Genomic DNA, 57,671 nt, shown 5'->3' with positions numbered 1-57,671 from the left:
TCGTAGTATCCATAGCGAGAATATGTTCTAATTAAAAACAGTCCAGTCATAGCATATCTGCGATAAAAATACTCATCATTATTAGAATCTTCCAATCCTTTAATAATGAGTTTTTCGAGGTATTCAAGGAATTTTAACTCAAAAGATTGAATATTAAATTGTAAAAGAATTTCAATAATAGTAAAATCACGAATATAAAGAGTATCAAGACTAAATATATAGTTGATCAAGTAATTAATAGCTTCTACTTGATCAGGAGTCAATTTATCCATTTCATTTTCTTGATTTAAAATGCCTAATTTTAGTGTGTAATACTCTATGATATTTCCCCACTCACTTTTCTTTCCTAGTATTTGTATAGCTTTGGTTCTATCATTTTTAGACAATGCATTTATAATTTGTTTTACTCTTTGAGATCCATCATTTTGAATATGTAACACTTCTGCATAGTCTATCTCATCTAAATTAAATCTGCTCAAAATTTCAAAAAAAGTATCGACTTTGATAGAAGATAATCCTTTTTCAAAGCGACTGAGGTTATTGGGAGTAATGACATCTCCAGCAGCCTCTTTGAGGGTCATATTACGATCTTGACGGATTTTTTGAATGATTTCTCCATAGTGTTTAAATTCCATGATAGTCTCCTTAGTCTTAATTTATTTTATTATAACTTAAATTTTTATAATTTTGAAAAAATCTACTGTTTTTAGCAGATTTTTGTTTAAAACTCAAGATAAGGAATAAAATTATACTGTTTATAATAGAAAGCTCCAAAAAGGGGATTATTTACTGTATACTATACAAAAAAATAAAAAGGAGCCAATATGAAGAAAAAAGATATTTTATTAAGCGCTGGTTTGACAACTATTCTTGTTGGGACTGGTGTTGCAAATACAACTGTCCAAGCAGAAGAGGTGGATTCTGGTCAACCCAAACCTACGGTGAAGACGACCCCTGTTCATGTTACTGAACAAGACGTTAAAAATGCTAAAGCAGATGTAGATAAGGCGCAAGCTGATGTCAACGCAAAACAAGGCACAGTCGACCAAGCAAAAGCTGATAAAGTAAAAGCTGATGACAAAATTGACACCATGAATAAAGACATCGACACTGCTAATAACGCAAACAAAATCATCAATGCTCAAAACGATATTATCACTAACAAAACAGCGGACAAGACAAACGCAACAAACGATTTGAATACCGCTAAAGATGGTGAACGTGATGCACATACAGCATTAGACAATGCTAATACTGCAAAAACAGACGCCGATAACGCCCGTGACGCTAAGAAAGCTGATGTTGATACGAAACAAGCCGACCTTGACGCAATCACAGACGCTAATGTACGTAAAAACATCACAAACACAACTAGCAAAATTTCAAACGTTGATAATGATTTGAACGCTAAAGGTGCACAAATCACAGCTACAGACACTAAAATTGCTGCTAAACAAGGGGAAATCGATAACTATAGAGTTAAAGTTATTTCGACAGATTTAAATCCTGATGAACGTAATCATACAGCTCATGATAACCTTAATGATTATGAGTATAACCATGGATTCTTCCGTAACAACCAAATGGAACCGGTTAACTTCCAAGGTGTTGACATCAAAGAAATTGACGCAACTAAAGATATGATTGATTTCGCAGATGCTTTAGCAGCCTATAAGAAAGCGCCATATGATTGGACAACTCGTAAATACAAAGAACGCCCAACATACCGTTACAAGGTAGATAACAAAGGTATTTCAGACGCCTTTGTCAAATTGCTTAATCAACTACGTGTTAATAACAATTTGAAGGGTGATATGGTAGTTGACGATGAGTACCTTGCATACGCGCAAAAACGTGCTGATGAAATGCAGAAAACAGGCGTATTATCACACCGTACCAGTTTAACAGACAAACCGGGCTATATCAAAGGGGTGCAACCAGACCAAAACGTTGAAAACATTCTTGGCGGGCTATCAGGCCAAATTATCGGTCGCGACGGTGAATATTTAACATTTGACCATATCGTAACTAATGAAACGTTGGCTTATGATATGTTGTTGACATACTACTCGGACTACGCAAATGTGCGAGGTTTGAAATACGGACACCGCAAAAACTTATTGACACCAACCGGTGGCAAAATGGGTGTTGCCGTTTCAACCATTGATGGAAAAGACAAAACAACTTATTTCGGTTCATTCAATGCTAGTGCGCACAAAGGTTCAACCTATGAATGGAATGAAGATGACCAAATGTTCTATTCCCTAAACCAAAGTCAAGATGAGAAGGATTATTTGGACCACAGTAATAACTTCAAACAAGATGACCCAATGAACCCAACATTCTATGGTAAAAAGATGAAGTTTATCGCAGACACTCATTATGTATTTGTTAAACGTCAAATCATCGATGACAGACCAAAAATGCAAGCCGAGTTAGATGCATTGAAATCTCAAAAAGCGACACAAGAACGAGAACGTGACGTATTAGTTGCGAAGAAAGCTGATTTGACTCAAGAGTTAGATGCTTTAAACAACCAATTGAATGATATTGCTACAGCACGTACGAATGCGACAACAGCTCTAAATCAAGCAAAATCTGATTTAGCTACACTTACAGCGACCGCTCAAGACAAAGCAGATGCTGTTATTCAAAAACAAAAAGAGTTGGATAAAGCAACTGCTCGTGTAAACGATGTAACTGCACGTATCAACACAATTCAAAGTGAAATTGATGCGGCAACAAGCAAACGTGATAATGCTATGCGTGTCCACGCGCAATTACCACAATTGCGTGCAAGTTTAACACAGGCAGAAGCAGATAGAACAAACGTGGAACAACGCATCACAGTTGCAGAGCAAGACTTAGCGGATGCCAAAGCTCGTTTGACACAAGCACAAGCTGACCACAAATACAAATCAGATATCTTTTCAATCGATAAGATGCTAAATGTATATACTGATGGTAACCGTGTCATTTCAGCAACACCGAAAGTTGCCCCAACAGTAGATGAATTACCAGAATTGGATATCACAGCTGACATCCCTAGTGATTTGAATACAAAACAAAATCCTGACGGTATCGGAGCAACACCAAAAGTAGCTCCAACTGTAGATGAATTACCAGAGTTGGATATCACAGCTGACATTCCAAGTGATTTGACTACAAAACAAAATCCTGATGGTATTGGTGCGACACCAAAAGACGCACCAGTTGAGGATGAATTGCCAGAGTTGGATCCAAGTGCTATCATTGACAAGCCAGCGGATAAGCCAGCGGATAAGCCAGCGGACAAGCCAGCGGATAAGCCAGCGGATAAGCCAGCAGACAAGCCAGCAGATAAGCCAGCAGATAAGCCAGCAGATAAGCCAGTGGACAAGCCAGCAGATAAGCCAGTGGATAAGCCAGCGGACAAGCCAGTGGATAAGCCAGCGGACAAGCCAGTGGATAAGCCAGTGGATAAGCCAGCGGACAAGCCGGTAGATAAATCAGCAGACAAGATAGCAGATAAGCCAGCAGATATGCCGGCAGATAAATCAGTGGATAAACCAGTAGATAAGTCAGCAGACATGCCGGCAGATAAATCAGCAGAACAATATACGTTACCAAATACAGGAGAAAATTCTAGGGTAGCAAATTCAATTGTTGCAGTTGGCTACGGATTATTAGCAATGATTGGTCTAGCAGGATTATTTGTTAAGAGGAAAAACTAAATTAAGGGTGATTAAAGATAGGAAATTTGAATTATGAACAAATATAGTAGAGAACAATTGATTGAAATGTTTGGATATAGTTTCCAAGTTTTGAAAGCTGTATCTGACTTGAATAAAGCTATTTCAGCAGAACAAAATAAAGCATATAGTGGTATTATGGGGAACTATGGCAAGCTTAAAAAAGTATATAATTTAAGTGTATTAGGTTTTATAGCATTTTGTGCCTTATTAGGAATACTTCAAGGAACTGTACTATCATTAACCGAATATATTATTGGAGGTGTGCTTGGTTATGTGGTTTTCCAACTTCTGTTTTCCCCACTTGTTCTGATTGTAAAAGCTGTGTATAAGCACATTGCAAAAAAAGAATTTACAAATGCTGCGAATAATGATGCTTCTAATGCTTATCGCCAAAAAGGTATTGAGTTGATGAAAGATGAACAGTTTTTGGCATATAAAAGAGAAATTCCAGAAACTTACTTTAATATGAATGATCTTTATTTACTTTATAGTTATTTAGAGACTTATAGAGCCGATAATTTTAAAGAGGCAGCAAACTTATTGGCCGAGGAGAAACACCGTGATAAGGTAGAGTATAGTCAAGAAGTTATGCAAAAGAGTCTTGCTTCTATTCAAGCAAACGCTAATTATCAATCTGTCATTCAAACAATTCATTTATTAGAGACTCAGAAATTACATCGTACAGTGAGAATAGGAGTCTTTGGGGAATAAAAAGTAGTTTTAGCAACCGTAAAGTGGTAATAGAAACTTACATTTGAAATATCCTTGGACCAAAAATCATATAAAATAGGCTGGGTAAAAAGTTTATAAAATAAAAAATGTAGAGCAGAATATATTGAAAAAATTTAATAATATAGTTTTCTTATACGGAGATTTTCTACATGTTATCCACGAAGGTAGTTTTTAAAAATGCCCTATCATTTATTCGATTATAAATTAAAAGAATATAAGCAGTGATAGTATTTTATTGAGTTGATAAAAATAGCAATCACAACGAAGAAACAAGCATCTCCAATAGGGGCTGCTTGTTTGTTCATTTGATGTTTATGCAAGCTGATATGCTCAATTTTTCTTTGGTTTGACAGTCTATTGAAATAAGGCTATAATCAAGCTGTAATCGTTCTCGAGGAGGTTTGGATGTACTTTAGATTGGAAAATGAGGAATCCCAGAAGGCGCAAGAAATTGGGAATTTGATTCGTGCTTATAACCGTTCAAAAAGAGAAGAGGCTGAAAGTGAGTCATTGAATCTTTATGTTGAAGATGAAGACGGCAATCTTATGGCTGGCTTGGTTGCTGAGACTTTTGGAAATTGGCTAGAAATCGAGTATTTGTTTGTGAAAGAGGAACTACGAGGGCAAGGAATCGGTTCAAAACTATTGCAGCAGGTAGAAAGTGAAGCTAAGAATCGAAACTGTCGTTTTGCCTTTGTCAATACTTACCAATTTCAGGCACCGGACTTTTATCAGAAGCATGGCTACAAGGAAGTCTTTGTTTTAAAAAACTATCCCTATACAGGGCAAAGATTTTATTACCAAAAGGATTTGTAAGGAGAATAAAGCAAAGAGGGGAGCTTGACATAAGTCTCGATAAATACCAGTTAAATCCTACAAATTGTGTCTTTCTAGACGATATTTAGGACAATACAATCGCAGTTGAGAAATTGGGAATCAACTCCTATCAGATTAAGAAAAGAACTGCTGTCGTCGAAATTTTGAAATCATATATTTAGATTCAACACTCTCTATTTTTTATGGTAGAGAGTTTTTTTGTTAATAAAATTTTACAAAATGACATTTATATATTGCATTGGGTTATGGCGAATGGGCCCAGAAAAAGTTCGAGCAAGACATGGATGAACTGGAGAGTGGAGAATAGTTTGTTACTCTTTTCTCAATCCAGCTAAAATGTGATATAATAGTACTAATTTATTGGAATACATGAAAGTTCTTGAAAATTTTCATGGGTTTCTAGCTAAGGAAGTAGGAAAAGTATGTATCCAGATGATAGTTTGACATTGCACACGGACTTGTACCAGATTAACATGATGCAGGTTTACTTTGACCAAGGGATTCACAATAAGAAGGCGGTCTTTGAGGTGTATTTTCGCCAACAGCCTTTTAAGAACGGCTATGCAGTTTTTGCTGGTTTGGAAAGAATTGTGAACTATCTTGAAGACTTGCGTTTTTCTGAGAGTGATATCGCCTATTTGGAGTCGCTTGGCTATCATGGGGCATTCTTGGACTATCTCCGCAATTTCAAGTTGGAGTTGACCGTTCGTTCTGCCCAAGAAGGGGATCTGGTTTTTGCTAATGAACCGATTGTGCAGGTGGAAGGCCCTCTAGCCCAATGTCAGTTGGTCGAAACAGCTCTTTTGAACATCGTTAACTACCAGACTTTGGTCGCTACTAAGGCAGCTCGTATTCGTTCGGTCATCGAAGATGAACCTTTGATGGAGTTTGGAACACGTCGGGCGCAAGAAATGGATGCGGCTATCTGGGGAACACGCGCAGCGGTGATTGGTGGCGCCAATGGAACCAGCAATGTGCGTGCAGGTAAACTCTTTGACATTCCTGTCTTGGGTACTCATGCCCATGCCTTAGTACAGGTTTATGGCAATGACTATGAGGCCTTCAAGGCTTACGCTGCGACCCACAAAAACTGTGTCTTTCTTGTGGATACTTATGACACCCTTCGCATCGGTGTGCCAGCTGCCATTCAGGTGGCGCGTGAGCTGGGTGACCAGATTAACTTTATGGGTGTGCGGATTGACTCTGGGGATATTGCCTACATTTCCAAGAAAGTCCGTCAGCAACTGGACGAGGCCGGATTTACAGAGGCTAAGATTTATGCTTCTAATGATTTGGATGAAAATACTATCCTCAACCTCAAGATGCAAAAGGCCAAGATTGATGTCTGGGGTGTTGGAACCAAGATGATTACAGCCTATGACCAGCCAGCTCTTGGGGCAGTTTACAAGATTGTTGCCATCGAAGATGAAAATGGCCAGATGCGCAACACCATCAAGCTGTCTAATAATGCGGAAAAAGTGTCGACGCCAGGTAAGAAGCAGGTGTGGCGCATTACCAGTCGTGAAAAAGGCAAGTCAGAGGGCGACTACATCACTTATGATGGTGTGGATGTGAGCGACATGACTGAAATCAAGATGTTCCATCCGACTTATACTTACATCAAGAAGACCGTTCGTAATTTTGATGCTGTTCCTCTCTTGGTGGATATTTTCAAAGACGGGAAATTGATTTACAACCTGCCTAGCTTGACTGAGATTCAGGATTATGCCCGTAAGGAATTTGATAAGTTGTGGGATGAGTACAAGCGCGTGCTGAATCCACAGCATTATCCAGTGGATTTGGCGCGTGATGTATGGCAAGACAAGATGGACTTGATTGACAAGATGCGCAAGGAAGCCCTTGGTGAAGGAGAAGAAGAATGAGTTTGCAAGAAGCGATTATCCAAGAACTGGGCGTGAAACCAGTGATTGATGCTCAAGAAGAAATTCGTCGTTCTATTGATTTCTTAAAGAGATACCTGAAAAAACATCCCTTTCTTAAAACCTTTGTACTAGGGATTTCTGGAGGACAAGACTCAACCTTAGCAGGACGTTTGGCTCAACTGGCTATGGAAGAACTGCGAGCAGAAACTGGAGATGACAGCTACAAATTTATCGCTGTCCGCCTGCCTTATGGAGTGCAAGCTGATGAAGCAGATGCTCAAAAAGCCCTAGCCTTCATCCAGCCTGATGTCAGTTTAGTCGTCAATATCAAGGAATCAGCTGATGCCATGACAGCTGCAGTAGAAGCGACAGGTAGCTCTGTTTCAGACTTTAACAAGGGCAATATCAAGGCTCGTTGCCGTATGATTGCTCAGTATGCCCTTGCTGGTTCCCATAGCGGAGCGGTCATTGGGACAGACCATGCTGCGGAAAATATCACAGGCTTTTTTACCAAGTTTGGTGACGGTGGTGCGGATATTCTCCCTCTTTACCGCCTCAATAAACGCCAAGGAAAACAACTATTGAAGGAACTTGGTGCAGACCCAGCACTTTATGAAAAAATCCCAACAGCAGACCTAGAAGAAGATAAACCAGGTCTAGCTGATGAAGTAGCCCTCGGAGTCACCTATGAAGAGATTGACGACTACCTAGAAGGCAAAACAATCAGCCCAGAAGCCCAAGCAAGAATCGAAAACTGGTGGCACAAAGGCCAACACAAACGCCACCTACCCATCACTGTATTCGATAACTTTTGGGAGTAAAAAGGTCCGGGGGACCTTTTTAGCTTCTTGCCTAGAAACTGGGAAGCAAGAATAACCTTCAGTGGAGGTTTTCAGCCTCTCACCTTGAAATAAGAAAGTGAGAGAACTTTTTACGCCGAGTTTAGAAATAAGAAAGCGAGGAAGGTCCGGTGGACCTTTTTAGCTTATTACATTGAAATTCAAAAGCAAAGTAAATTTAAATTGAGGTTGGGCAGAGAATCATCTATCAGAAAGCGAGGTAGCGTCATGAAAGCAATCGGTACGCAAATATTACAGACAGATCGTTTAATCTTGCGAAGATTTGTGGAAAGTGATGCAGAAGCCATGTTTCAGAATTGGGCTTCATCCGCTGAGAATCTGACCTATGTTACCTGGGATCCCCATTCTAATGTCGAAATCACTCGAAACTCGATTCGAAATTGGGTTGCCTCCTATACCAATCCCAACTATTACAAATGGGCCATTTGTCTCAAAGAAAAGCCAGGGCAAGTGATCGGGGATATCAGTATCGTTGAGATGGATGAGGAAGATTCAAGTTGTGAAATTGGCTATGTGCTAGGCAAGGCTTACTGGGGACATGGGATTATGACAGAGGCATTGAAAGCTGTCTTGGACTTTTGTTTTACTCAAGCAGGTTTTCAAGAAGTCAAGGCACGTCATGCCAGTCTCAATCCAGCTTCAGGTCGTGTCATGGAGAAGGCTGGAATGTCCTATCTAAAGACTATTACCAATGGTGTAGAGAGAAAAGGCTATCTTGCGGACCTTATTTATTATCAGATAAGCAAGGAGAATAGATAAGCTTAACATTTATCGATTATCCGTTGTTCTTATTTTTTATATACTATTTCATTTATCCTTTCTTTTCCGAATAAATAGATAGTAGCAGTGAATCTAGTAAACCTAGATTTAAAAATGTGCTATAATGAAAGGAGAAGAAATATGACTGTACGTCATCCGGGCATTAGCCCGACCAATGATTTGGTTGCTAAGAAAATCTTTAGCAATCCAGAAATCACTTGTCAATTTATCCGTGATATGTTGGATTTACCAGCCAAAAATGTAACCATTTTGGAGGGGAGTAACATTCATGTCTTGCCTTCCCTACCGTACTCGGCTCAGGATTTTTACACTAGTATAGACGTTTTGGCAGAGTTAGACAATGGGACACAAGTAATCATTGAGATTCAGGTGCATCATCAGAATTTTTTCATCAATCGTCTGTGGGCTTACCTGTGCAGTCAGGTTAATCAAAACCTAGAAAAAATTCGTCAACGAGAAGGTGATACACACCAGAGTTACAAACACATCGCACCTGTTTATGCTATTGCTATCGTAGATAGTAATTACTTCCAAGATGATTTAGCCTTTCACAGTTTTAGTATGCGCGAAGACACGACAGGTGATGTCTTAACCATCACAAATAACTGTCAAGAAAACCATCTGGTCAAGATGGCGTTCTTGGAATTAAGAAAATACAGAGAAACCAGCAAAGACGAGGTTCGCAAACCGTGGTTGGAGTTTTTCGGGAATAAACCCTTTACCCAGCAACCTGAGCGAGCCATCAGCCAAGCAGACCAACTGCTGGACTACAAGAGCTGGTCCGAGGAGGACAGGAAAATGTTTAGTCAACTACGTATGCGAGAAGAACAAGCATTATTGGCTCATGACTATGCCTTGGAGCAAGCTGAAGAAAAAGGCTTAGAACGTGGCCGTGCAGAGGGTATCAAAGAGGGGTTAAAAGTAGGTTTAGTAAATCTAGTTCGCCAAGGTCTTCTAACACCTGAGGTTGCCAGCCAGCAATTGGGAATGACCGTCGCTGAGTTTGAGGCCTTGTTGTAAGACTATTACCAATAATGGTTAAAATGGGGTTCTTAGAACTAAAAAATACAGAGGAACCAGCAAAGATAAGGTTCGTAAACCGTGGTTGGAGTTTTTGTAAATCAGTAAATCAATGACAGATTTTTCCGCGATAGATGGAAGAATCTGTTTTTTAATTTACTAAATGTTGGCTCAAAAAACTAAGATAGCTTACCCTTTTACTCATGTTTTTTTGATTTATTTGAAGTATAACCTGATTAAATTCCTATTTTTCCCTATCATTGTCCCTGTTTTTTCTGGAGTTTTGGGGCTATAATAGTCCTATCAAATCAAAGAATGGAGGAAGGCAATGGATAATATTATCTTTTTTATCAGTGTTTTTCTTGCTGGAATTCTTTCCTTCTTTTCTCCTTGTATTTTACCTTTGTTACCGGTCTATGCAGGAGTCTTGTTGGATGACAAAGACGGTGCTCAGGCTTCTAGTGGCAAATTTTCAATCTCACTTGTTAGTTTATTGCGAACTCTAGCTTTTATAATAGGGATTTCCTTTGTTTTTATCTTACTAGGTTATGGAGCTGGTTTTTTAGGCAATTTGCTTTATGCTTCTTGGTTTCAGTATGTGACGGGTGCGGTAATCATTCTCTTGGGCTTACACCAGATGGAAGTCTTACATTTTCAGGGACTCTACAAAGAAAGAAGGCTACAATTACAGGGACAGGGGCAAAAGGGTAACGGTTATAATCAGGCATTTTTACTGGGCTTGACCTTTAGTTTTGCTTGGACGCCTTGTGTGGGGCCGGTCCTTGGCTCTGTTTTGGCCTTGGCGGCTTCAGGTGGCTCAGGTGCTTGGCAGGGAGCTGGCCTCATGTTAATCTATACGCTGGGTTTGGCGCTACCATTTTTGGTTCTAGCTCTAGCCTCCAGCTATGTTTTGAAACATTTCCGAAAGCTCCATCCTTATCTAGGAACCCTCAAAAAAGTGGGTGGTTTCCTCATTATCGTGATGGGAATCTTGGTGCTTTTGGGAAATGCTTCCATTTTGACTACATTATTTGAATAGAGAGGAAGAAGAAATGAAAAAATGGCAAACATGTCTCCTTGGAGTAGGCTCAATCTGTTGCTTGGCAGCCTGTTCGGCTAAAAATATGTCAGACGAAGCTACTATGAAGGAGCAAACAAAAACAGAACAAGTCAGCTCTCAAACTGCCACCAAGGGTCAAGCAGTCGCTGACTTTGAATTGATGGGAGTAGATGGCAAGACCTACCGCTTGTCTGATTACAAGGGCAAGAAAGTCTATCTTAAATTCTGGGCTTCTTGGTGTTCTATCTGTCTGGCTAGTCTTCCGGATACGGATGAAATTGCTAAGGATGCTGGAGACGACTATGTAGTCTTGACAGTGGTGTCTCCTGGGCACAAGGGGGAGCAACCAGAAGCGGATTTTAAAAACTGGTACAAGGGCTTGGATTATAAAAATTTCCCAGTTTTAATTGACCCGTCAGGCAAGCTTTTGGAAAGTTATGGTGTCCGTTCTTACCCAACTCAAGCCTTTATAGACAAGGAAGGCAAACTGGTCAAAACGCAACCAGGTTTTATGGATAAGGATATGATTTTAAAAGAATTGAAAGAAATGGGGTAGAGAAAGGTCATGAATGATAAAGTAAAATTGTTTGTCTTGGCAGGGATTTTTTTCCTAGCCATAACCGGTTTCTATTTTCTATTGATGCGAAATGCAGGGCAGACAGATAGCTCGCAAATTGAGAAGGCTGCAGTCAGCCAAGGAGGAAAAACAGTGAAAAAAACAGAAATTAGTAAAGACGCAGACTTGCATGAAATTTATCTAGCTGGGGGTTGTTTCTGGGGAGTGGAGGAATACTTTTCACGCGTTCCCGGAGTGACAGATGCCGTTTCAGGCTATGCAAACGGTAGAGGGGAAACAACCAAGTACGAATTGATTAACCAAACAGGTCATGCAGAGACTGTCCATGTTACTTATGATGCTAATCAAATTTCCCTCAAGGAAATCTTGCTTCATTACTTCCGCATTATCAATCCAACCAGTAAAAATAAACAAGGAAATGATGTGGGGACCCAGTACCGTACCGGTGTTTATTACACAGATGACAAGGATTTGGAAGTAATCAATCAAGTCTTTGATGAGGTGGCTAAGAAATACGACCAACCTCTAGCAGTTGAAAAGGAGCCCTTGAAGAATTTTGTGGTGGCAGAGGATTACCATCAAGACTACCTCAAGAAAAATCCAAATGGCTACTGCCATATCAATGTTAATCAGGCTGCCTATCCCGTCATCGATGACAGCAAATATCCTAAACCAAGTGATGAGGAATTGAAGAAGACCTTGTCACCTGAGGAGTATGCAGTCACCCAGAAAAATCAAACAGAACGAGCTTTTTCAAACCGCTACTGGGATAAATTTGAATCTGGTATCTATGTGGATGTGGCCACTGGCGAACCTCTCTTTTCATCAAAGGACAAGTTTGAGTCTGGTTGTGGATGGCCTAGTTTTACCCAACCAATCAGTCCAGATGTTGCCACCTACAAGGAAGATAAGTCCTACAATATGACACGCATGGAAGTGCGGAGCCGAGTGGGAGATTCTCACCTTGGCCATGTCTTTACGGATGGACCACAGGACAAGGGTGGCTTGCGCTACTGTATCAATAGTCTCTCTATCCGCTTTATTCCCAAAGACCAAATGGAAGAAAAAGGCTATGCTTATTTACTAGATTATGTTGATTAAGAGGTCTTTCCTAAGCAGTTAGCGGAGAATTTTGCTATACTGATACTAGTAAGTGACAAAGGAGAGAAGCATGACCTACACAATCTTAATCGTAGAAGATGAATATCTGGTAAGACAAGGCTTGACCAAGCTGGTCAATGTAGCAGCCTACGATATGGAAATCATCGGTCAAGCTGAAAATGGAAGGCAGGCTTGGGAATTGATACAAAAGCAGGTGCCAGATATCATTTTAACCGATATCAACATGCCTCAGCTAAATGGCATCCAGTTGGCCAGTCTGGTCCGAGAAACCTATCCTCAGATTCATCTAGTTTTTTTGACAGGCTACGATGATTTTGATTATGCCTTGTCTGCTGTCAAACTAGGTGTGGATGACTACCTGCTTAAGCCTTTTTCTCGTCAGGATATTGAGGAAATGCTGGGGAAAATCAAGCAAAAGTTGGACAAGGAAGAAAAAGAAGAGCAGTTACAAGATTTATTAACCGATAAGTTTGAAGGAAACATGGCCCAGAAAATCCAGTCTCATCTAGCTGATAGTCAATTTAGTTTAAAGAGCTTGGCCAGTGACTTGGGCTTTAGCCCGACTTATCTGAGTTCTTTGATTAAGAAAGAGTTGGGCCTGCCTTTTCAGGATTATCTGGTGAGAGAGCGTGTCAAACAAGCCAAGCTTTTACTTCTGACTACAGATTTAAAGATTTATGAGATAGCTGAAAAGGTTGGCTTTGAAGATATGAACTACTTTACCCAACGTTTTAAACAGATTGCAGGTGTGACACCTCGTCAGTTTAAGAAGGGAGAAGGCCGATGAAGCGTTCTTCTCTCCTAGTCAGAATGGTTATTTCTATCTTTCTAGTCTTTCTCATCCTCCTGGCTCTGGTTGGGACTTTCTATTATCAATCTAGTTCTTCAGCCATTGAGGCTAGCATTGAGGGCAATAGCCAAACGACTATCAGCCAGACTAGCCACTTTATTCAGTCTTATATCAAAAAATTAGAAACCACCTCTACCAGTTTGACCAAGCAGACGGATGTCCTAGACTATGCTGAGAATCCCAGTCAAGACAAGGTCAAGGGAATTCGAGATCTATTTTTGACCATCTTAAAGGCTGACCAGGACTTGAAAGCTGTGGTTCTGGTCATCAAATCCGGTCAGGTCATTTCTACAGATGACAGTGTGCAAATGAAGACCTCCTCAGATATGATGGCTGAGGATTGGTACCAAAAGGCCATTCATCAGGGAGCCATGCCTGTTTTGACCCCGGCTCGTAAATCGGACAGTCAGTGGGTCATTTCTGTCACTCAGGAACTTGTTGATGTAAAGGGAGCCAATCTGGGTGTGCTTCGTTTGGATATTTCTTATGAAACTCTGGAAGCCTATCTAAATCAACTTCAGTTGGGGCAGCAGGGCTTTGCCTTTATCATCAATGAAAACCATGAATTTGTTTATCATCCTCAACATACAGTTTATAGTTCGTCTAGCGAAATGGAGGCCATGAAACCCTATATTGAGACAGGGCAGGGTTACACTCCAGACCACCGATCCTATGTCAGTCAAGAAAAGATTGCTGGAACTGATTGGACGGTGCTTGGTGTGTCTTCGTTGGAGAAGTTAGACCAGCTTCGGAATCAACTCATGTGGACCTTGCTTGGTGCTAGTGTCACATCTCTTCTTGCCTGTCTCTGCTTGGTGTGGTTCAGTCTTAAACGCTGGATTGCTCCTTTGAAGGATTTGAGAGATGCCATGCTGGAGATTGCTTCTGGTAATCAGAATCTTCGTGCCAAGGAAACTGGTGCCCATGAACTGAGAGAAGTGACTCGCCAGTTCAATGCTATGTTGGATCAGATTGATCAGCTGATGGCGGATATTCGCAGGCAGGAAGAAACGACCCGTCAGTACCAACTTCAAGCTCTATCGAGCCAGATTAATCCGCATTTCCTCTATAACACCTTGGACACCATCATCTGGATGGCTGAATTTCAGGACAGTCAGCGAGTGGTTCAGGTGACCAAGTCCTTGGCAACCTATTTCCGCTTGGCTCTCAATCAGGGTAAGGATTTGATTTGTCTCTCTGATGAAATCAATCATGTCCGCCAGTATCTCTTTATCCAGAAACAGCGTTATGGAGATAAGCTGGAATACGAGATTGCTGAAAATCCTGCCTTTAATCATCTAGTCTTGCCCAAGTTGGTGTTACAACCCTTGGTAGAAAATGCTCTTTACCATGGCATCAAGGAGAAGGAAGGTCAAGGACATATTAGAGTTTCTGTCCAGAAACAGGATTCAGGACTGGTCATCCGTATTGAGGATGATGGAGTGGGTTTCCAAGATGCTAGCGATAGTAGTCAAAGTCAACTCAAACGTGGGGGAGTCGGTCTGCAAAATGTTGACCAACGGCTCAAACTTCATTTTGGAGCCAATTACCAGATGAAGATTGATTCTACACCCGACAAAGGAACGACGGTTGAAATATACATAAATAGAATAGAAACTAGCTAACTCCCAGTTAATTCTGGGAGTTTTATGCGTAATTGGGCAAGCTTTCTAGGTTGTCTATCTTGCTAAAAACAAGAAAAAACGATATGATAGATAGTGACAAAAGAGGTATCAAGTATGAAGGAAAAAGACATTCAAAGAGAAACAAGCCAGATTGTAGAAGATGTGTTGGAAAAGGCCAATTTGAAGCAAGGATCTATCTTTGTTTTGGGCCTTTCTTCTAGTGAAGTGATAGGTGGTCAGATTGGCAAGGAATCTAGCCAAGAAATTGGGGAAATCATTGTGAAGACCATCCTAGATATCCTAGAGGAAAAAGGAATTCATCTAGCTGTTCAAGGCTGTGAACATGTCAATCGGGCTCTCGTTGTTGAACGTCAGGTTGCAGAGCAGTTTGGTCTGGAAATCGTCAGTGTCCTTCCTACTCTTCATGCAGGAGGTTCGGGTCAGTTGGCGGCCTTCAAGTTTATGCAAGATCCAGTTGAGGTTGAATTTATCAAGGCTCATGCTGGATTGGATATCGGAGACACTGCAATTGGTATGCATGTCAAGCATGTTCAGGTTCCGATTCGCCCTCTTTTGAGAGAAATTGGGCATGCCCATGTAACGGCTCTTGCTAGCCGTCCAAAATTAATTGGAGGTGCGCGTGCGCATTATCCACAAGATTCTATTAGAAAGTCGTGAGAATGAGAAAAACAAAACAACAATTAGAAAAAATTACCAAATATTCAATTCGTAAGCTCACTGTTGGGGTAGGTCCTGTAGCCATCGGGGCCTTCCTTTTTGGTGCTAGTACCCTTTCAGTAGATAAGGTACAAGCCAATGAAGTTGGCGGAGCTCATAGCGTTCATTACCGTTATTTGGCGGAGCAGGAATTGACTGAGTCTGAAAAAGCTCTGATTCACCATGAAGTTCCTACAGAATTTCAAGATGATGATATTCTTTATGTAGTTTATCGCAAGAAAGCAACTAACAGTCAACAACTTCCATACACAGGAAGTAAGGAGCTAGCTCTAGCAGGCCTTGGCTTGGCAACGGCTTCTCTAGCAGTCTTTTTGGTGTCCAAAAAAGGTCGCAAAGAGGTTCTAGGTGTTCTCTTGATTGGTTCTTTAGGAGCTAGCACCTTTGTACCTTATGGGACGTTTGCGTTTGAAAATAAAGAATTGCTTTCTTATAACCAAACTATTTCAGCTTCTACACATGAAGGCTTGGCTGAAGGGATTATTCACATTGATGGCTATGAATACATTGGTTATTTCAAGGAAGCAGAGCTCCATCCATCAAGACCAGCTTCAGCTGAACAGCCTCAGTTGCCAGTAGAAAAGCAAAGTTCAAAAGAAATCGAGAAAACAGAAGTCGTTCAAGAAAGACCTGCTGTTGCTCCGGAAACTGTCGTTGAAAAACCTGTAGTAGAGACTCCAGTTGCTCCTGCGGTTGAAGCAAAACCAGTTTCTGAGAAGCCTCAGACAAGACAGGAAGAGAGGTTGGTGGAGATTCCGTTTGAAACAGTCACAAGCCCAGATGCTAATCTAGCAGAAGGACAGACTCGTATCGTCACAGCTGGAGTAAATGGTCAGCGTCGCCTTGTAACCAAAGTATCAATGGTTAATGGTCAAGAAGTTAGAGAAGTCATCGAAGACCAAGTGGTTCAGAATCCTGTGTCACAAGTCATTGCAGTCGGAACGAAGAAAGAGGTGCAACCTGCCCCAACTCCAACCCCACAGGCTGAACCAACGCATCAAGTAGCAAAAGGTACGCAAGAAGAAGGTAAGGTAGGCCAAGCCTTAACACAGCCAGAAATGCCAGAAGCTCCAGTAGAAGCAAAAGGTACTCAAGAAGAAGGTAAGGTAGGCCAAGCCTTAACGCAACCGGAATTACCAGAGGCTCCAGTAGAAGTAAAAGGTACGCAAGAAGAAGGTAAGGCAGGCCAAGCCTTAACACAGCCCGAATTGCCGGAAGCTCAAGTAGAAGCGAAAGGTACCCAAGAGGAAGGCAAAGAAGGTCAAGCTTTAACACAAGCTGAATTACCAGAAGCTCCAGTAGAAGTAAAAGGAACTCAAGAGGCAGGCAAGGAAGGTCAAGCACTTGTTCAATATCAGTTACCTGAGTATAAGGTGACTGAGGGAACCCTTGTTGAAGAATCAACTACAGAAATTGACTACAAAACTGAAACGACTGAGGATCCAACTAAGTATACAGACGAAGAAACTGTCCTACGAAATGGTGAAAAAGGAAGTCAAGTTACCAAAACAACCTATAAAACGGTAGAAGGTGTCAAAACTGACCAAGTTCTTTCAACCAGTACGGAAGTGACCAAGGAGCCTGTAAATCAACAGGTAAGCCGTGGTACAAAACCAATTGAAGGAACTCTTGTAGAGGAAAGCCTTGAAAAGATTCCATTCAAAGAAAAGATTGAAGAAGATGATCAACTGAAAAAAGGTTTAGAAGTCGTAGCTCAAGAAGGAAAAGAAGGTCAGAAAAAAATCACTAAGACCTTTAATACCATAAAGGGAGTTAAAACAGAAGACGCTCCAAAAGTTACAGAGGAAATCATTGAGGCACCTCAAGACCGAATCTTGAAACGTGGTACTAAGAGCTTTGAAAAACCAGTATTGACCATCACAGCAGTTGAACCTAAGGATTTGAAGCGTACTTCAGATGTGAAATACAGCTTGGAAAATCCAAGCAAGGCGGCCATTAAATCTATCACCTTAACTCTGAAAAAAGGTGATGAGATTGTGAAAACATTGAATGTTTCACCTGATAACTTAACAGCTAGCCTGACAGATTTGCAATACTACAAAGATTATAAGATTGAAACTAAGATGGTTTATGACCGTGGTGAAGGCGATGAGGAAGTAGTTCTGAATGAAGAACCTCTAAGAATTGACCTCAAAAAAGTTGAAATCAAAAATATCAAAGAAACAAGCTTGATGAGTGTGGACGCTGACGGTAATGAAACAGATACTAGTTTGCTTACAGAAAAACCAGCTGATGTTGCCCCACTTTACCTACGAGTTACAACTCACGACAACAAGGTTACACGACTTGCTGTTGACAAGATTGAAGAAGTAGAAAAAGACGGAAAAACTTTATATAAAGTTACTGCCAAAGCACCAGACTTAGTTCAACGTAATGCTGATAACACACTTAGCGAAGAGTATGTTCATTACTTTGAAAAACAAAAAGCAAAAGAAGGTAATGTTTACTACAACTTCAATGAGCTTGTAAAAGATATGAAAGCTAACCCTAGCGGTGAGTTCAAACTTGGTGCAGATCTAAATGCAGCAAATGTACCAACTCCGAATAAAGAGTATGTTCCTGGTACATTTAAAGGTAAGTTATCAAGCGTTGAGGGACAACGTTATTCAATCCACAATATGACACGTCAATTATTTGGTGGTATTGAAGGTGGTTCGGTTAAAGATGTTAACTTGGCTAATGTCGATATTAATATGCCTTGGATTGATAACATTTCTGCTCTTGCTAGAACTGTTAAGAATGCTACTGTTGAGAATATTAAAGTAACTGGTAGCATCACTGGTAGAGATGGAATTGCCGGACTTGTTAACAAATTAGATAACGGCGGACAACTTACTAATGTTGCTTATATTGGTAAACTTACTGGTGTAGGTGATAGAGGTTGGGATTTCGGTGGCATGGTTGGCGAAATCTGGAAAGGTAATGTTGATAAAGGATATGTAGAAGCTGATATAGTTGCTAATAAAGCTCGTATCGGTGGATTTGTTGCTAGATCCGATAACGGTTCTGATCCTAACGGAATTGGTAAATATGGTTCTGTTCGTAACGCTGTTACGAAAGGAACTATTAAGGTAAATACACCTGTTGAAGTAGGTGGTTTCCTTAGTAAAAACTGGGCATGGGGTAAAGTTGCAGACTCCGTGTCAATGATGAAAGTTGAAAATGGTGAAGTGTTCTATGGATCTAAAGATATCGACGAAGATGGTGGATACTTCTCAAATAACGCTTTAGAACGTAACTTCGTTGTAAAAGATGTAAGTACAGGTAAACGTTCATTTAAATTCTCTGTTTCTAACCGAATTAAAGAAGTGTCTCAAGATGAAGCTGACCAGAAAATTGCAACATTAGGAATTACAGCTAATGATTATGTTATCAATCCTCTTGTTTCAGATACATTAAATAATGTTAAACCAAAATCTGACACTTACAAAGATACTCAAGATTACGATGCATCTCGTGAACTTGCTTATCGTAATGTTGAAAAACTTCAACCGTTCTACAACAAAGAATGGATTGTTAACCAAGGTAACAAGATTCCTGCTGGATCAAACTTGTTAACGAAAGAAGTATTGTCTGTAACTACTATGAAAGGTAATGACTTTGTCACAGACCTTACAGATGCTGACCATATTATGATTCACTATGCAGATAAGACAAAAGAAATCTTAACAATTTCACCAAAAGATTCTCAAGTTAAGCAAGTGAAAGAATACAGTATCGCTGAACTTGGTGAAGTCGTTTACACGCCAAACATGGTTGTAAAAGATCGTGCCGATTTAATCAGTGCTATCGAAAGTAAATTGAGTCCAGTTGAATTGCAATCTGACCCGGTTTACCAACACTTGGGTAGAACTGGTGGCAACAAAGTCAATGCAATTAAGGATTTGTACTTAGAAGAAAGCTTGAAGTATGTTAAAGATAATCTTAATAAATTCGTGACGAAGTTAGTGGAAAATGAAGATCACCAACTGAACACAGATGAAGCTGCAAAACGTGCCTTGATTAAGAAAATCGATGACAATAAGGCTGCAGTTCTTCTTGGTTTGTCTTACCTCAACCGTTACTACGGAGTTAAATTCGATGACTTTAACATTAAAGAATTAATGCTATTCAAACCGGACTTCTATGGTAAGAATGTTAGTGTTCTAGATCGAATCATTAATATTGGCTCTAAAGAAAGTTATATTAAGGGTGATCGTACTCATGATGCTTATCGTGAAGTGATTGCTGGTGCTACTGGTAAAGGTAATTTACATGAGTTCTTGAAATACAATATGGAACTCTTCACAAGTGATACAGACTTAAACGATTGGTTCATAAAAGCAACTAAAGATAACGTATATGTCGTTGAACCGAAGACAACAACTCCTGAGTTTGCTGATAAGAAACATAGAGCATATGAAGGATTAAACAACGACATGCACGGTAAGATGATTCTACCACTTCTGAACTTAAAAGATGCGCATATGATTTTAATCTCAACATACAATACACTAGCATACAGTTCATTTGAGAAGTACGGTAAAAATACCGAAGCAGAACGTGAGGCATTCAAACCTGAAATCGATAAAGTTGCTAAAGCTCAACAAAACTACCTAGACTTCTGGTCTCGTTTATCATTAGATAAAGTTCGTAACCAACTACTTAAGAGCAATAACATGGTACCAACACCAGTACTTGATAACCAAAACTACAAAGAAGGTACTGATAAATACGGTCACACTAATAGCGGTAAAGATGTCGCTCCAGTTCGTGAATTGTACGGACCAACCGGTCGTTATCATGCTACTGACTGGCGTATGGGAGCTGTAGCTCGTATCTACGGTAATCCTTATAAAGATGATTCAGTCTTCTTCATGGTTACCAATATGATTAGTGACTTTGGTATCTCTGCATTTACTCACGAAACGACTCACGTAAATGACCGTATGGTTTACTTAGGTGGTTCTAGACACCGTGAAGGTACTGACCTAGAAGCATTCGCACAAGGTATGTTACAATCTCCTGCTGAAACAAGTCCAAACGGTGATTTTAAAGCACTAGGATTGAACATGGCGTACGAACGTCCAAATGACGGAAACCAATGGTATAACACTAATCCAAATGACCTTACATCTCGTGCGGAAATCGATCATTACATGAAAGGTTTCAACGATACTCTAATGCTTCTTGACTACCTTGAAGGTGAAGCTGTTCTTAATAAAGGCAGCAAAGAACTAAACAACGCTTGGTTCAAGAAAGTGGATAAAAAACTACGTGGAGCGAATACGAAGAATCAATATGACGAAGTTCGTGATCTGAATGCAACAGAAAAAGAATATGAATTGACTTCTGTTAATGACTTAGTAGATAAGAACTTCATGACCAAACATGGTCCTGGTAATGGTACTTATGACCCAACTGGATTTGGCTCTGCCTATGTAACAGTGCCTATCACTGCTGGTATTTATGGTGGTAATACAAGTGAAGGGGCTCCAGGAGCAATGTCATTCAAGCATAACACCTTCCGTATGTGGGGTTACTTTGGATATGAAAAAGGATTCTTAAACTACGCTTCTAACATGCTGAAAAATGAGTCTAAACAAGCAGGTCATGCTAGTCTAGGTGATGACTTCATCATTAAGAAAGTTTCTGATGGCAAATTCAGTACACTGGAAGAGTGGAAGAAAGAATACTTCAAAGAAGTTGTGGATAAAGCAAAAGCAGGATTTAACCCAGTTACAATCGACGGCACTACTTACAGTAGTTACGAAGATTTGAAGAATGCATTTGCTGCAGCCGTTGAAAAAGATAAAGCTACTCTTAAGAATGGATCAGTTAAATTTGACAATACTGTTACGCTTAAAGAAAAACTATACAAAAAACTTCTTCAACAAACAAATAGTTTTAAAACTTCAATCTTTAAATAATCGAAATCTCTCATCTGCTTTGCGGATGAGGGTTTTCTTATTTTGTGCTATACTTAAGGTATGCATAGAAAAACAGTGATTGATTTTAGGGCTTTGGGGGAGAGATACATCTTTACCCAGCCCATTAAAGAGTTAAAAACCAGAGATTTAACAGAAGTAACAGCCTTGCTGGCACAAGTGGAAAGTTTCCAAGAGCAAGGCTATTATGTGGTGGGCTATGTCAGCTACGAGGCTGCACCTGCTTTTGAGGAGAAATTAGCAGTTCACAAGGCTCCTTTATTGGACGAGTATTTGCTTTACTTTACTGTTCATGATAGGGTGGAGACCTCTCCAATTCCTTTGACTTATGATGAGGTTGATTTGCCTTCAAATTGGCAGGAAGTGACGTCTGAAGCAGAATATGAAAAGGCGATTGCCCAGATTCACCATCATTTGCGGCAGGGAGACACCTATCAGGTTAACTACACCGTCCAACTCAAGCAGGACTTAAGTGCTAATCCTTTTGCTATCTACAATCGTATGGTGGTAGAGCAGGAGGCAGGCTATAATGCCTATGTGGAACATGATGATATGGCAGTGATTTCCATGAGTCCAGAGCTCTTTTTTGAGCAAAATGACCGTGAATTGACGACGCGACCAATGAAGGGAACGACTCAGCGTGGAGTGACTGACCAAGAAGACCTTGCCCAAGCTAATTGGTTAGAGCAGGATCCTAAAAATCGCTCTGAAAATATGATGATTGTGGACCTCTTGCGCAATGATATGAATCGTATTTCTGAAGTGGGGAGTGAGCATGTGGAGCGTCTCTGCCAAGTGGAACAGTATTCAACGGTTTGGCAGATGACTTCGACCATCAAGAGTCAGTTGCGAGAGAATGTTGACCTTATTGAAATCTTCCGTTCTCTCTTTCCTTGTGGTTCCATAACGGGTGCTCCGAAAATTGCGACTATGGAGATTATCAAAAATTTGGAACCTCAACCGCGCGGAGTTTACTGTGGAACGATTGGTCTCTTGCTTCCAAATGGGCGACGGATTTTCAATGTTGCCATTCGGACCATTCAACTGCATCAAGGGAAAGCCATCTATGGAGTAGGTGGCGGCATTACATGGGATAGCACTTGGGAATCTGAATATCGAGAGGTTCATCAAAAGTCGGCAGTTCTTTATCGTAAACAAGCTCGCTTCCAATTAATTACAACTGGAAAAATTAGCCAAAAACAACTGCTGTTTGAAGAGCAACATATAGAAAGACTGAGAAAAGCAAGTCGATATTTTGCATATCCATTTGATGCAGAAGACTTGAAACAAAAGATAGAGAAGGAGTGTCAGTCTTGTGATATTGTTCAAGACTACCGCTTGCGAATCAGCCTTAGCAAGTCTGGAGAAATAGAAGTCGATCGTCAAGTATTAATACCCCTCAGTCCGACCTTCTGCCAAGCTAAACTTTGCCTGCAGGAAGCGGATTTACAGCAAGCTTTCACCTACTTTAAAACGACTCATAGACCACATTTGAGACTAGGGGAACAAGAGAAGATTTACCACAATAAGTCTGGAGAACTTCTTGAAACCTCTATAGGAAATTTGGTTCTGAAAATTGCTGGAAAACTCTATACACCGCCAGTCCGACTTGGTATCTTACCAGGAATTTATCGTCAGTATTTACTAGAAACAGGACAAGTAGAAGAGAAAGTCTTGACTTTAAAAGATTTAGCTCAAGCAGAAGCTATTTACGGCTGTAATGCTGTGAGAGGCTTGTATGAGTTATTTATTCAAAAATAAGAATTGTAATGAAAAGTTATGAGAACTAGGATTGATTTTTCCTTGAATTGAAGAAATAAATCTGATAAAATAAACATGAAATCGATATCATAATTATGGGAGAAAAAGATGAACAAACGTCTATTTTTAAAAATGAGTCTGGCTACCTTGCCAGTTTTAGCCTTGTTTTCACAACCAGTTTTAGCGGAAGAAAATATTCATTTTTCTAGCTGTACGGAAGCTTGGGCTAATGGCTATTCGGATCTTCATGAGGGGGATCCTGGTTATTCTGCCAAGTTAGACCGCGATCATGATGGTGTGGCTTGCGAATTGAAAAATGCTCCTAAGGGTGCTTTTAAAGCAAAACAAGCGGCTACAACTCAAACTGATACAACTTCATCTACAACAAGTGGTTGGGTTAAGCAGGACGGTGCTTGGTACTACTTTGATGGAAATGGAAATCCAGTGAAAAATGCTTGGCAGGGAAGCTATTACTTGAAAGCAGACGGAAAAATGGCCCAGAGCGAATGGATTTATGACTCTTCTTATCAGGCTTGGTATTACTTGAAATCAGATGGATCTTATGCTTACAGTACATGGCAAGGAGCTTACTACCTTAAATCAAACGGTAAAATGGCTAAAGGTGAATGGGTTTATGACTCTACTTACCAAGCCTGGTATTACTTGAAATCAGATGGATCTTATGCTCGCAATGCATGGCAAGGAAATTACTATTTGAAATCAGATGGTAAAATGGCTATCAATGAATGGGTTTATGATGCTACCTATCAAGCTTGGTATTACTTGAAATCAGATGGATCTTATGCTTATAGTACATGGCAAGGGAATTACTATCTAAAATCGAATGGTAAAATGGCTGTCAATGAATGGGTTGATGGTGGACGTTATTATGTTGGTGCTGACGGAGTTTGGAAGGAAAGTCAAGCAAGTACAGCTTCTTCTAGTAATGATAGCAATAGTGAATATTCTGCTGCTTTAGGAAAGGCAAAAAGTTATAATTCATTATTCCACATGTCAAAAAAACGTATGTATAGTCAATTAACTTCTGATTTTGATAAATTTTCAAATGATGCAGCTCAATATGCGGTTGATCATTTAGAAGCCGATTATAAATATAATGCCTTATTTAATGCTAAGAACTATAGAAAATTATTTAATATGTCTAAATCTGGTCTTTTTAATCAATTGACTTCTTTTGCAGATGGCTTTACAGAAGAAGAAGCTCAATATGCAATTGATCATTTAGATGATTAACAGATACTGGTAGGCGAAAAAATTCCTTATAAGTCATTTACGCAAACCTTTGCATAAATGACTGAATTTTGTTATACTATATCTGTAAGCATTTTCAATTACTATACAATGAAAAAGGAGAATATGATGAGTCAAAAGATTATTGGGATTGACCTTGGTGGAACTTCTATCAAATTTGCAATCTTAACAACAGCAGGAGAAATCCAAGAAAAATGGTCTATCAAGACTAATATTTTGGATGAGGGAAGTCATATCGTAGATGATATGATTGAGTCTATTCAACACCGTTTGGACTTGCTTGGATTGGTAGCAGCGGACTTCCAAGGTATTGGAATGGGGTCACCAGGTGTGGTTGACCGTGAAAAAGGAACTGTTATTGGTGCCTACAACCTCAACTGGAAAACCCTTCAACCAATCAAAGAAAAAATTGAAAAAGCCTTGGGCATTCCATTCTTCATCGATAATGATGCCAACGTGGCAGCTCTTGGTGAGCGCTGGATGGGTGCTGGAGATAACCAACCAGACGTTGTCTTTATGACACTTGGGACTGGTGTTGGTGGAGGTATCGTTGCAGAAGGCAAATTGCTTCATGGTGTTGCTGGTGCAGCTGGTGAGCTTGGCCACATCACTGTTGACTTTGACCAACCAATCGCATGTACTTGCGGTAAGAAAGGTTGCCTTGAGACAGTTGCTTCAGCAACAGGAATTGTCAACTTGACTCGTCGCTATGCCGATGAATATGAAGGCGATGCAGCCTTGAAACGCTTGATTGATAATGGAGAAGAAGTAACTGCTAAGACTGTCTTTGACCTTGCAAAAGAAGGAGACGACCTTGCTTTGATTGTTTACCGTAACTTCTCACGTTACTTGGGAATCGCTTGTGCTAACATTGGATCAATCCTAAACCCATCAACAATCGTTATCGGTGGTGGTGTATCAGCTGCAGGAGAATTCCTTCTACAAGGTGTTCAAAAAGTCTACGATGAAAATACCTTCCCACAAGTACGCACATCAACAAAATTAGCTCTTGCAACTCTAGGAAATGACGCTGGAGTTATCGGAGCAGCATCACTTGTATTGCAGTAAAATAAAAAAGGAGAAAATTGCTTTCCAGAAGCGAGTGATTTTCCTCCTTTCTTTTTTTATGCTATACTAGTTAGGACAATAAATGAGGTGAGAGAATGACAAAAGCAGATACGATTTTTAAAGAGAATATTGAACGAATCCTCAAAGACGGTGTCTTTTCAGAGCAAGCGCGTCCCAAGTACAAGGATGGGACTGTTGCTAACTCCAAGTACGTAACCGGTGCCTTTGCCGAGTATGACTTGGCCAAGGGGGAATTTCCTATCACAACCTTGCGTCCTATTGCCATCAAATCCGCCATTAAGGAAGTGCTCTGGATCTACCAAGACCAGTCTAATAGCCTAGAAGTTCTCAATGACAAGTATAATGTTCACTATTGGAATGACTGGGAAGTTGGAGATACAGGAACCATCGGTGAGCGCTATGGTGCCGTTGTTAAGAAACACGACATCATCAATAAGCTTCTCAAACAGTTGGAAACCAACCCTTGGAATCGCCGCAATATTATCTCTCTCTGGGATTACCAAGCTTTTGAGGAGACAGACGGCCTTCTTCCGTGCGCCTTTCAGACCATGTTTGATGTTCGACGTGTAGATGGAGAAATCTATCTGGATGCGACCTTGACCCAGCGCTCCAATGATATGCTGGTAGCCCACCATATCAATGCTATGCAGTATGTGGCTCTTCAAATGATGATTGCTAAACACTTTGGCTGGAAGGTTGGGAAATTCTTCTATTTCATCAACAATCTCCATATCTATGACAATCAATTTGAACAAGCTCAGGAATTGCTCCGTCGTGAGCCATCAAACTGCCAACCTCGCTTGGTTTTAAATGTTCCTGATGGAACTAATTTCTTTGATATCAAAGCAGAAGATTTTGAGTTGGTGGATTATGATCCTGTTAAGCCGCAGTTGAAGTTTGACCTAGCTATTTAAAAGAATAGAAAAAAGAAGTTGAGACAATAAATCCCAACTTCTTTTGTTTCTTAACGTGATACGCGGCGACGAGCTGCTTTTTTACGGTTTTCTTCGATGAAAGCTGCTTTTTGCTCTTCTGGTTCGATTACTTTCTTTTTAAATGCGTATACTGCACCTGCAAGTGCAGCGACAGTTCCTGCGACACCTGTTACAAGACCTTTAGCGAATCCTTTAGCCATGAGTCTTCCTCCTTTATCTTCTTAATCAGCCAGCCTCTTCAAGAGGTCACATTTTTCTGACTGACCTTTTTGTGTTATAATAATAGTAACGAAAAAATGGGAATTTTTCAAGGAAAAAAGATGAAAACAAAAATAATTGTGATTGTTGGACCGACTGCTGTTGGAAAAACAGCCCTTGCCATTGAAGTGGCCAAGCGCTTTGGTGGGGAAGTTGTGAGCGGTGATAGCCAGCAAGTTTACCGAGGTCTAGATATTGGGACGGCTAAGGCTAGTCCAGAGGAGCAGGCAGCTGTTCCCCATCATTTAATCGATGTTAGAGAGGTAACCGAGTCTTACTCGGCTTTTGATTTTGTTTCAGAAGCTAAGATGGCTATTAAGGACATTCACAGTCGTGGCAAACTAGCCATTATCGCTGGTGGGACTGGGCTTTATATCCAGAGCTTACTTGAAGGATATCATCTAGGTGGGGAGACTCCTCATGAGGAGATTTTAGCTTATCGAGCTAGTTTGGAGCCTTATACAGATGAGGAATTAGCTCATCTTGTGGCGCAAGCAGGCCTTGAAATTCCTCAGTTTAATCGTCGTCGTGCTATGCGCGCCTTGGAAATAGCCCATTTTGGTCAGGATTTGGAAAATCAAGAGACCTTGTATGAACCATTGATTATCTGCTTGGATGATGAACGTAGTCAGCTTTATGAACGTATCAACCATCGAGTTGATTTGATGTTTGAAGCTGGGCTTTTGGATGAGGCTAAGTGGCTGTTTGACCATTATCCTGATGTACAGGCTGCTAAAGGCATTGGCTACAAGGAACTCTTTCCTTATTTCCGTGGGGAGCAGACCTTGGAGGAAGCGAGTGAGAGTCTCAAACAGGCGACCCGTCGTTTTGCCAAGCGTCAGCTGACCTGGTTCCGTAATCGCATGCAGGTTACCTTTTATCAGATTGGAGAGTCTGGTGTGCAAGACCGCATTTTAAGCCAGATAGAGGAGTTTTTAGATGATTGAAACGGAGAAAAAAGAGGAACGCGTCCTGCTCATCGGTGTGGAATTGCAGGGCATGGACAATTTTGACCTCTCTATGGAAGAATTGGCCAGTCTAGCCAAGACAGCTGGGGCAGTCGTTGTAGATAGCTACAGGCAAAAACGTGAAAAATATGACTCCAAGACCTTTGTCGGCTCTGGTAAGTTGGAAGAAATTGCGCTCATGGTGGATGCAGAAGAGATTACCACTGTCATTGTCAACAACCGCTTGACTCCGCGACAAAATGTCAATCTGGAGGAAGTTCTCGGTGTTAAGGTCATTGACCGTATGCAGTTGATTTTGGATATCTTTGCCATGCGGGCTCGAAGCCATGAAGGGAAGCTCCAAGTCCACCTAGCCCAGCTAAAATATCTCTTGCCCCGCTTGGTTGGTCAGGGAATTATGCTCAGCCGTCAGGCAGGGGGAATTGGTTCCCGTGGCCCTGGTGAAAGCCAGCTGGAGCTGAACCGTCGTAGCGTTCGCAATCAAATTACAGATATCGAGCGCCAGATCAAGGTGGTTGAGAAAAATCGGGCCACAGTCAGAGAAAAACGTCTGGAGTCGAGCGCCTTTAAGATTGGTTTGATTGGTTACACCAATGCTGGAAAGTCAACTATCATGAACACCTTGACCAGTAAGACCCAGTATGAAGCGGATGAGCTCTTTGCGACTTTAGATGCGACAACCAAGAGTATTCATCTAGGGGGCAATCTCCAAGTAACTTTGACAGATACCGTGGGCTTTATCCAAGACCTACCGACAGAGTTGGTGTCTAGTTTTAAGTCAACCTTGGAAGAAAGCAAGCATGTGGACCTTCTGGTTCATGTCATCGATGCCAGCAATCCTTACCACGAGGAACATGAAAAAACGGTTCTGTCTATCATGAAAGACTTGGACATGGAGGATATTCCTCGCCTGACCCTTTATAATAAAGCGGATTTGGTGGAGGATTTTACGCCGACCCAAACGCCTTATGCCCTCATTTCTGCCAAGTCTGAGAATAGTCGTGAGAACTTGCAGGCTTTATTTTTAGAGAAAATAAAGGATATTTTTGAGAGATTTACCCTGCGCGTGCCTTTTTCAAAATCCTACAAGATTCATGATCTAGAAAGTGTTGCGATTCTGGAAGAACGTGATTATCAGGATGACGGGGAAGTCATTACAGGCTACATTTCTGAGAAAAACAAATGGAGGTTAGAGGAATTTTATGACTGATATTAAAACGTTGGCTCTAAAGTATGGAGGTTATACAAGTCTGGATAAGGTCTATTTAGAACAACTTCTAGCTGGTAAAACAGAGCAGGAGCAGTTGGCACTGATCACTCCTCCGCCAAGTGTGGTCAATGCCTATTTTGCAGAACTCTACCAGAAAAAGAGTCCTGAGGCTGCGACGGATTATTTTGCTGAAGTCAGTCAGGAACTAAATCTCTACAACGTTGAGCCAAGTTTCACCCTAGAAAATAAGTCTTTTATTAGGCTTAATCTGTCTGGTAAATCCTTTGGTTTTTGCTATGAGAGAGAGGGCCTTGGTCGAATTTTCTCTGAGAATGAAGAGAAGATTTCAGATGACTTGCTTTTTGAGATTGCACAAATTTTCCCCCATCAGCTAGTCTTTGAAGAGTCTGGTAAGATTTACATGAAGCCTGTCGGGGACGAGGAAGTTGTTAGCGTGGAAAGTCTCACAGCTTTGACTGATTTGGAAAGCTTGGCTGATGGTCGCAAGCGTCTTAAAGGTTACAGCCAAGAGGATTTATTGCAAGAAGCTGCTGCTTTTTCTGGCAAGCGCTATTTCCGATCGGAAAACCGCACAGCCATGTTATATATTGATTAATTAGAAAGTATCGAATGGATATTCAATTTTTAGGAACGGGGGCTGGTCAGCCCTCTAAAGCCCGCAACGTTTCAAGTCTCGCCCTGAAACTCTTGGACGAGATTAACGAAGTTTGGCTCTTTGACTGTGGAGAAGGGACGCAGAATCGCATTCTTGAAACCACAATTCGACCACGTAAGGTCAGCAAAATCTTTATCACCCACCTGCATGGAGACCACATTTTTGGCTTGCCAGGTTTCCTTTCTAGCCGTGCCTTTCAGGCCAATGAAGAGCAGACAGATTTGGAAATCTATGGACCTCAAGGAATCAAGTCCTTTGTCTTAACCAGCCTTCGTGTGTCAGGTTCACGCCTGCCCTATAAGATTCATTTCCATGAATTTGACCAAGATTCTCTAGGAAAAATCCTTGAAACCGATAAATTCACGGTGTATGCAGAGGAGCTGGACCACACTATTTTCTGTGTTGGCTATCGTGTCATGCAAAAGGATCTAGAAGGAACGCTGGATGCTGAAAAACTCAAGGCTGCTGGTGTCCCATTTGGCCCACTTTTTGGGAAAATCAAGAACGGCCAGGATGTTGTTCTCGAAGATGGGACTGAAATCAAGGCAGCAGACTATATCTCAGCCCCACGTCCGGGTAAAATTATCACTATTTTAGGAGACACTCGAAAAACGGATGCCAGTGTGCGTCTGGCTGTCAATGCCGATGTCCTGGTCCATGAATCAACTTATGGCAAGGGTGATGAAAAAATTGCTCGTAACCATGGTCACTCTACTAATATGCAAGCTGCACAAGTAGCAGTAGAAGCAGGTGCCAAACGCCTCTTGCTCAACCACATCAGTGCTCGTTTTCTCTCAAAAGATATCAGCAAGCTCAAAAAAGACGCTGCTAGTGTTTTTGAAAATGTCCATGTGGTCAAAGACTTGGAAGAAGTGGAAATCTAGCAGTCACAGAAAGGATAAGTATGCCTACTATTCTCATTACAGGAGCTAGCGGTGGCCTAGCCCAAGAAATGGTCAAACTCTTGCCAAATGACCAACTCATCTTGCTTGGTAGAAATAAGGAAAAATTAGCTCAACTCTACGGAAGCCATCCCCATGCAGAATTGGTTGAAATCGATATTACCAACGACTCAGCATTAGAATCTCTGGTAGCAGATCTCTATGTCCGCTATGGCAAGATTGATGTCTTGATTAACAATGCTGGTTACGGTATTTTGGAGGAATTTGATCAGATTTCCGACCAAGATATTCATCAGATGTTTGAGGTCAATACCTTTGCCCTGATGAACCTGTCTCGTCGCTTTGCGTCTCGAATGAAAGAAAGCCGAAAAGGTCATATCATCAATATCGTCAGTATGGCAGGTTTGATAGCGACTGCTAAATCCAGTCTTTACTCAGCTACCAAGTTTGCGGCTATCGGTTTTTCAAATGCCTTACGCCTCGAACTGATGCCCTATGGAGTCTATGTAACAACAGTCAATCCAGGACCAATCCGTACAGGATTTTTCGACCAAGCCGACCCAGATGGAACCTATCTCAAGTCGGTTGAACGCTTCCTGCTAGAACCAGATGCAGTGGCTAAAAAAATTGTTAAGATTATAGGTAAAAACAAACGCGAACTCAATCTCCCAATTTTGTTGAATCTAGCCCATAAGTTTTACACCCTCTTTCCCAAACTAGCTGATAAGTTGGCAGGGGAAACTTTTAATTATAAGTAAAAAAGTTGTTCCTAAAATGGAGCAACTTTTTTGACGATTAGAACAAATCAATACCAGTCTTATTTAATGCATGGCAATGATAGGTGAAGGCGTTGATAAAATTAGAGTAGTATTGCTGATCAATAAATTTTGCGCTTTGAAGATAATTAAATAAATTCTTGGCTAAGGGAATAGCCTCAGCTTTATTCCATCTAAATTGATTGTAAACATGTTCAACTTCTAGGAACATGAGGGGAATAGCCAGATAGCCTCGTTCGAAGGTCTGAAGTGATTTAATTTTTTTAATAATATCGTCAGCCTTTTGATAGTAACCCAGTTCAGAGAAGTATTTGACGGAGAAAGTAAGAGCATTTAAAATACGGATGTAGGTGTCAGTATTGGCACTTTCTTTATACATAAGTAGTAATTGTTTGCTCATATGGTCAATAAGTTCCATAGGAGAATGATTGACGATGACGCGATAAATTTCAAGTTCGATACTATTAAAGACATCCGACTTCATTAAATGATTGATAATGTTTTGAATTCTGGCAACAGTTTCTGGACTCTTTGATATGGTTGGATAATGTCTTAATTTGATAGATTTAAAAATCATCTCTGCTTGAAGTGGATTGTCTTTTAGATAGACATCAAATAATTTTTCGTATTCTTCAATGTAAGTGAGAATATCTTCTTCGTGGACCACATGCTTGCCAAATTCAATAGCAGGTAATTCTAAGCAGTCTCCACCTTTATTTGCATAGGCTAGAACAAAATCATTCCATTCAACTCCGATAACAATTAACAGTTTGGCAAAGTTTTCAAGTGAAATTCCTTTGTCTCCTTTTTCAAATTGACTTAGGAACTGTGGTGATACGATATCTGATGCTGCTTCCTTTAGGCTGAGTCCTCGTGCTTCGCGCAGGTATTTAAATGTAGCTCCAAATGGGTATAGATTTTCCATAAATAATCTCCTTACATACTTCTAAGACTATTATACAAAAATTTAGAGAAAAAAATGGAGAAAGAAAACTATAGTTACAAAATATTAGAATTCTATGCTATTTTTGGATTTTTTAAATAACATTGAAACTATAGTTTAAATGCCGAAAAATTTAAATATCTATTATGGTATTATAAGGGAAAGAATAGCTAAAAAGTAGGCTTGTTATACTAGTATAACAAGGATTGACTTACCACTCAATCCTATTCTATCAGCCATCAAAGGAGAAAATGATGAAGAAACTGAAAACCCTAACAACTTCAACAGCTATTGCGCTTGCGTCTGTTGGTGTGCCTGCATTTGCTCAGGAAGCAACTACTACAACAGCAGTTGATGCAACTGCTGTCAATGAACCAGCTCTTGTTTCTAAACCTGTAGCTGATGCAAAACCAGAAGTGAAGAAATCTTCTGATGTCAAGCCTGTTCTTGATGCTCAAGCGTCTACTGTTAAGCAAGTTGAAGCTGAAAGTGAAACAACAAAAGCTGAAGCTACTTCTGCTAACAAAGTTGTCACAACTACCGAAACTGCTTTGACAAGCGCTAAAGACGAATTGAAGTTAGCGGAAGCTGTTAAAGCAAATGCTACAGAAGAAAATATCACTGCTACAAAAGCTAAACAAGATGCCAATGTAAAAGCTCAAGAAGCCAATCAAAAAGCAACTGAAGCGTCTACTGAAGCGATTAAAGCCCAAACTGAGACTGTAGCAACTGAAACAGCTAACGTTGCAAGCGCAACAAGTAAGAAAGCTGAAGCGGATAAAACAGTAACCGCTAAAGAAGCGAATGTAAAATCAGCTGAAGACGCTCTAAATGGTTCAGGACTTGGCGAAGCAAAAGCCTCACTTGCCCAAGCTGAAAAAGATATTGAACAAGCCAATGCGAATATCTCAAGCGCAACAAAAGCTGTCGAAACCGCTAAAACAGCAGATAGCAACCGTGCAGAAGCCATCAAACAAGCTGAGAACAATGTGAACGTCAAAAACGATGCTTTGAAACTAGCTAAAGAAATGATGGACGCAGATAAAACAAAAGTTGAATCTATCCAAGAAAAAGCAGATACTACAGCGTCTAAAGAAAAAGAAGCGCAAACTGCATTGGATGCGGAAAAAGCTAAGTTGAATAAATCTGAAGGAATGAACATTCCAAATCCAACATTCACTATTCCATCAAATGTGTATAATGGATTTTCAGCAGATGTATTGAAATCAGCTGGTGTGTCTTCAAATGTTGTAACATTCGCACAGCTAGTCAAATTAGATGACGCAACTACAAATGAATCAATTAAAAAAGATTTACGTCGTGTCATTCTACAAGCTTCTGCTAACATTGTTAAACAATCAAATGCTAACGTTAAATATGACAATGCTGATCTAAATCGTCCAGTTGATATTGATAACTTGACAGAAGCTCAAAAACTTGAAATCTCAGAATTTTATGTTAATGGATTGAAACAAATCAGAAATGCATTTAAAAATTCATTTAACGTACAATCAGAAACAGCAACAACTAAAGAAGCTGTCACTTTAGCGTCAACACAAGCTGAAAAATATGAAAAACGTGGATTAGACCCAGTTGTTCATGGTCACGTAGCAAATGCTGTTGAAAACATTTCCTTCATGAACTCTGATATTTCAAATATGTATGAATTAAAACAAGCCGTCTATAACACTTTAATGTTCACAACATATCTTGATAATGCTGTTTCAAATGAAAGATACAGATGGGGACACCTTCGTGCAAACCTAAACTTTGCAAAATATATTGGGATTGATGTAGCTAATATCAATGGTCAACATCGTATGATTGTAGCATTTTCAAATGAAGGAACTCCAGTTTCTAAATCAAATGAACTTGCCCAACTTGAAGCAAAACTAGCTGAAGCACAAAAACAAAACAGTCAAGCTCAAACTGCTCTTGCAAACGCTAAAGCAGAATTGGCAGACGCTTCACGTAAATATGCTTCTGCACTTGAAGCTAAAACAGAAGCTGAGAAAGAATTGGCAAGTAAAACAGCTAATCCACTTCAAACAGAAGTCGCTGAAAAGAACTTGCAATTGGCAAACCTTGCTTTGAAAAATGCACAAGAACGTAAAGCAAACGCTGAAAAAGCTGTTGAAAACTTCTCAAGAAGCCAAGCAGAAAAACAAACTGCTCTTGAAACAGCTAAAGCTGAACTAGCTACAGCTAAAAATGAACAAAAAGATGCTGAAACTGCTCTTACAAATGCGCAAGCAAAATTGCAAGCAGAAGAAAACAGGTTGACTGCACTTCAAGATGAACAAGCGAAGCTCCATGCAGAAAAAGACAAATTGGTGTCAGATGCTAAAGCAATTGCAACAGAATTGAGTGCTTATCTAAACGCAGATAAAAATCTTGCAGATGTGCAAACAAAAGTAGCTGACTTGAAAACAAAACTAACTCAAGCAAAATCTACTGCAAAATTGGCACAAAACAAATTGGATGCCGTTACAGCTAAATTACAAACTGAACAAACTAAATTAGCTGAAATCCAAGAAGAGTTTGATAAGTTAGTTAAGGCTGAAAGCAAGGACGACTACAATTTATCAGGTTGGTATCTGGAGTATCTTGCAGGGAAACAAGCGGATAAGAAAACAGATACAGAACTCAAGAAAGTAGAAGATGAAAAACCTTCACAAGATGGCAACTGGATTGAGTCAGCTGGTCGCTGGTGGTACAAACATGCTGACGGTTCATATACAACCAACGGCTGGGAACAAATCAAGGGTACTTGGTATTACTTTGACCACGCAGGTTGGATGCAAACTGGCTGGGTCAAAACTGGTGGCACATGGTATTACTTGAACAACTCAGGCTCAATGGCTACAGGTTGGGTTAAAGATAATGGGTCATGGTACTATTTGAATAACTCAGGTTCACTGGCTACAGGCTGGGTTAAAGAAAATGGCTCATGGTATTATCTTGACCAGTCAGGTGCTATGAAAACAGGCTGGTTTACAGTTTCTGGTAAATGGTACTATGCCTACAGTTCAGGAGCTCTAGCAGTAAACACCACTACACCAGATGGCTATACAGTCAATGATAACGGTGAGTGGATAGGATAAGAAAAAAAGAAAAGGAATTTGAAATCATGAAAAATAAAAAAATATTAGTTAGTTCTTTATTAGCAGGTTCGTTGTTATCAGTGGGTCTTATGGCTTCTAAACCAATGGAGGTTCATGCCTTAACAGATATGAGTGTCAAGGATACTCAAAATCCCTTGAAAATCACCTTAATACCGACAGCGGGAGGTTCTACATCAGCTACTCTTTTAGTTGACCTACAAAGAAGTTCCAACGTTAATGATAGCACTTCTCTCTATTTTGATATAGTTAATGAGAGTACTGGAACTTTGACTGAATCGCATTATTTTGGTAAATTTGATGGCAAGAATAGATTACAGTCGGGTATTAATTTACTTCTAGTAGAGGATGGCAATTATTATTTAGATATATATAGTGTAGATGATTTTGGAAAACGTTATTTTGGACGTTCAGAAATTTTTAGAATATCAGATAAGGAATATTATCCGATTAAGAAGGTAGAAACACCAAAAGCGACTGAAACTCCAAAACCAGCTACTAACTCTACCTCAGGTCAGACTGGCTGGTCAGGTTCTTCTTACTACAAAGCTGGTGTTAAAGTAGTCAATCAATGGATTTTTGATGTTCAGTACAATTCATACTTCTATCTAAATGCTTCAGGTAACTTTGTTCAAAATGCTTGGTCAGGTAACTACTATCTTAAATCAGGTGGCTACATGGCTAAGAGCGAATGGATTTATGACAATAACTATAAATCATACTATTACTTGACAGCAGAGGGTAGCTATGCGCGTAATACTTGGTCAGGAAGTTACTACCTCAAATCAGATGGTAAAATGGCTAAGAGTGAGTGGATCTATGATAGTAGCTATAGCTCTTACTATTATCTAACATCAGAAGGAAGCTATGCTCGTAACACATGGGTAGGTGACTACTATCTCAAGTCAAATGGTAAGATGGCAGTCAATGAACGTACACCAGATGGCTACCAAGTAGATGGCTCAGGTAAATGGGTGAAATAAGGAAATAATCTATACTGTAGATAAAACTTATTTTAAACAGGGAGAAAAGAGAAAATAATGGAAAAACATGAAAACCAAACGAACGAAGAAGTGACTGTAGAAAAAGTCGAAGAGACTACGGAAAGAATGGAAGAATCAATTAATGAAGTAGTTCAAGAGAAGCCTGATAGAGTAGAAGCAATCAAAAAAGAGGCATCAGCTTTTGTAGATAAAGCTGGACAACAAATCGAAAATCTAGATATGAATGGTCTCATTGAAAAGATTAAAAAATTATTTGAAACAAAGCCTCTACAATCTGTCGGAATAAGCCTAGCTATCTTTCTTGTTCTGTTCTTTGGAGTTCGCAAATTAACCAGTGATCCCTTAGATGGAACTTATGAAATTTTAACAAGACGTGATCATTTAGTCATGGTGATTAAAGGAAATTCTGGGACCGTCATCTCTGAAGATTCAGACGGAGACAAAGAAAAAAGACTAGTGAAAATTGATAAACAAAAGAAAGAATTGACAATCACAGACGATAAAGGAAGAGATTTAGGAAAAACAACATATATGTTGAAAGATAAGGAACTTTATCTTCAAGAGCCAGATCAAACCTTTAACCGAGTAAAATAGACTACACATTAAAAGCTTACCTCAGTAGCCTAAAAGTTACTGAGGTAGGAAATTGTATACAGGGAGAATATGAAATGAAATTTAAAAAATTAATAACTCTAGCTAGTTTAGTAGGGCTGATTGTTTTTCTTGCGACTACTGTAGTTGCCTGTACCTCAAAATCTGAAAAAACAGACACTAAAACTGAACAAACTTCATCCCAAAAAGATAAAGATAAGGATAAAGAATTAAAAGAAGCGTTAAACAAAGCTAAATCATATGATAAAAGTCTTAAGACTTCCTACGATGATTTAAGATTAAAATTGCTGGAAGAAGATTTTTCTGATGAGGCAATAAATTACGCACTTTCTAATGCGGGTATTGATTGGAAACAAAATGCATTGGAAAAAGCTAAAGATTATGCTAAAACTCCTCTCGTTTCAAGATATGTTATTTCCGGAAAACTATATCAAGATCGTTTTCATCCATCAGATGTCGAATTCGCTCTTGATAATGTAGATGTTGATTGGAAAAAAGCTGCAATAGAAAAAGCTAAAGATTATGCTAAAAACGACAACCTATCACGTTCTATGACCGAGTTCAAATTACAAAACTATGATGGCTTTGAACCTGAAGAGGTAAAATACGCAGTAGAAAATAGTGGCATCAATTGGAAGTAAGTAGCGTTAGAAAGGGCTACAGATCATAAACTATCACTTCCGGATTCTCTCACAATTTCCGAAATCAGATCCGAAATCAGAGATTCTCTCCAATCCGACCAATTTAGGGATGAAGAGATAACGTATGCATTGGACAACTTGCAATAATAATAAAACAAAAAGAGGCCGCTACCTCTTTTTGTTTTATTATTATTTCTCTTTCACAATTTTATACTCAATGAAAATCAAAGAGCAACCTACGGCAAGGCGAAGCTGACGTGGTTTGAAGAGATTTTCGAAGAGTATCAACTATCAAACTGAACTTCTTCTAGGAGATAGTCGATAAAGCGTTCGCCCATCTTAGATAGGCTGGTTTTTTCATGCTGGATATAGACCAGCTCAATTGGGTCATCAATATCAAGTGGGATAGAAACGATATTGTCTCCGTTGAGGTTACTGTTCAAAATCCCTGTGGCAATAGTATAACCATCCAAACCAATTAAGAGATTAAAGAGGGTGGCACGGTCACTAACCACGATTGATTTCTTGTGGTGTTCTTGGGAAAGGATTTCCTCTGAAAAGTAGAAGGAGTTGTGCGTCCCCTGGTCATAACTGAGGTAAGGAAAGTTTTCCAAATCAGACAGTTTCACCTTGTCTTTCTTTGCTAGAGGGTTGGTCTTGCTGACAAAGATATGAGGTTGTGCTGTAAAGAGATGGTGAGCCAAGAGGTGGTTATCATCCAGCATTTTTGTCAAAACGTCACGGTTGTAGCTGTTCAAAAAGAGGACACCGACCTCACTACGGAAGTTCTTGACGTCGTCGATAATCTCCCAAGTCCGCGTTTCACGAAGAAAAAGCTCGTATTTTTCCATATCGCTTTTCTTGAGGAGAGATACGAAAGCATTGACCACAAAGGCATAGTGTTGAGATGAAACGCTAAAGAGTTCACGGTGGGCGACAGGATTTTTATAGCGTTCTTCTAGAAGCTGAGTTTGCTCGACAACCTGACGGGCATAGGAGAGAAACTCCATGCCATCACGGGTCAAGGTGATACCCTTGGGATTGCGGATAAAGATTTCAATGCCCATCTCATTTTCCAAATCTCTCACAGCATTGGAAAGACTAGGCTGGGTGATAAAGAGCTGTTTGGCTGCCTCATTCATAGAGCCAGTTTCGACGATTTTGATAATATAATGTAATTGTTGAATTCTCATGTTTTTATTGTACCACACTTGCGTCAGAATCGCCAAGGAAGATAGGAAAATCAGGAGCATTGTGTGAGTCTCTTCTTGAAAAAAACACAAAATTTTGCTAGAATGAGTCTTATGAAAACATTCTATGATGTGCAACAATTCCTCAAACGATTTGGTATTATTGTTTACATGGGAAAACGCTTATATGATATTGAGCTGATGAAGCTGGAACTCTCTCGGATTTACGATGCAGGGTTGATGGATAAACTAGACTATCTAGAAGCAGAGGCGGTTCTTCGCAGAGAGCACAAGGTAGAATTGGATTATATTGAGAAAAATGGAGAAAAGAACTAATGGTTACTTGGATTTTGTGGGCACTTATACTAGCAATGTTGGCGTGGATGGGCTTTAACTATCTGCGTATTCGACGTGCAGCTAAAATCGTGGACAATGAGGAGTTTGAAGCCTTGATTCGTACGGGTCAATTGATTGATTTGCGCGACCCAGCAGAGTTCCACAGAAAACATATTCTTGGTGCCCGCAATATTCCTTCCAGTCAGTTGAAGACCAGTCTTGCAGCCCTTCGTAAGGATAAACCTGTCCTTCTTTACGAAAACCAACGTGCGCAACGTGTGACAAATGCAGCACTTTACTTGAAAAAACAAGGTTTTTCTGATATTTATATCCTTTCTTATGGTTTGGATTCTTGGAAAGGGAAAGTCAAAGTTGAGAAATAAGAAAACGAGCTTGGATATTTCCGAGCTCATTTTTTAACCACTTTTTCTGAGAAAGTCACGAATGCTTGTTAACTCTTCTGAGTTGAGGGGGCGATAGTCTCCCTCTTGAAGATTCTCATCCAAGCTCCAAGGTCCAAAATGGGTACGCTTGAGAGAGGTCACCTTGACACCAACTGAGAGGAACATTTTCTTGACTTGATGAAATTTCCCCTCTGAAATGGTAATAGAGGCTTGACTGTGGGAAAGACTTGCAGATAGAATCTTTAGTCTTGCAGGTTTACAGATAGTGCCATCTAAAAAGACAATTCCCTTTTGAAAGGTTTGGATATGGTCAGGTGTCAGAAGTCCATTAACTTCAACTTGATAAGTCTTATCGACATGGTACTGAGGATGAAGGAGTTGAAAGCCCAAAGGGCCGTTATCGGTCACGAGGAGGAGACCAGTCGTATCTCGGTCCAGTCGACCGACGGCATAGAGCTTATCAGACTGGATGTCAGGCGGAAGGAGGTCCATGACGGTTGGGAGTTCCTTGTCTTTGTTGGCTGTCACGACACCGGCAGGTTTATGAAGCATGAGATAGGTGTGCTCATAGCCTTGAATGATATGGCTCTGAAAACGGAGTTCTTGCAGTCCTGTATCGATATTTTGGGCTAGGGAGCGGGCTGGGCAACCATCGACTAGAATTTCTCCTTTAAGTAAGGCTTGTTTCATGGTCTTTCGGCTGATTTTTTCTTGGGCTAATAAATTATCTAAACGCATACTGTGCCTATCTTATCATAAGTCGCCTGCTTTGAAAAGGCTTGACGTGAAAAGAAAAGCAGAGTGAAAACATTTACACTTGCTTGAGTTATGTTATTTACTTGAAAATATGGTATAATCGTTCAGTTAGAAAATAAATTTTGAATACTATAGAGGAAATCATGACAAAATTAAGAGAAGATATCCGTAACATTGCGATTATCGCCCACGTTGACCACGGTAAAACAACCCTCGTTGACGAATTATTGAAACAATCAGAAACGCTTGATGCACGTACTGAATTGGCAGAGCGTGCTATGGACTCAAACGATATTGAAAAAGAGCGTGGTATTACCATCCTTGCTAAAAATACAGCCGTTGCCTACAACGGAACTCGTATCAATATCATGGACACACCAGGACACGCGGACTTCGGTGGAGAAGTTGAGCGTATCATGAAAATGGTTGACGGTGTTGTCTTAGTCGTAGATGCCTACGAAGGAACAATGCCACAAACTCGTTTCGTATTGAAAAAAGCCTTGGAACAAGACCTTGTTCCAATCGTGGTTGTTAACAAAATCGATAAACCATCAGCTCGTCCAGCTGAAGTAGTGGACGAAGTCTTGGAACTTTTCATCGAGCTTGGTGCAGATGATGACCAGCTTGATTTCCCAGTGGTTTATGCTTCAGCGATCAATGGAACTTCTTCATTGTCAGATGATCCAGCTGACCAAGAAGCTACTATGGCACCAATCTTTGACACGATTATCGACCATATCCCAGCTCCAGTAGATAACTCAGATGAGCCTTTACAGTTCCAAGTGTCACTTTTGGACTATAATGATTTCGTTGGACGTATCGGTATCGGTCGTGTCTTCCGTGGTACTGTTAAGGTTGGGGACCAAGTTACCCTTTCTAAACTGGACGGCACAACTAAAAACTTCCGTGTTACAAAACTCTTCGGTTTCTTTGGTTTGGAACGTCGTGAAATCCAAGAAGCAAAAGCAGGTGACTTGATTGCCGTTTCAGGTATGGAAGATATCTTTGTCGGTGAAACCATCACTCCTACAGATGCAGTTGAAGCTCTTCCAATCCTACACATCGATGAGCCAACTCTTCAAATGACTTTCTTGGTCAACAACTCACCATTTGCTGGTAAAGAAGGTAAATGGGTAACTTCTCGTAAGGTGGAAGAACGCTTGCAAGCAGAATTGCAAACAGACGTTTCCCTTCGTGTTGACCCAACCGATTCACCAGATAAATGGACGGTCTCAGGACGTGGAGAATTGCACTTGTCAATCCTTATCGAAACAATGCGTCGTGAGGGCTATGAACTTCAAGTATCTCGTCCAGAAGTTATCGTAAAAGAAATTGATGGTGTTAAATGTGAGCCATTTGAACGTGTTCAAATCGACACTCCAGAAGAATACCAAGGATCTGTTATCCAAAGCCTTTCTGAACGTAAGGGTGAAATGTTGGATATGATTTCAACTGGTAATGGTCAAACTCGTTTGGTCTTCCTTGTTCCAGCGCGTGGGTTGATCGGATACTCAACTGAGTTCTTGTCAATGACTCGTGGTTACGGTATCATGAACCATACCTTTGACCAATACTTGCCATTGATTCCAGGTGAAATTGGTGGTCGTCACCGTGGTGCCCTTGTTTCTATCGATGCTGGTAAGGCTACAACTTACTCAATCATGTCTATCGAAGAACGTGGTACAATCTTTGTTAACCCAGGTACTGAGGTTTATGAAGGAATGATCATCGGTGAAAACTCTCGTGAAAATGACTTGACAGTTAACATCACTAAGGCCAAACAAATGACTAACGTTCGTTCAGCTACTAAGGACCAAACAGCTGTTATCAAGACACCTCGTATCTTGACACTTGAAGAGTCTCTTGAGTTCTTGAACGACGATGAGTACATGGAAGTAACGCCCGAGTCTATCCGTTTGCGTAAACAAATCCTTAACAAGGCAGAGCGTGAGAAAGCTAACAAGAAGAAAAAATCAGCTGAATAAGAGCTAGAAAGAGATAAAGATGGTTTATTTAATCATAGGACTCCTCTTATTACTACTCTACGTATTTGCGACACCACAAAGCATTAAAGGGACAGTCAATATCGTCCTTGTCGTCTTTGCTTTCGTAGCACTCTTGATTTTGCTGATGTTGTCTGTCCTGCAAATCTTTCAGCTACCGACAGAATTCTTCATCGCAGTCGCTATGCTCTTCCTAGCATACTTTAGCTTGCGAGATATTACCCTCATGTCGGTCCATAAAAGTAAAAGAAGATAAAAGAGAGTTTCGGCTCTCTTTTTTGCTAGGAATTTTACAGTAGTTCGAATTGCTTTTTAGTTAATATCATCTCTTTTGCTTGGATAATATGAATGGGAAAAACTGAACTTAAATTCTTTCCCAACATCTATTTCTAAGGAAACTTTAAAATTCTATTACTAATGATATCTTAGTAAAATATGTTGATAGATTATATAGAAAGTGATATAATTACGGTATAAGAAACCGTTTTCAAAACAAGAAAGGATTAAATTTATACTCAATGAAAATCAAAGAGCAAACTAGGAAACTAGCCGCAGGTTGCTCAAAGCACTGCTTTGAGGTTGTAGATAAGACTGACGAAGTCAGTTACATATATCTACGGCAAGGCGACGTTGACGCGGTTTGAAGAGATTTTTGAAGAGTATTGTTGTCTTGTTGCTCAGGGTGTGATTGATTAAACTAGGAGAATAATTCTAAGAATTTATAAAATGTAAAATTTCTTTCTATAGAGTTATTCTCTTATACAAGGAGTCTACTATGAAGAAACTATTCATATTATTATCAACTTTTTTTCTCAGCTTCTTCCTTGCTTGGATTATTATCTTACGTGCGCCACAATATTTATATGCAAGCTATGATTCCGTCTCCTTACTTCGTGTCAAAAAGGATACTCAGGAACCGACGCGTGAGGTATTTGAAAAGGAATTGGAGAATTTTGCAAACTCAGAACAGAGTTTAATAGCTAGAAGAATCGTAGAGCCGAGTAAGGATGGGACGACTCACTTTGCTTATGCAACTTATGGTCAGGGAACTTTACCAAAAGAATTCCAAGAAGCTAGTCAAGAAAGTCGTGAACGTAGTGATCCACTAAATAGTTATCTCCTTTTATCAGGCTCCTTGACAAAAGAAAAGCTTGCCGATAAATTAGGAGATTTGGGTTATAAAGCAATTGCTGACCGAAAGACACCTCCCTATTCTCTTGCTTTTCGAATGTTACTAAATCCACTTATCTTAATTAGTTTAGCAATATTTGGCTTATCTTTCTTTGCTCTAGTGATTATCACTCGGATTAAGGAAATGAGAGCTGCAGGTATAAAACTCTTTTCTGGTCAGACTCTCTTATCCATAATGGGGCATTCTTTATCTACTGATATCAAATGGCTCCTTCTATCAGCCCTCCTTTCCTTCCTAGGTGGGGGAGTCGTTCTTTTTAGTCAAGGTTTGTTTTATCCTATCTTGTTAGCCACCTATGGTTTTGGGATTAGTTTCTATCTTTTGTTTTTATTGGGGATTTCAATTTTACTAATGCTCCTTTATCTAATGAGTTTGAGTTATAAAGCATTAGTTCCCGTTATTAAGGGAAGATTACCCCTTAAACGCCTGATGGCTTTAACCCTATTGTGTCAGTTAGTAGCTGTTTTTACAGTAGGCTACGCTGTTAAGACAGGTTTGACGTCTTACCAACGATTGAAAGAACTTGAAATTTCAAAACAAGCATGGCAGGACAGAGCAGACTATTACCAGATTTTCTTTGGCTTAGGTGATAGAGTAAAAGATACAGAAAATCAGAATAAGTGGTATGCCTTTGCCAAGGAAGCAATCGAAGAAGAACAGGCTCTATTTGTAAAAGATAATCTCATTCATTTTGCAAATCCTCAAGGAAAAAATAAAAACGGAGAGACACTGGATACCTATAGTCCAGATGCTAATGTTCTCTATGTCAGTCCAAGTTATTTGGACAAGGAAAATGTATCTGTAAATGGTGAGACTAGACAGAAACTAGCCCATCTTCAAAAAGGGGAATTTGGACTCTTATTACCAGAATCTCTTCGTTCACAGGAAGCAGAACTTAAGAAAACTTTTGAAGAGAGTTTGAAATATTATGGAAAATCAAGCGAGGATAAAAACGCTCCTTTAGAGTATGAAATGAGAGCGATTGTTAGCTATCTTCCAACTGGAGAAAAGCGATTTGTTTATAATAACGGTGAAAGTCCAGTATCCATCCAGTACTTAACTGATCCGATTTTAGTTGTATTTACTCCAACATCTATAGGTGATAGTATCATTTCCAAATCTAGTTGGTCTATCAATGCTGGTAAGAATATCTTTGTCAAAGGATATGAAGATGGGATTAAACTCTTGAAAAATGCAGGAATTTATGAGCAAGTATCCTATCTTAAAGAAGGAAGAAGTGTTTATCTAACTCGTTATAATGAAGTTCAAACTGAAACAGCAACTTTAATCTTAGGAGCTATTGTGGGGATAGCTAGTTCCTTGTTACTCTTTTATTCTGTCAATCTTCTATATTTCGAGCAATTCCGCCGAGATATCTTGATTAAACGAATTTCAGGTTTACGATTTTTTGAAACACATGCTCAGTATATGGTTAGCCAATTTGCCAGTTTTGTATTTGGTGCTAGTCTCTTTATTTTAAGCAGTCGAGACTTGGTGATTGGCTTGCTCACTTTATTAGTCTTTCTAGCTAGTGCAGTTTTGACGCTTTACCGTCAAGCTCATAAAGAATCTCGTGTTTCTATGACAATTATGAAAGGAAAATAGGATGATTGAACTAAAGAATATATCTAAAAAATTTGGAAGCCGTCAGCTATTTTCAGATACGAATCTTCATTTTGAAGGTGGGAAAATTTATGCCTTAATCGGTACAAGTGGCTGTGGTAAGACAACACTCTTGAATATGATTGGACGATTAGAGCCATATGACAAAGGACAAATCATCTATGATGGCACTTCTCTTAAGGACATTAGGCCTTCTGTTTTCTTTAGAGATTACTTGGGATACTTATTTCAAGATTTTGGCTTAATTGAAAGCCAAACCGTCAAAGAGAATCTCAATCTGGGTTTAGTTGGTAAAAAGTTGAAAGAGAAAGAGAAAATGTCTTTGATGAAACAAGCTCTAAATCGTGTTAACCTCTCTTATTTAGATTTAAAGCAACCTATCTTTGAATTATCAGGAGGAGAAGCACAACGTGTTGCACTAGCGAAGATAATTTTAAAGGATCCACCTTTGATCCTCGCAGATGAACCAACCGCTTCACTAGACCCCAAAAACTCTGAGGAATTACTTTCTATTCTAGAATCTTTAAAAAATCCGAATCGAACTATTATTATTGCGACCCACAATCCTCTGATTTGGGAGCAAGTGGACCAAGTCATTCGAGTTACCGATTTATCACATAGATGATATGGTAAGATTCATACTCAATGAAAATCAAAAAGCAAACTAGGAAGCTAGCCGCAGGCTGTACTTGAGTACGGCAAGGCGAAGCTGACGTGGTTTGAATTTGATTTTCGAAGAGTATCAGTTAGAAGAAAGAGTCACAAACACACTTTGTGGCTTTTTTATTTCCATAAAAATGGTAAAATAGTAAGAGTAGAAATGGAGTTTGAGACATGAAAGTAATAGATCAATTTAAAAATAAGAAAGTCCTTGTTTTAGGTTTGGCCAAGTCTGGTGAATCTGCAGCTCGTTTGTTGGACAAGCTAGGTGCAATTGTGACAGTAAATGACGGGAAACCATTCGAGGACAATCCAGCTGCTCAAAGTTTGTTGGAAGAAGGGATCAAGGTCATCACAGGCGGTCATCCTTTGGAACTCTTGGATGAAGAGTTTGCTCTGATGGTGAAAAATCCAGGTATCCCCTACAGCAATCCCATGATTGAAAAGGCTTTGGCCAAGGGTATTCCAGTCTTGACTGAGGTGGAATTGGCTTACTTGATTTCAGAAGCACCGATTGTTGGTATTACTGGTTCAAATGGTAAAACAACTACAACAACTATGATTGGGGAAGTTTTGACTGCTGCTGGCCAACATGGTCTTTTATCAGGAAATATCGGCTATCCTGCCAGTCAAGTGGCTCAAACTGCGACAGCCAAGGACACGCTTGTCATGGAACTTTCTTCTTTCCAACTCATGGGCGTTCAAGAATTTCATCCTGAGATTGCAGTTATTACCAACCTCATGCCAACTCATATCGACTATCATGGCTCTTTTGAAGAGTATGTGGCAGCCAAGTGGAATATCCAAAACAAGATGACAGCAGATGATTTCCTTGTTTTGAACTTTAACCAAGACTTGGCAAAAGAATTGGCTAGCAAAACACAAGCTACTGTTGTACCATTTTCAACACTTGAAAAGGTTGATGGAGCTTATCTGGAAGATGGTCAACTCTACTTCCGTGGAGAAGTGGTCATGGCAGCTAGTGAAATTGGAGTTCCAGGTAGCCACAATGTGGAAAATGCCCTTGCGACTATTGCAGTAGCCAAGCTCCGTGGCGTGGACAATCAAACCATCAAGGAAACTCTTTCAGCCTTTGGTGGTGTCAAACACCGTCTCCAATTTGTGGATGAAATTAAGGGTGTCAAATTCTATAATGATAGCAAGTCAACCAATATCTTGGCGACTCAAAAAGCCTTGTCAGGATTTGACAACAGCAAGGTCATCTTGATTGCAGGTGGTTTAGACCGTGGCAATGAGTTTGACGAATTGGTTCCAGACATTACTGGACTTAAGAAGATGGTCATCCTCGGTCAATCTGCTGAGCGTGTCAAACGGGCAGCGGATAAGGCTGGTGTCGCTTATGTGGATGCGACAGATATTGCTGATGCGACCCGCAAGGCCTATGAGTTTGCGACTCAAGGAGATGTGGTTCTTCTCAGTCCTGCCAATGCCAGCTGGGATATGTATGCTAACTTTGAAGTACGTGGCGACCTCTTTATCGACACAGTAGCGGAGTTAAAGGAATAATATGAAAAAAATTGTCTTTACAGGTGGGGGGACGGTTGGACACGTCACCCTCAATCTTTTGTTAATGCCCAAGTTCATCGAAGATGGCTGGGAAGTCCACTATATCGGGGACAAGCGTGGTATCGAACACCAGGAAATCCTCAAGTCAGGTTTGGATGTCACCTTCCATTCTATTGCGACTGGAAAATTGCGTCGCTATTTCTCTTGGCAAAATATGCTGGATGTCTTTAAAGTTGGTTGGGGAATTGTCCAATCCCTCTTTATCATGTTGCGACTTCGTCCACAGGCCCTTTTTTCAAAGGGAGGCTTTGTCTCAGTACCGCCTGTTATCGCTGCGCGTGTGTCAGGAGTGCCTGTCTTTATTCACGAATCTGACCTGTCTATGGGCTTGGCCAATAAAATCGCCTATAAATTTGCGACGAAGATGTATTCAACCTTTGAGCAAGCTTCAAGTTTGTCTAAGGTCGAGCATGTGGGAGCAGTGACCAAGGTTTCGGACAAAAACACTCCAGAACCAGATGAATTGGTGGATATCCAAACCCACTTTAATCCTAAATTGCCAACTGTATTGTTTGTCGGTGGTTCTGCAGGAGCTCGTGTCTTTAACCAATTGGTGACAGACCATAAGAAAGAACTGACAGAGTGCTACAATATTATCAATCTAACTGGAGACTCTAGCCTGAACGAATTGAGCCAAAATCTTTTTCGTGTTGACTATGTGACCAATCTCTATCAACCTTTGATGGAATTGGCTGATATTGTTGTGACACGAGGTGGTGCCAATACGATTTTTGAGCTCTTGGCCATGGCAAAATTGCATGTTATTGTGCCGCTTGGTCGTGAAGCTAGTCGTGGAGACCAGATTGAGAACGCAGCTTACTTTGTTAAGAAAGGCTATGCAGAAGAGCTTCAAGAAAGTGATTTGACCTTGGATAGTTTGGAAGAGAAGCTGTCTCACTTACTAAGCCACAAGGAAGACTACCAAGCTAAGATGAAGGCTTCTAAGGAATTGAAATCTCTAGCAGATTTTTATCAATTATTGAAAAAAGATTTATCATAAGGAAAGTAAATGTCAAAAGATAAGAAAAATGAGGGCAAAGAAATCCTCGAAGAATTTAAAGAGTTATCAGAATGGCAGAAACGGAACCAAGAATATCTAAAAAAGAAGGCTGAAGAAGAGGTGGCCCTAGCTGAGGAGAAGGAAAAGGAAAGACAAGCTCGAATGGGAGAAGAATCTGAGAAATCAGAGGACAAGCAGGACCAGGAAGATGAAGAATCAGCTAAGGAAAAGTCTGAAGAAAAAGTAGAATCCTCAGAGGGTGACAAAGAGGAAGAAGAGATAGAAGAATCAGGGTCTAAAGAGGGCGAGGAACAGGATAAAAAGGCTACAAAAGAAAAACCAGCCAAAGCAAAGATTCCTGGCCTCCATATCTTACGAGCCTTAACGATTTTATTTCCAAGTCTGCTTTTATTGATTGTCTCTGCCTACTTACTCAGTCCTTATGCGACCATGAAGGATATCCGTGTTGAGGGAACGGTGCAAACTACGGCTGATGATATTCTACAGGCTTCAGGCATTCAGGATTCGGATTATACGATTAACCTTCTGCTAGACAAGGCAAAATATGAAGAGCGGATCAAGTCTAATTATTGGGTTGAATCAGCTCAGCTTGTTTATCAATTTCCAACCAAGTTTACTATCAAGGTCAAGGAATATGATATTGTGGCCTACTATATTTCTGGTGAAAACCATTATCCTATTCTTTCCAGTGGTCAGCTTGAGACCAGTGCTGTGAGTTTGGTCAGTCTACCAGAAACTTATTTATCAGTTCTCTTTAATGATAGTGAACAAATCAAGGCTTTTGTCTCAGAACTTACTCAAATTAGCCCAGAACTCAAGGCTGCTATCCAAAAGGTGGAGCTAGCCCCAAGCAAGGTGACTTCCGATTTAATTCGATTGACCATGAATGATTCGGATGAAGTCTTGGTTCCCTTGTCTGAAATGAGTAAGAAATTGCCTTACTACAGTAAGATTAAGCCTCAATTGTCAGAACCAAGTGTGGTCGATATGGAAGCTGGAATTTACAGTTACACTGTAGCGGATAAATTAATTATGGAAGCAGAAGAAAAAGCCAAAAAAGAGGCTGAAGAAGCTAAGAAAAAGCAGGAAGAAGAACGTAAACGTTTAGAAGAAGAAAAGAAAAAACAAGAGGAAGAGAGCAATCGAAATCAAACAAGTCAGCGTTCACCGCGTCGTTAGGTTTACCTTTTCTCTTATAGTTCTTTAGTAACCATGGTAAGTGTCTAGAGTTTTGAGAAATACAAGAAACATATAAATATATGCAGAGGACGAGAAAATTCGTTCTCTTTTTTCGTTGCCAAAAATTAAGGAGAAAAAATGTCAGATAATATTGAAATTGTTATGGATATTGATTCGCTAGAAATTTTCGATGTAATAGATCTTGATAAGAATGAAAATATGGTTGATTGTATTCCTGAAGGAAATTCTGATGAAAAAGTATCTCCAGACAATGACCTTGCTAGAGTTTGGCTTGAAAACGATTATTATAAGCTCGCTAGTATTTTATGGAAAGTCATAAAAGATGATGTTATTCATGAATTATATCTTAGAATTAAGCTTGGTACTTATCCGTATTTCAGAAGAGCTAGAGATGGAACATGAGGAATGGGGATAAACCAGCCAACTGACTTATGATGAAGGCCTGCAGACGACGATGGAATTTACTCCTGAGTTACTTGATTCTGTTTGAAACGAGAGAGGACGAGATAACATGACAAAACTAGAAAGAGAAATGTTGAATTATTATAAGCGTTCACTGGAGCTATATGAGGCAAGACTAGAAGTTTTAAAAAAACCTTACAAAAAAAGTGAGGTACAACTGATGAGTGCAGAACGTGATCTTGTGAGAAAGAAAATCAAGGAATTTAAGTCAAAGATAGGCGAATTAGCAGGAACATTGGAAGGGGGTTAATCCATGTGGTTGGAAACAATCGTTTGTTTTGATTGTGATTATGAGGAAAAATGGGAAGAAGATGATATTTTCAAGCCTATTCATTGTCCTGAATGTGGAGATGTATTAGATGTTGTAGAAAGAGATTGGTTAGGTGAAACAATACTTAGAAGCACAGTGCAGTGTGAGCGATGTAACTTTTTATTTGACCATTTGGATTTTCAGCTTGGTCTATCTGAATGTCCAAGTTGCTTTTCAAAGGAACTTAAATTAGTGAGACAGATAAAGGAGATAGTAGAATGACTAAAGAAATGTTTGTGCAATTTTCAAAAAAAGCAGCTGTTAACGAAGTGATGAGAAAAACAGGAATGAGTAAAAAACGGGCTGTTAAGGCTGTTGAAGAATTAGAGAGAGAGGGAGTTCTGTTCTCTATGGGAAATGGTACTGTGATGATGGGGGTGTGATAACATGGCTGATATTACAGTAAATCAAGTAGCAACACAGACCTTCTATCAAATCCCACAAATTTTCATGGTAAATGTTAAGAAGAAATTTTCTGCTGAAGGGAAACCTACTGGGAAAATCAAGATGACGAGTCTCTATGCCAAGAAATTATCAAATGATGGCAAGATTGCTTATGGAGTACTCTATGATCGATGTATGTTGAGTATTCATTCTTACAGAAACGGTGAACTGACTTATGTTGATGAGAATGGTTCAGTATTTCTTGTCTATACGGTTGAGGACTTAATGGAAATTTTAGATCGCAGTAAGCCAACTGTATTGAAAATCAAGAAAGAATTGAAAGAGCTTGGATTGCTTCGTGAAGTGAAACAAGGGAAGAATCGTCCGAATCGTTTGTATCTTCAAAATGTGAATGCTGAATTACAAGAATATGAACACTATGATGCTAAAATCGTAGAAAAAGGACGTGACAAAGGAACTGTAGTCTACCACCATGTAAAAACTTTAGATTACAAAGGTTGTGTCTTATTTGAAATTGAACGTCCAGGCAGTGAAGAAGAATCTTCTATTTTGAAAGATGAAAACTCTGTTTTAGAAAAGCCTATCAAATCAATAAATTATGGAAGTCAAAAATCTTTACCTCCAAAAAAAGCTGTTAAATCAACGAATTTTGGAAGTCAAAAATCTTTACCTCCGGAGGTAAAAAATTTTAACCCTATTAAGACTGAGAAGAGTCATACTGAGAATAATAGTACTAGACATAGTTCTAGAAAGCCTGCTTCCAATTCTAAGGAATTGGATCAGACTGCTGGAACTTGTGACACTCCTTCTCAAAAAACAAGTGGGAAGAAATTTATCAAACCTCAAGTCTATTCTCTCTTGCAGGAAATTGCAGATAGCTACCGAGATCATTTACCGTGGTACCAGCATTATAATATGACTCACCGCCAAAAGATGATTGTTGGCCAATACATTCAGACAGGATGGATAACAAGTAGTGAGGTTCTTCACTGTATCGAACGGATTCCTGAATGTGATAGTCCTTTTGCTTACTTGATTCAATCTATTGAAAATTTGATTGGCGAACGTAAGAGCGAGGCCAAGATGCAAGCTCATAGAGAAGCAGAGTATAGGTATCTGAGTAACTAAGCTATAGATGACATGAGATTAAATCTAGCTTTTTTGACCTGAGCAAGTCATAAAACTACTTTTGATCTTTGAAAATTGAATACCCCCACTGTCCTGATTAGCGGAACTAAGCATAAAAAGAAGAACAAGGGCGGTGTGTAGGCTAGAAAAGGATATCTAGTGCTGTTCCACCACGTAAAAGCAGGCAAAGCCTAAGCTGAAGGAGTTTGCGGTTTCTAGACTTAAAACCGTGTGTAAAAAATACAGCAGGTATGTACGTCATACCTCGGCATGGCTGTAAATCAGCCTTGATTCAGTAAGGAGGAAACAAGATGAATCAATCAAAATTAGTTACAGAGGTCACTTTAGCTGACCTTAGATGCTTAGGAAATCAAGGGAATGCAACCGCAAGACTTGATAATGGAGATGAAATCAAATTAACCAGCAGATATGGTTTGGTATCTAAAAAAGGATATCTAGCAGGTAAACTAGAGACAGTTTGGATGATTGTAGAATATTCAAAAATTTATAAAGAGATTCGCACCATCAAACGAGGTGATGTTCTAGTGGCTAGACGCATTAAACAAGGAAATACCAATCGTTTACTGCTGACTGGTAAAGGATATCATCGTCCAACGAAGCATTAAACAGATAGAACCTCATCTATCTGTTTCATCAAGGAGAGGAGATTTTAGCTGTTCTAAACGTCCTATCTTTGATTAAGCGGATAGATGAATGGAAATCAAGAAAAAATTGAGAAAAAACTCTAAAAATGGTAAAATAAAAGCATAAAATAAATATTTTAAGAACGTTTTTAAACAAAAAGGAGATAAGATTATGAAATTGAGAACAACTATCTTGGCAACAACTGCCAGCGTAACGTTGCTTGGGTTAGTAAATAGTCAACCTGTGTATGCGAATAGTACAACGAGCAGTCAAGTAGAAAGTTTAAAAAGTGAATTGATTAAAGCTAAGAGAGAATATGAACAAGCTAAAAATATCTATGACAATGCTTTATCATCTTCACCTAGCAATACGATTACACTGAGCGATAAGTATATAAAGGCTTTGAAGACGGCTTTTTCTGATTTTAATATTAGTCAGACTGAACGTGATAGAGCGAAGTCTATCTTGCAGTCAGAAAGTTTGAGATTAAAGAATCAAAATAGTTTCCATAAAGATGTTGCTGATGAGGGAGAACGTCTGGTTGTTAATAATTTATCGCTAGAGGTTAGAACAGAGCTATCATTTTTTGCTCAAGATTTAATAAATCAAGTACGCTCACAAGTTGGGACTGGTAGTGTAACTGTTTCAATTTCGGCACTTGACTTCGCAGATAAGGTGGCAAAGGAGTATGTAAAAGATGATTGGGGATTATCTAAATTGAGCACATTAGGTGTATCAGGTCACAATGCCGGAGGTATCAACCGAGTTGCAAAAATCTATGGCTTGCCTACCTCAGATGCTGAATCTGAAAAAAGAGGAGGTCAACTGTATGAGAATTTATTCTTTCGACCTGTAGCGTTAAGAGAAGCTACCAAATCTCAGCTAAAAGAAGCTATTTATACTGGTATGGTTGAATTTATGTTAAACGATACTGAATGGGGACATGCTCAAGCAATTGCAGGATTGAACTGGGGGAATCCATCAAGTAAAGATTATTTTGGCTTATCATTTTCTAGTCTTTCCTCAGTAAGCTCTGCTCATTTCATCACTATTTCTCAGGAAAATATTAATCGAGCAACGAAATCTAATTTTAGTACAGCTTCAGTAACGGATCCAAGATCTTCAAATCGTTATCAGGTTGTAAAAAAATTAGAAAATGATTACAAAAATAAAGAGAGAATTTATCAAGATTTAAAAAGTAAGTTGGAGAACCAGACAGGTAAAAGTACTGTAGAAGAAAATAATTCTAAGAAAGCAGAACCTATTAAACCGATTGAAAACACATCTGATTGGCGCGACAAATGGAAACAAGAGGGAAGTCATTGGTATTATTTTGATCATGCAGGAAAAGCTCTTGTCAGTGGTTGGAAAGGGAACTATTATCTCAAATCAAATGGTGTGATGGCACGTAATGAATGGGTTTATGATACAAACTATAAAGCTTGGTACTACCTCAAATCAGATGGAAGCTATGCACAAAATAGTTGGCAAGGAAGCTACTACCTTAAGTCAGATGGGAAAATGGCACAAAGTGAGTGGTTATACGATTCCAGCTATGAAGCGTGGTACTATCTCAAATCAGATGGAAGCTATGCACAAAATAGCTGGCAAGGAAGCTACTACCTTAAGTCAGATGGGAAAATGGCACAAAGTGAGTGGTTATACGATTCTAGTTATAAAGCTTGGTACTATCTCAAATCAGATGGAAGTTATCTGAGAGATCAATGGTTCAAAGACGGAAGTGCTTGGTATTATTTGAAAGCAGATGGTAAGATGGCACAAAATGAGACGATTGGTGGTTATCGTTTAGATTATTCTGGTAAGTGGATTTCTTAAAATTCATTACAATATTGTATAGAAAAGTCAGTGAAAACTGGCTTTTTTCTTTTGGAAAGGAAAGAGATGATTTTATATTATAAGAGGCCTCGAGCGCCAACATTTGAGGTTTTATAACATTTGAGATTTTATATTAATTTATATTTTATATGAGGAGATAGAATGCACAAAGTAAGAGAAACAAAAACATATGGCTCTATTCGGAAATCAAAAATTTATGGAACTTGTGGAGTGATACTAGGTTTAGCAGCTTTAAGTATGATAAGTCCAGTTATGGCAGATGAACGAACTGAAAATCCAGCCACAAATGCGCCTTATGCCCAGACGAGTCCAAGCAGTATTTCTACTGAAAATCAAGGAAAGAGTGAAGAAAAAACAGGAACGTTAGAAGTTTCTATTTCTCATTCTAGTTTAGATGAAACTGTTAAAAAGGCACAAGAAGCTGGATTGAAGGTGGAATTTGATTCTGTAGTAGATAAAGGAATCGCAAGTACAGCCTCTGAGTTGGACAAAAAGCAAAAGGAAGTCGAAAGTGATTATCGCACACAAGCAGATAGTGTTGAGAAAGTTACTGAAAAATATATAGAAGAAAAGAAACAGAATCAAGCAGAACGAAAGAAAATCCAAGAAGAAAATGCTTCAAAGAAAGAAAAATATCAAAAGGATTTAGATTCTTATAAGGCTGAAGTTAATCGAATTAATCAGAAGAATACTAGTATTCGTGCAGAGAATGAAAAAAATCAACGAGAGAATCAGGCAGAAACAGATCGTATTAATCAAGAGAACGCAGAAATCCGAAAACGAAATGCAGCTAAGAAAGTAGCTTATGAAAACTCTTTGACAGACTATACAAAGAAGCTAGCAACTATTAAAGCTGAGCGAGAGGCAATTCAAACAAGCAAGCCTTTATTTGGATCTGATACAGGTTTTAAAGTCTATGGAGAATTTAATACATTTGGTCAAGGGATGGAGTATTATGTTGACTTTACAGTTGTACCAGATGATGATCTCCAAGTCGAGAGCATGGACGGATTTTTAGGCTATCATGCAGATACTTATGTAACAGGGAGTGAAGGAACTCAAGTTGGCAAAGATCGTACAGGAGTCTACGATGTAATTAAAGCTCCAAAAGTTGGAGATACATTTTATATTCATAATATTGGAACGTTGACAGATGGTAGAAAGATTATGGCAAAAGTCATGGTTTCTGATTTAGGAGACTACCAAGGAGAAGTTCAAAATGGTGTTCCTGTGACAGATCCGGATATTTATCTTAAGGGAGGAGATGGAGGAAGTTTCTACTTTGTCTATAATAATCATACCCGTTTGGAAATGGTTTTTGATTTTTATATTGAAGGTACGACAACACCAGCTTCTTTATTAATTGGTACAGTGATTACAGATGTCGATTGGGGGCAAGGCTCAAATTTGAGTTATGGTTCATCTGGTCGTGGAATGGTTATTAATCCAAGTGGCTCTGGTTTAAATTTTGATGGTCGTGTTATGAAGGGAGTAGAATATGGTGTTAATGATACCTCGGATATCCCTAAGGGTTCTTTTGCTTCAGTAGGATATGGCTCTAGTCTAACGTACCTTCACACCTCATCTCCTGGTTCGACAGAGGGAAGAACTCGCGCTGAATGGGATGCAGAGAATGCGAGTGGAAATGCTCAAAATGTCGTGTTTACAATTTTGGGATCTGGTGCAGAATTGAAAAAGGCACCTTTCTTAACAAAACCATTTGAGCCAACCTATGAGAAGGAAACTACTCCACCAAGTTCTCCAAAAGGGAAAGAAGAGGAAACACTACCACCAAAACCAGAGGAGCCAAAGGAGAAAGAAATTCCATCTTTGTTGTCAGCTCCAACAGTTAGAGTTAGATATGCACGTTTACAGGCTACACCTGATCTTGAAAAGTTTGTAAAGAATTCTACAGGTGAATCTATTGATAAAAGCTATGTGCCTAAGCTTTCAACAGTACAGTGGGAATTAACAACTAAGCCTCTTCCAGCTAATCGTGAAGCTATTACAGACTTTGAGATTGTAGATGCCTTGCCTTCAGGTTTTGTACTAGATGTAGAAGCTTCAAAGAACGCTAGCTCAGATTTTGAATTAACTTATGACGAGTCGAGTCATGTTGTTCGAATGAAAGGCTTAGAAAGTTTGAAATCTAAGCTTAATCAAGATTTAAGTAAGGAAGTACAAGTACCAGCTCCAGTTTTAGTAGGAAAAGTTATAAATGATGGTGCAACCTACAAGAATAATTTCCAATTAAAAATTAATAATAAGTACGAAAGTTATTCAAATATTGTTCAGGTTTCAACCCCAGGTAAACCGAACGATCCAGACAATCCGAATAACAACTTGATCACACCTCTCAAACACAATCATAATAAGGATGGTGTTATTATTGATGGTAAAACAGTTCTAGCTGGTTCAACGAATTACTATCATATAACCTTGGATTATGATCAATATAAGGGGATGAAGGCAGATTCATCTACTATTCTAAAAGGATTTGGTGCGATTGATGATTATCCAGAAGAGGCTGTTACGATTAATCAATCGGATATTCGTTATATTGACAGTGAAGGACAAGAAGTTGCTGGTATCTCAGTGTATCAGTATGATTCTATAGATGCCGTTGATAATGATAAGGTAAAAGCTTTTCTTGCTAGTTCTGAAATTAAGCCCAAGGGTGCTTTCCAAGTATTTTTAGTGGATGATCCAGAAGCCTATTTTAACCAGTATATCAAAGCAGGGAAATCGGTTACAATTATTGATCCAATGGTAACTAAGGAAGAACTGCGAAATACAGGGAAATCATTTGAAAATACAGCTTATCAAGTTGATTTTGGTAACGGTTATCAAACAGATACAGTTGTAAATAATGTTCCTACTGTTAAACCTACCAAGAAGAATCTGAATAAAGCAGGTGTTAACATCGATGGGAAACAGGTCTTGGCAGGTTCTGTCAACTA

The 57,671-nt window shown here is 39.6% G+C and carries 47 protein-coding genes and 4 pseudogenes (1 of these 51 running past the window's edge); 46 read left to right on the top strand and 5 right to left on the bottom strand.

What is annotated here, in order from left to right; genetic code table 11:
* Nucleotides 1-635: the 5' portion of a helix-turn-helix domain-containing protein gene (locus tag N8L33_RS06100; RefSeq protein WP_261059242.1), read on the bottom strand. The gene continues 289 nt to the left of window position 1, outside the view; the window shows 635 of its 924 coding nt (coding positions 1-635); the start codon lies at nucleotides 633-635; the stop codon falls past the left edge of the window.
* Between the two features lie 189 nt (nucleotides 636-824).
* On the opposite strand from N8L33_RS06100, the gene N8L33_RS06095 reads away from it, so the two are divergent.
* The 19 genes and pseudogenes from N8L33_RS06095 (at nucleotide 825) to N8L33_RS06010 (ending at nucleotide 26,799) form a co-directional block, all read left to right on the top strand.
* Nucleotides 825-3,713 carry a CAP domain-containing protein gene (locus N8L33_RS06095; RefSeq protein ID WP_261059240.1) on the top strand — a complete coding sequence of 963 codons (2,889 nt, stop codon included), beginning with the start codon at nucleotides 825-827 and terminating at the stop codon, nucleotides 3,711-3,713.
* Between the two features lie 33 nt (nucleotides 3,714-3,746).
* A complete protein-coding gene (locus N8L33_RS06090) occupies nucleotides 3,747-4,445 on the top strand; it encodes a hypothetical protein (protein WP_261059239.1) in 699 nt (232 codons plus the stop codon).
* Nucleotides 4,446-4,871: 426 nt separating this feature from the next.
* Nucleotides 4,872-5,282, top strand: coding sequence for a GNAT family N-acetyltransferase (locus N8L33_RS06085; protein ID WP_261059237.1), 411 nt, complete (start codon nucleotides 4,872-4,874; stop codon nucleotides 5,280-5,282).
* Nucleotides 5,283-5,547: 265 nt separating this feature from the next.
* Nucleotides 5,548-5,610, top strand: a pseudogene (locus N8L33_RS10225) (DUF6773 family protein); the annotation flags it as partial.
* Nucleotides 5,611-5,725: 115 nt separating this feature from the next.
* Complete coding sequence (locus N8L33_RS06080; protein WP_261059236.1) at nucleotides 5,726-7,186, top strand: nicotinate phosphoribosyltransferase; 1,461 nt, start codon at nucleotides 5,726-5,728, stop codon at nucleotides 7,184-7,186.
* The gene (nadE, locus tag N8L33_RS06075) at nucleotides 7,183-8,007 is read left to right on the top strand and encodes an ammonia-dependent NAD(+) synthetase (RefSeq protein ID WP_261059235.1); all 825 of its coding nucleotides are present in this window, start codon (nucleotides 7,183-7,185) and stop codon (nucleotides 8,005-8,007) included. Before N8L33_RS06080 ends, nadE begins: the two co-directional genes overlap by 4 nt.
* Before the next feature lie 246 nt (nucleotides 8,008-8,253).
* On the top strand, nucleotides 8,254-8,805 hold the full coding sequence (locus tag N8L33_RS06070; protein ID WP_261053698.1) for a GNAT family N-acetyltransferase: 552 nt from the start codon (nucleotides 8,254-8,256) through the stop codon (nucleotides 8,803-8,805).
* A 141-nt stretch (nucleotides 8,806-8,946) separates the two neighbouring features.
* A complete protein-coding gene (locus N8L33_RS06065; RefSeq protein ID WP_261041301.1) occupies nucleotides 8,947-9,846 on the top strand; it encodes an Rpn family recombination-promoting nuclease/putative transposase in 900 nt (299 codons plus the stop codon).
* A gap of 328 nt (nucleotides 9,847-10,174) precedes the next feature.
* Complete coding sequence (ccdA2, locus tag N8L33_RS06060; RefSeq protein WP_261053700.1) at nucleotides 10,175-10,885, top strand: thiol-disulfide oxidoreductase-associated membrane protein CcdA2; 711 nt, start codon at nucleotides 10,175-10,177, stop codon at nucleotides 10,883-10,885.
* 13 nt (nucleotides 10,886-10,898) lie between these two features.
* Nucleotides 10,899-11,462 (top strand): redoxin family protein, encoded by a 564-nt coding sequence (locus N8L33_RS06055; protein WP_261059232.1) that lies wholly within the window; start codon nucleotides 10,899-10,901, stop codon nucleotides 11,460-11,462.
* 9 nt (nucleotides 11,463-11,471) lie between these two features.
* Nucleotides 11,472-12,584, top strand: a complete 1,113-nt coding sequence (msrB, locus tag N8L33_RS06050) for a peptide-methionine (R)-S-oxide reductase MsrB (protein WP_261059231.1) — start codon at nucleotides 11,472-11,474, stop codon at nucleotides 12,582-12,584.
* A 70-nt stretch (nucleotides 12,585-12,654) separates the two neighbouring features.
* Nucleotides 12,655-13,392, top strand: a complete 738-nt coding sequence (locus tag N8L33_RS06045) for a response regulator transcription factor (protein ID WP_261059230.1) — start codon at nucleotides 12,655-12,657, stop codon at nucleotides 13,390-13,392.
* On the top strand, nucleotides 13,389-15,080 hold the full coding sequence (locus tag N8L33_RS06040) for a cache domain-containing sensor histidine kinase (protein ID WP_261059229.1): 1,692 nt from the start codon (nucleotides 13,389-13,391) through the stop codon (nucleotides 15,078-15,080). Before N8L33_RS06045 ends, N8L33_RS06040 begins: the two co-directional genes overlap by 4 nt.
* Nucleotides 15,081-15,194: 114 nt before the next feature.
* Complete coding sequence (locus N8L33_RS06035; RefSeq protein WP_049521452.1) at nucleotides 15,195-15,758, top strand: TIGR01440 family protein; 564 nt, start codon at nucleotides 15,195-15,197, stop codon at nucleotides 15,756-15,758.
* Between the two features lie 2 nt (nucleotides 15,759-15,760).
* Nucleotides 15,761-21,745 (top strand): ZmpA/ZmpB/ZmpC family metallo-endopeptidase, encoded by a 5,985-nt coding sequence (locus N8L33_RS06030; RefSeq protein WP_261059227.1) that lies wholly within the window; start codon nucleotides 15,761-15,763, stop codon nucleotides 21,743-21,745.
* 60 nt (nucleotides 21,746-21,805) lie between these two features.
* Nucleotides 21,806-23,524, top strand: coding sequence for an aminodeoxychorismate synthase component I (gene pabB / locus N8L33_RS06025; RefSeq protein WP_261059226.1), 1,719 nt, complete (start codon nucleotides 21,806-21,808; stop codon nucleotides 23,522-23,524).
* A 108-nt stretch (nucleotides 23,525-23,632) separates the two neighbouring features.
* Entirely contained in the window at nucleotides 23,633-24,778 is a 1,146-nt protein-coding gene (locus N8L33_RS06020; protein ID WP_261059225.1) for an Ltp family lipoprotein, read from the top strand.
* A 126-nt stretch (nucleotides 24,779-24,904) separates the two neighbouring features.
* On the top strand, nucleotides 24,905-25,864 hold the full coding sequence (locus N8L33_RS06015; RefSeq protein WP_000078564.1) for an ROK family glucokinase: 960 nt from the start codon (nucleotides 24,905-24,907) through the stop codon (nucleotides 25,862-25,864).
* A gap of 95 nt (nucleotides 25,865-25,959) precedes the next feature.
* Nucleotides 25,960-26,799: a thymidylate synthase gene (locus N8L33_RS06010; protein WP_166727397.1), complete on the top strand. Its 840-nt coding sequence runs from the start codon at nucleotides 25,960-25,962 to the stop codon at nucleotides 26,797-26,799.
* A 50-nt stretch (nucleotides 26,800-26,849) separates the two neighbouring features.
* Here N8L33_RS06010 and N8L33_RS06005 read toward each other — a convergent pair whose 3' ends face one another.
* Nucleotides 26,850-27,020 carry a DUF3042 family protein gene (locus tag N8L33_RS06005; protein ID WP_001051777.1) on the bottom strand — a complete coding sequence of 57 codons (171 nt, stop codon included), beginning with the start codon at nucleotides 27,018-27,020 and terminating at the stop codon, nucleotides 26,850-26,852.
* Nucleotides 27,021-27,140: 120 nt separating this feature from the next.
* Between N8L33_RS06005 and miaA the strand changes: the two genes are divergently transcribed.
* From miaA to N8L33_RS05980, 5 genes are read left to right on the top strand one after another with little or no spacing between them, the layout of a single operon-like run.
* Nucleotides 27,141-28,025 (top strand): tRNA (adenosine(37)-N6)-dimethylallyltransferase MiaA, encoded by an 885-nt coding sequence (gene miaA / locus N8L33_RS06000; RefSeq protein WP_261059223.1) that lies wholly within the window; start codon nucleotides 27,141-27,143, stop codon nucleotides 28,023-28,025.
* On the top strand, nucleotides 28,018-29,256 hold the full coding sequence (hflX, locus tag N8L33_RS05995) for a GTPase HflX (protein ID WP_261059222.1): 1,239 nt from the start codon (nucleotides 28,018-28,020) through the stop codon (nucleotides 29,254-29,256). Before miaA ends, hflX begins: the two co-directional genes overlap by 8 nt.
* Nucleotides 29,249-29,872, top strand: a complete 624-nt coding sequence (locus N8L33_RS05990) for a cystathionine beta-lyase (protein WP_261059221.1) — start codon at nucleotides 29,249-29,251, stop codon at nucleotides 29,870-29,872. The genes hflX and N8L33_RS05990 overlap by 8 nt, the downstream gene beginning before the upstream one ends.
* A gap of 14 nt (nucleotides 29,873-29,886) precedes the next feature.
* Nucleotides 29,887-30,816 carry a ribonuclease Z gene (rnz, locus tag N8L33_RS05985; RefSeq protein WP_060956052.1) on the top strand — a complete coding sequence of 310 codons (930 nt, stop codon included), beginning with the start codon at nucleotides 29,887-29,889 and terminating at the stop codon, nucleotides 30,814-30,816.
* A gap of 20 nt (nucleotides 30,817-30,836) precedes the next feature.
* Nucleotides 30,837-31,592 (top strand): SDR family NAD(P)-dependent oxidoreductase, encoded by a 756-nt coding sequence (locus N8L33_RS05980; RefSeq protein ID WP_261059218.1) that lies wholly within the window; start codon nucleotides 30,837-30,839, stop codon nucleotides 31,590-31,592.
* A 37-nt stretch (nucleotides 31,593-31,629) separates the two neighbouring features.
* Here the strand turns inward: N8L33_RS05980 and N8L33_RS05975 are convergent, their stop codons facing one another.
* Nucleotides 31,630-32,535: a helix-turn-helix domain-containing protein gene (locus tag N8L33_RS05975; protein WP_261059216.1), complete on the bottom strand. Its 906-nt coding sequence runs from the start codon at nucleotides 32,533-32,535 to the stop codon at nucleotides 31,630-31,632.
* A gap of 269 nt (nucleotides 32,536-32,804) precedes the next feature.
* Between N8L33_RS05975 and N8L33_RS10165 the strand changes: the two are divergent.
* The 5 genes and pseudogenes from N8L33_RS10165 to N8L33_RS05950 form a co-directional block, all read left to right on the top strand.
* Nucleotides 32,805-34,721: pseudogene (locus N8L33_RS10165) on the top strand (SEC10/PgrA surface exclusion domain-containing protein); the annotation flags it as partial.
* Between the two features lie 561 nt (nucleotides 34,722-35,282).
* A pseudogene (locus tag N8L33_RS10200) lies at nucleotides 35,283-35,657 on the top strand (hypothetical protein); the annotation flags it as partial.
* 26 nt (nucleotides 35,658-35,683) lie between these two features.
* The gene (locus N8L33_RS05960) at nucleotides 35,684-36,658 is read left to right on the top strand and encodes a choline-binding protein C (protein ID WP_261059215.1); all 975 of its coding nucleotides are present in this window, start codon (nucleotides 35,684-35,686) and stop codon (nucleotides 36,656-36,658) included.
* A gap of 57 nt (nucleotides 36,659-36,715) precedes the next feature.
* A complete protein-coding gene (locus N8L33_RS05955) occupies nucleotides 36,716-37,273 on the top strand; it encodes a hypothetical protein (protein WP_261059213.1) in 558 nt (185 codons plus the stop codon).
* A 74-nt stretch (nucleotides 37,274-37,347) separates the two neighbouring features.
* A complete protein-coding gene (locus N8L33_RS05950) occupies nucleotides 37,348-37,932 on the top strand; it encodes an Ltp family lipoprotein (RefSeq protein WP_261059211.1) in 585 nt (194 codons plus the stop codon).
* Between the two features lie 284 nt (nucleotides 37,933-38,216).
* Here the strand turns inward: N8L33_RS05950 and N8L33_RS05945 are convergent, their stop codons facing one another.
* Nucleotides 38,217-39,125 carry a LysR family transcriptional regulator gene (locus N8L33_RS05945; protein ID WP_001222592.1) on the bottom strand — a complete coding sequence of 303 codons (909 nt, stop codon included), beginning with the start codon at nucleotides 39,123-39,125 and terminating at the stop codon, nucleotides 38,217-38,219.
* Between the two features lie 63 nt (nucleotides 39,126-39,188).
* Between N8L33_RS05945 and N8L33_RS05940 the strand changes: the two genes are divergently transcribed.
* Together N8L33_RS05940 and N8L33_RS05935 are read left to right on the top strand one after the other, a co-directional pair.
* Entirely contained in the window at nucleotides 39,189-39,458 is a 270-nt protein-coding gene (locus N8L33_RS05940) for a YqgQ family protein (RefSeq protein ID WP_000051787.1), read from the top strand.
* On the top strand, nucleotides 39,458-39,841 hold the full coding sequence (locus tag N8L33_RS05935) for a rhodanese-like domain-containing protein (RefSeq protein ID WP_261059210.1): 384 nt from the start codon (nucleotides 39,458-39,460) through the stop codon (nucleotides 39,839-39,841). Before N8L33_RS05940 ends, N8L33_RS05935 begins: the two co-directional genes overlap by 1 nt.
* Nucleotides 39,842-39,874: 33 nt before the next feature.
* Here N8L33_RS05935 and N8L33_RS05930 read toward each other — a convergent pair whose 3' ends face one another.
* A complete protein-coding gene (locus N8L33_RS05930) occupies nucleotides 39,875-40,600 on the bottom strand; it encodes a 16S rRNA pseudouridine(516) synthase (protein WP_261059209.1) in 726 nt (241 codons plus the stop codon).
* A 161-nt stretch (nucleotides 40,601-40,761) separates the two neighbouring features.
* Between N8L33_RS05930 and typA the strand changes: the two genes are divergently transcribed.
* The 15 genes and pseudogenes from typA to N8L33_RS05850 all read left to right on the top strand — a co-directional run.
* Nucleotides 40,762-42,603, top strand: coding sequence for a translational GTPase TypA (gene typA / locus N8L33_RS05925; RefSeq protein WP_000164111.1), 1,842 nt, complete (start codon nucleotides 40,762-40,764; stop codon nucleotides 42,601-42,603).
* A 19-nt stretch (nucleotides 42,604-42,622) separates the two neighbouring features.
* Nucleotides 42,623-42,877 (top strand): DUF3165 family protein, encoded by a 255-nt coding sequence (locus N8L33_RS05920; RefSeq protein WP_141230318.1) that lies wholly within the window; start codon nucleotides 42,623-42,625, stop codon nucleotides 42,875-42,877.
* Nucleotides 42,878-43,396: 519 nt separating this feature from the next.
* On the top strand, nucleotides 43,397-45,418 hold the full coding sequence (locus N8L33_RS05915) for a bacteriocin-associated integral membrane family protein (RefSeq protein ID WP_261059207.1): 2,022 nt from the start codon (nucleotides 43,397-43,399) through the stop codon (nucleotides 45,416-45,418).
* A gap of 1 nt (nucleotide 45,419) precedes the next feature.
* The gene (locus N8L33_RS05910) at nucleotides 45,420-46,061 is read left to right on the top strand and encodes an ABC transporter ATP-binding protein (RefSeq protein ID WP_247953200.1); all 642 of its coding nucleotides are present in this window, start codon (nucleotides 45,420-45,422) and stop codon (nucleotides 46,059-46,061) included.
* Between the two features lie 209 nt (nucleotides 46,062-46,270).
* Nucleotides 46,271-47,623 carry a UDP-N-acetylmuramoyl-L-alanine--D-glutamate ligase gene (gene murD / locus N8L33_RS05905; RefSeq protein WP_261059205.1) on the top strand — a complete coding sequence of 451 codons (1,353 nt, stop codon included), beginning with the start codon at nucleotides 46,271-46,273 and terminating at the stop codon, nucleotides 47,621-47,623.
* Nucleotide 47,624: 1 nt separating this feature from the next.
* Nucleotides 47,625-48,683, top strand: coding sequence for a UDP-N-acetylglucosamine--N-acetylmuramyl-(pentapeptide) pyrophosphoryl-undecaprenol N-acetylglucosamine transferase (locus tag N8L33_RS05900; RefSeq protein WP_261059204.1), 1,059 nt, complete (start codon nucleotides 47,625-47,627; stop codon nucleotides 48,681-48,683).
* A gap of 9 nt (nucleotides 48,684-48,692) precedes the next feature.
* Entirely contained in the window at nucleotides 48,693-49,883 is a 1,191-nt protein-coding gene (locus N8L33_RS05895) for a cell division protein FtsQ/DivIB (RefSeq protein WP_261059202.1), read from the top strand.
* 138 nt (nucleotides 49,884-50,021) lie between these two features.
* Nucleotides 50,022-50,394: pseudogene (locus N8L33_RS05890) on the top strand (hypothetical protein).
* A gap of 21 nt (nucleotides 50,395-50,415) precedes the next feature.
* Nucleotides 50,416-50,616, top strand: a complete 201-nt coding sequence (locus N8L33_RS05885) for a hypothetical protein (RefSeq protein WP_261043207.1) — start codon at nucleotides 50,416-50,418, stop codon at nucleotides 50,614-50,616.
* A gap of 3 nt (nucleotides 50,617-50,619) precedes the next feature.
* The gene (locus N8L33_RS05880; protein WP_050112809.1) at nucleotides 50,620-50,898 is read left to right on the top strand and encodes a hypothetical protein; all 279 of its coding nucleotides are present in this window, start codon (nucleotides 50,620-50,622) and stop codon (nucleotides 50,896-50,898) included.
* Complete coding sequence (locus N8L33_RS05875; RefSeq protein ID WP_016397553.1) at nucleotides 50,895-51,059, top strand: hypothetical protein; 165 nt, start codon at nucleotides 50,895-50,897, stop codon at nucleotides 51,057-51,059. Before N8L33_RS05880 ends, N8L33_RS05875 begins: the two co-directional genes overlap by 4 nt.
* A gap of 4 nt (nucleotides 51,060-51,063) precedes the next feature.
* Nucleotides 51,064-52,209, top strand: a complete 1,146-nt coding sequence (locus N8L33_RS05870) for a replication initiator protein A (protein WP_143952335.1) — start codon at nucleotides 51,064-51,066, stop codon at nucleotides 52,207-52,209.
* A 311-nt stretch (nucleotides 52,210-52,520) separates the two neighbouring features.
* Complete coding sequence (locus tag N8L33_RS05865) at nucleotides 52,521-52,835, top strand: hypothetical protein (protein WP_143952334.1); 315 nt, start codon at nucleotides 52,521-52,523, stop codon at nucleotides 52,833-52,835.
* 190 nt (nucleotides 52,836-53,025) lie between these two features.
* Complete coding sequence (locus N8L33_RS10195) at nucleotides 53,026-54,690, top strand: SEC10/PgrA surface exclusion domain-containing protein (protein ID WP_143952333.1); 1,665 nt, start codon at nucleotides 53,026-53,028, stop codon at nucleotides 54,688-54,690.
* Nucleotides 54,691-54,852: 162 nt separating this feature from the next.
* Nucleotides 54,853-57,671 (top strand): SspB-related isopeptide-forming adhesin (locus N8L33_RS05850; protein ID WP_369010345.1); only part of this gene is annotated, 2,819 nt, incomplete at its 3' end.

The organism is Streptococcus mitis (genome assembly GCF_946188695.1).
GTDB lineage: Bacteria > Bacillota > Bacilli > Lactobacillales > Streptococcaceae > Streptococcus > Streptococcus mitis_DF.
The sequence above is the reverse complement of the archived record's forward strand: the minus strand, read 5'-3'. Positions and strand labels throughout refer to the sequence as shown.

Bases quoted from the DNA above. Each gene is read 5' to 3' on its own strand.
- N8L33_RS06095 (WP_261059240.1), top strand. From the start codon at position 825: ATGAAGAAAAAAGATATTTTATTAAGCGCTGGTTTGACAACTATTCTT.
- N8L33_RS06090 (WP_261059239.1), top strand. From the start codon at position 3,747: ATGAACAAATATAGTAGAGAACAATTGATTGAAATGTTTGGATATAGT.
- N8L33_RS06085 (WP_261059237.1), top strand. From the start codon at position 4,872: ATGTACTTTAGATTGGAAAATGAGGAATCCCAGAAGGCGCAAGAAATT.
- N8L33_RS06080 (WP_261059236.1), top strand. From the start codon at position 5,726: ATGTATCCAGATGATAGTTTGACATTGCACACGGACTTGTACCAGATT.
- nadE (WP_261059235.1), top strand. From the start codon at position 7,183: ATGAGTTTGCAAGAAGCGATTATCCAAGAACTGGGCGTGAAACCAGTG.
- N8L33_RS06070 (WP_261053698.1), top strand. From the start codon at position 8,254: ATGAAAGCAATCGGTACGCAAATATTACAGACAGATCGTTTAATCTTG.
- N8L33_RS06065 (WP_261041301.1), top strand. From the start codon at position 8,947: ATGACTGTACGTCATCCGGGCATTAGCCCGACCAATGATTTGGTTGCT.
- ccdA2 (WP_261053700.1), top strand. From the start codon at position 10,175: ATGGATAATATTATCTTTTTTATCAGTGTTTTTCTTGCTGGAATTCTT.
- N8L33_RS06055 (WP_261059232.1), top strand. From the start codon at position 10,899: ATGAAAAAATGGCAAACATGTCTCCTTGGAGTAGGCTCAATCTGTTGC.
- msrB (WP_261059231.1), top strand. From the start codon at position 11,472: ATGAATGATAAAGTAAAATTGTTTGTCTTGGCAGGGATTTTTTTCCTA.
- N8L33_RS06045 (WP_261059230.1), top strand. From the start codon at position 12,655: ATGACCTACACAATCTTAATCGTAGAAGATGAATATCTGGTAAGACAA.
- N8L33_RS06040 (WP_261059229.1), top strand. From the start codon at position 13,389: ATGAAGCGTTCTTCTCTCCTAGTCAGAATGGTTATTTCTATCTTTCTA.
- N8L33_RS06035 (WP_049521452.1), top strand. From the start codon at position 15,195: ATGAAGGAAAAAGACATTCAAAGAGAAACAAGCCAGATTGTAGAAGAT.
- N8L33_RS06030 (WP_261059227.1), top strand. From the start codon at position 15,761: ATGAGAAAAACAAAACAACAATTAGAAAAAATTACCAAATATTCAATT.
- pabB (WP_261059226.1), top strand. From the start codon at position 21,806: ATGCATAGAAAAACAGTGATTGATTTTAGGGCTTTGGGGGAGAGATAC.
- N8L33_RS06020 (WP_261059225.1), top strand. From the start codon at position 23,633: ATGAACAAACGTCTATTTTTAAAAATGAGTCTGGCTACCTTGCCAGTT.
- N8L33_RS06015 (WP_000078564.1), top strand. From the start codon at position 24,905: ATGAGTCAAAAGATTATTGGGATTGACCTTGGTGGAACTTCTATCAAA.
- N8L33_RS06010 (WP_166727397.1), top strand. From the start codon at position 25,960: ATGACAAAAGCAGATACGATTTTTAAAGAGAATATTGAACGAATCCTC.
- N8L33_RS06005 (WP_001051777.1), bottom strand. From the start codon at position 27,020: ATGGCTAAAGGATTCGCTAAAGGTCTTGTAACAGGTGTCGCAGGAACT.
- miaA (WP_261059223.1), top strand. From the start codon at position 27,141: ATGAAAACAAAAATAATTGTGATTGTTGGACCGACTGCTGTTGGAAAA.
- hflX (WP_261059222.1), top strand. From the start codon at position 28,018: ATGATTGAAACGGAGAAAAAAGAGGAACGCGTCCTGCTCATCGGTGTG.
- N8L33_RS05990 (WP_261059221.1), top strand. From the start codon at position 29,249: ATGACTGATATTAAAACGTTGGCTCTAAAGTATGGAGGTTATACAAGT.
- rnz (WP_060956052.1), top strand. From the start codon at position 29,887: ATGGATATTCAATTTTTAGGAACGGGGGCTGGTCAGCCCTCTAAAGCC.
- N8L33_RS05980 (WP_261059218.1), top strand. From the start codon at position 30,837: ATGCCTACTATTCTCATTACAGGAGCTAGCGGTGGCCTAGCCCAAGAA.
- N8L33_RS05975 (WP_261059216.1), bottom strand. From the start codon at position 32,535: ATGGAAAATCTATACCCATTTGGAGCTACATTTAAATACCTGCGCGAA.
- N8L33_RS05960 (WP_261059215.1), top strand. From the start codon at position 35,684: ATGAAAAATAAAAAAATATTAGTTAGTTCTTTATTAGCAGGTTCGTTG.
- N8L33_RS05955 (WP_261059213.1), top strand. From the start codon at position 36,716: ATGGAAAAACATGAAAACCAAACGAACGAAGAAGTGACTGTAGAAAAA.
- N8L33_RS05950 (WP_261059211.1), top strand. From the start codon at position 37,348: ATGAAATTTAAAAAATTAATAACTCTAGCTAGTTTAGTAGGGCTGATT.
- N8L33_RS05945 (WP_001222592.1), bottom strand. From the start codon at position 39,125: ATGAGAATTCAACAATTACATTATATTATCAAAATCGTCGAAACTGGC.
- N8L33_RS05935 (WP_261059210.1), top strand. From the start codon at position 39,458: ATGGTTACTTGGATTTTGTGGGCACTTATACTAGCAATGTTGGCGTGG.
- N8L33_RS05930 (WP_261059209.1), bottom strand. From the start codon at position 40,600: ATGCGTTTAGATAATTTATTAGCCCAAGAAAAAATCAGCCGAAAGACC.
- typA (WP_000164111.1), top strand. From the start codon at position 40,762: ATGACAAAATTAAGAGAAGATATCCGTAACATTGCGATTATCGCCCAC.
- N8L33_RS05920 (WP_141230318.1), top strand. From the start codon at position 42,623: ATGGTTTATTTAATCATAGGACTCCTCTTATTACTACTCTACGTATTT.
- N8L33_RS05915 (WP_261059207.1), top strand. From the start codon at position 43,397: ATGAAGAAACTATTCATATTATTATCAACTTTTTTTCTCAGCTTCTTC.
- N8L33_RS05910 (WP_247953200.1), top strand. From the start codon at position 45,420: ATGATTGAACTAAAGAATATATCTAAAAAATTTGGAAGCCGTCAGCTA.
- murD (WP_261059205.1), top strand. From the start codon at position 46,271: ATGAAAGTAATAGATCAATTTAAAAATAAGAAAGTCCTTGTTTTAGGT.
- N8L33_RS05900 (WP_261059204.1), top strand. From the start codon at position 47,625: ATGAAAAAAATTGTCTTTACAGGTGGGGGGACGGTTGGACACGTCACC.
- N8L33_RS05895 (WP_261059202.1), top strand. From the start codon at position 48,693: ATGTCAAAAGATAAGAAAAATGAGGGCAAAGAAATCCTCGAAGAATTT.
- N8L33_RS05885 (WP_261043207.1), top strand. From the start codon at position 50,416: ATGACAAAACTAGAAAGAGAAATGTTGAATTATTATAAGCGTTCACTG.
- N8L33_RS05880 (WP_050112809.1), top strand. From the start codon at position 50,620: ATGTGGTTGGAAACAATCGTTTGTTTTGATTGTGATTATGAGGAAAAA.
- N8L33_RS05875 (WP_016397553.1), top strand. From the start codon at position 50,895: ATGACTAAAGAAATGTTTGTGCAATTTTCAAAAAAAGCAGCTGTTAAC.
- N8L33_RS05870 (WP_143952335.1), top strand. From the start codon at position 51,064: ATGGCTGATATTACAGTAAATCAAGTAGCAACACAGACCTTCTATCAA.
- N8L33_RS05865 (WP_143952334.1), top strand. From the start codon at position 52,521: ATGAATCAATCAAAATTAGTTACAGAGGTCACTTTAGCTGACCTTAGA.
- N8L33_RS10195 (WP_143952333.1), top strand. From the start codon at position 53,026: ATGAAATTGAGAACAACTATCTTGGCAACAACTGCCAGCGTAACGTTG.